Annotated in this window: 50 protein-coding genes (1 of these 50 running past the window's edge); 33 read left to right on the top strand and 17 right to left on the bottom strand. The window is 51.9% G+C overall.

Going from position 1 to position 57,671, the window contains the following annotated elements; all coding sequences use genetic code 11:
- From ACTHRH_RS22595 to glpK, 3 genes are all read left to right on the top strand, one after another.
- Positions 1–296: the 3' portion of a glycerol-3-phosphate responsive antiterminator gene (locus tag ACTHRH_RS22595; protein WP_186328271.1), read on the top strand. Its footprint begins 271 nt before the window's first position; 296 of the gene's 567 nt are visible here — the last part of the coding sequence; its start codon lies off the left edge, out of view; it ends in the stop codon at positions 294–296.
- Positions 297–473: 177 nt separating this feature from the next.
- Positions 474–2,150 carry a glycerol-3-phosphate dehydrogenase/oxidase gene (locus tag ACTHRH_RS22590; protein ID WP_379286668.1) on the top strand — a complete coding sequence of 559 codons (1,677 nt, stop codon included), beginning with the start codon at positions 474–476 and terminating at the stop codon, positions 2,148–2,150.
- A 121-nt stretch (positions 2,151–2,271) separates the two neighbouring features.
- The gene (glpK, locus tag ACTHRH_RS22585; protein WP_379286666.1) at positions 2,272–3,750 is read left to right on the top strand and encodes a glycerol kinase GlpK; all 1,479 of its coding nucleotides are present in this window, start codon (positions 2,272–2,274) and stop codon (positions 3,748–3,750) included.
- A 136-nt stretch (positions 3,751–3,886) separates the two neighbouring features.
- Here the strand turns inward: glpK and pruA are convergent, their stop codons facing one another.
- Both pruA and ACTHRH_RS22575 read right to left on the bottom strand, forming a co-directional pair.
- A complete protein-coding gene (pruA, locus tag ACTHRH_RS22580) occupies positions 3,887–5,434 on the bottom strand; it encodes an L-glutamate gamma-semialdehyde dehydrogenase (protein ID WP_440417734.1) in 1,548 nt (515 codons plus the stop codon).
- 43 nt (positions 5,435–5,477) lie between these two features.
- Complete coding sequence (locus tag ACTHRH_RS22575; protein WP_144934451.1) at positions 5,478–6,398, bottom strand: proline dehydrogenase family protein; 921 nt, start codon at positions 6,396–6,398, stop codon at positions 5,478–5,480.
- 225 nt (positions 6,399–6,623) lie between these two features.
- Here ACTHRH_RS22575 and ACTHRH_RS22570 point away from each other — a divergent pair, with 225 nt between their 5' ends.
- The 5 genes from ACTHRH_RS22570 (at position 6,624) to ACTHRH_RS22550 (ending at position 13,091) form a co-directional block, all read left to right on the top strand.
- A complete protein-coding gene (locus tag ACTHRH_RS22570; protein WP_440417731.1) occupies positions 6,624–7,910 on the top strand; it encodes a sigma 54-interacting transcriptional regulator in 1,287 nt (428 codons plus the stop codon).
- Between the two features lie 1,018 nt (positions 7,911–8,928).
- Entirely contained in the window at positions 8,929–10,494 is a 1,566-nt protein-coding gene (locus ACTHRH_RS22565) for a spore germination protein (protein WP_440417729.1), read from the top strand.
- Positions 10,495–11,700 carry a Ger(x)C family spore germination protein gene (locus ACTHRH_RS22560; protein ID WP_440417727.1) on the top strand — a complete coding sequence of 402 codons (1,206 nt, stop codon included), beginning with the start codon at positions 10,495–10,497 and terminating at the stop codon, positions 11,698–11,700. It begins immediately after the preceding gene.
- Positions 11,697–11,924 carry a hypothetical protein gene (locus ACTHRH_RS22555; RefSeq protein ID WP_144934459.1) on the top strand — a complete coding sequence of 76 codons (228 nt, stop codon included), beginning with the start codon at positions 11,697–11,699 and terminating at the stop codon, positions 11,922–11,924. Before ACTHRH_RS22560 ends, ACTHRH_RS22555 begins: the two co-directional genes overlap by 4 nt.
- Positions 11,925–11,996: 72 nt before the next feature.
- The gene (locus ACTHRH_RS22550; protein ID WP_379286653.1) at positions 11,997–13,091 is read left to right on the top strand and encodes a GerAB/ArcD/ProY family transporter; all 1,095 of its coding nucleotides are present in this window, start codon (positions 11,997–11,999) and stop codon (positions 13,089–13,091) included.
- Positions 13,092–13,103: 12 nt separating this feature from the next.
- On the opposite strand, the gene ACTHRH_RS22545 is transcribed toward ACTHRH_RS22550, so the two are convergent.
- Positions 13,104–13,667 carry a hypothetical protein gene (locus ACTHRH_RS22545; protein WP_144934463.1) on the bottom strand — a complete coding sequence of 188 codons (564 nt, stop codon included), beginning with the start codon at positions 13,665–13,667 and terminating at the stop codon, positions 13,104–13,106.
- Positions 13,668–14,319: 652 nt separating this feature from the next.
- Entirely contained in the window at positions 14,320–15,183 is an 864-nt protein-coding gene (locus tag ACTHRH_RS22540) for an AraC family transcriptional regulator (protein ID WP_379289619.1), read from the bottom strand.
- Between the two features lie 182 nt (positions 15,184–15,365).
- Here ACTHRH_RS22540 and mutY point away from each other — a divergent pair, with 182 nt between their 5' ends.
- A complete protein-coding gene (gene mutY / locus ACTHRH_RS22535; RefSeq protein ID WP_440417724.1) occupies positions 15,366–16,502 on the top strand; it encodes an A/G-specific adenine glycosylase in 1,137 nt (378 codons plus the stop codon).
- A 355-nt stretch (positions 16,503–16,857) separates the two neighbouring features.
- Here mutY and ACTHRH_RS22530 read toward each other — a convergent pair whose 3' ends face one another.
- From ACTHRH_RS22530 to ACTHRH_RS22520, 3 genes are all read right to left on the bottom strand, one after another.
- On the bottom strand, positions 16,858–18,612 hold the full coding sequence (locus ACTHRH_RS22530) for an ABC transporter ATP-binding protein (RefSeq protein ID WP_191964287.1): 1,755 nt from the start codon (positions 18,610–18,612) through the stop codon (positions 16,858–16,860).
- Entirely contained in the window at positions 18,584–20,374 is a 1,791-nt protein-coding gene (locus ACTHRH_RS22525; RefSeq protein ID WP_440417722.1) for an ABC transporter ATP-binding protein, read from the bottom strand. The genes ACTHRH_RS22530 and ACTHRH_RS22525 overlap by 29 nt, the downstream gene beginning before the upstream one ends.
- Positions 20,375–20,777: 403 nt before the next feature.
- The gene (locus ACTHRH_RS22520; RefSeq protein ID WP_144934473.1) at positions 20,778–21,392 is read right to left on the bottom strand and encodes a superoxide dismutase; all 615 of its coding nucleotides are present in this window, start codon (positions 21,390–21,392) and stop codon (positions 20,778–20,780) included.
- 530 nt (positions 21,393–21,922) lie between these two features.
- Between ACTHRH_RS22520 and ACTHRH_RS22515 the strand changes: the two genes are divergently transcribed.
- The 6 genes from ACTHRH_RS22515 (at position 21,923) to folE (ending at position 26,444) form a co-directional block, all read left to right on the top strand.
- Positions 21,923–22,345 (top strand): GNAT family N-acetyltransferase, encoded by a 423-nt coding sequence (locus ACTHRH_RS22515; protein WP_144934476.1) that lies wholly within the window; start codon positions 21,923–21,925, stop codon positions 22,343–22,345.
- A 630-nt stretch (positions 22,346–22,975) separates the two neighbouring features.
- On the top strand, positions 22,976–23,569 hold the full coding sequence (gene lepB / locus ACTHRH_RS22510) for a signal peptidase I (RefSeq protein ID WP_379289628.1): 594 nt from the start codon (positions 22,976–22,978) through the stop codon (positions 23,567–23,569).
- Positions 23,570–23,621: 52 nt separating this feature from the next.
- Positions 23,622–24,839 carry a tRNA epoxyqueuosine(34) reductase QueG gene (gene queG / locus ACTHRH_RS22505; protein ID WP_144934481.1) on the top strand — a complete coding sequence of 406 codons (1,218 nt, stop codon included), beginning with the start codon at positions 23,622–23,624 and terminating at the stop codon, positions 24,837–24,839.
- 30 nt (positions 24,840–24,869) lie between these two features.
- Positions 24,870–25,382, top strand: a complete 513-nt coding sequence (locus tag ACTHRH_RS22500; RefSeq protein ID WP_144934484.1) for a methylated-DNA--[protein]-cysteine S-methyltransferase — start codon at positions 24,870–24,872, stop codon at positions 25,380–25,382.
- 72 nt (positions 25,383–25,454) lie between these two features.
- The gene (locus tag ACTHRH_RS22495; protein ID WP_144934487.1) at positions 25,455–25,661 is read left to right on the top strand and encodes a YneF family protein; all 207 of its coding nucleotides are present in this window, start codon (positions 25,455–25,457) and stop codon (positions 25,659–25,661) included.
- A gap of 192 nt (positions 25,662–25,853) precedes the next feature.
- A complete protein-coding gene (gene folE, locus ACTHRH_RS22490) occupies positions 25,854–26,444 on the top strand; it encodes a GTP cyclohydrolase I FolE (protein WP_144934490.1) in 591 nt (196 codons plus the stop codon).
- Between the two features lie 587 nt (positions 26,445–27,031).
- On the opposite strand, the gene ACTHRH_RS22485 is transcribed toward folE, so the two are convergent.
- Positions 27,032–28,396, bottom strand: a complete 1,365-nt coding sequence (locus ACTHRH_RS22485; RefSeq protein ID WP_379289631.1) for a Fe-Mn family superoxide dismutase — start codon at positions 28,394–28,396, stop codon at positions 27,032–27,034.
- A 232-nt stretch (positions 28,397–28,628) separates the two neighbouring features.
- On the opposite strand from ACTHRH_RS22485, the gene ACTHRH_RS22480 reads away from it, so the two are divergent.
- Positions 28,629–29,375, top strand: a complete 747-nt coding sequence (locus ACTHRH_RS22480; RefSeq protein WP_379289633.1) for an IclR family transcriptional regulator — start codon at positions 28,629–28,631, stop codon at positions 29,373–29,375.
- Between the two features lie 119 nt (positions 29,376–29,494).
- On the opposite strand, the gene acnA is transcribed toward ACTHRH_RS22480, so the two are convergent.
- Positions 29,495–32,212 (bottom strand): aconitate hydratase AcnA, encoded by a 2,718-nt coding sequence (acnA, locus tag ACTHRH_RS22475; RefSeq protein ID WP_440417717.1) that lies wholly within the window; start codon positions 32,210–32,212, stop codon positions 29,495–29,497.
- A 391-nt stretch (positions 32,213–32,603) separates the two neighbouring features.
- Between acnA and ACTHRH_RS22470 the strand changes: the two genes are divergently transcribed.
- From ACTHRH_RS22470 to ACTHRH_RS22435, 8 genes are all read left to right on the top strand, one after another.
- Positions 32,604–33,659 carry an amidase domain-containing protein gene (locus ACTHRH_RS22470; protein WP_313960572.1) on the top strand — a complete coding sequence of 352 codons (1,056 nt, stop codon included), beginning with the start codon at positions 32,604–32,606 and terminating at the stop codon, positions 33,657–33,659.
- Positions 33,660–33,715: 56 nt separating this feature from the next.
- Positions 33,716–34,864, top strand: a complete 1,149-nt coding sequence (locus tag ACTHRH_RS22465; RefSeq protein ID WP_379289636.1) for a D-alanine--D-alanine ligase — start codon at positions 33,716–33,718, stop codon at positions 34,862–34,864.
- Positions 34,865–34,998: 134 nt separating this feature from the next.
- Positions 34,999–35,319 carry a hypothetical protein gene (locus ACTHRH_RS22460; protein ID WP_144934509.1) on the top strand — a complete coding sequence of 107 codons (321 nt, stop codon included), beginning with the start codon at positions 34,999–35,001 and terminating at the stop codon, positions 35,317–35,319.
- 65 nt (positions 35,320–35,384) lie between these two features.
- The gene (locus ACTHRH_RS22455) at positions 35,385–35,663 is read left to right on the top strand and encodes a hypothetical protein (RefSeq protein ID WP_379289638.1); all 279 of its coding nucleotides are present in this window, start codon (positions 35,385–35,387) and stop codon (positions 35,661–35,663) included.
- A 124-nt stretch (positions 35,664–35,787) separates the two neighbouring features.
- Complete coding sequence (locus tag ACTHRH_RS22450) at positions 35,788–37,059, top strand: methyl-accepting chemotaxis protein (RefSeq protein WP_379289640.1); 1,272 nt, start codon at positions 35,788–35,790, stop codon at positions 37,057–37,059.
- Positions 37,060–37,319: 260 nt separating this feature from the next.
- Positions 37,320–38,144: a sulfite exporter TauE/SafE family protein gene (locus tag ACTHRH_RS22445; RefSeq protein WP_440417714.1), complete on the top strand. Its 825-nt coding sequence runs from the start codon at positions 37,320–37,322 to the stop codon at positions 38,142–38,144.
- Between the two features lie 101 nt (positions 38,145–38,245).
- Positions 38,246–39,106, top strand: coding sequence for an inositol monophosphatase family protein (locus ACTHRH_RS22440; protein ID WP_144934515.1), 861 nt, complete (start codon positions 38,246–38,248; stop codon positions 39,104–39,106).
- Positions 39,107–39,515: 409 nt separating this feature from the next.
- A complete protein-coding gene (locus ACTHRH_RS22435) occupies positions 39,516–40,346 on the top strand; it encodes an alpha/beta hydrolase family protein (protein WP_144934517.1) in 831 nt (276 codons plus the stop codon).
- 91 nt (positions 40,347–40,437) lie between these two features.
- On the opposite strand, the gene ACTHRH_RS22430 is transcribed toward ACTHRH_RS22435, so the two are convergent.
- The gene (locus tag ACTHRH_RS22430) at positions 40,438–41,475 is read right to left on the bottom strand and encodes a DUF3895 domain-containing protein (protein ID WP_379286232.1); all 1,038 of its coding nucleotides are present in this window, start codon (positions 41,473–41,475) and stop codon (positions 40,438–40,440) included.
- Between the two features lie 255 nt (positions 41,476–41,730).
- On the opposite strand from ACTHRH_RS22430, the gene ACTHRH_RS22425 reads away from it, so the two are divergent.
- Positions 41,731–43,680 (top strand): electron transport protein, encoded by a 1,950-nt coding sequence (locus tag ACTHRH_RS22425; RefSeq protein ID WP_440417712.1) that lies wholly within the window; start codon positions 41,731–41,733, stop codon positions 43,678–43,680.
- Between the two features lie 94 nt (positions 43,681–43,774).
- A complete protein-coding gene (locus ACTHRH_RS22420) occupies positions 43,775–44,911 on the top strand; it encodes a zinc-dependent alcohol dehydrogenase (RefSeq protein WP_379286228.1) in 1,137 nt (378 codons plus the stop codon).
- Positions 44,912–44,976: 65 nt separating this feature from the next.
- On the opposite strand, the gene ACTHRH_RS22415 is transcribed toward ACTHRH_RS22420, so the two are convergent.
- Both ACTHRH_RS22415 and ACTHRH_RS22410 read right to left on the bottom strand, forming a co-directional pair.
- Positions 44,977–46,431, bottom strand: a complete 1,455-nt coding sequence (locus ACTHRH_RS22415; RefSeq protein ID WP_379286226.1) for an FMN-binding glutamate synthase family protein — start codon at positions 46,429–46,431, stop codon at positions 44,977–44,979.
- Positions 46,432–46,457: 26 nt separating this feature from the next.
- Entirely contained in the window at positions 46,458–46,715 is a 258-nt protein-coding gene (locus tag ACTHRH_RS22410) for a hypothetical protein (RefSeq protein WP_379286224.1), read from the bottom strand.
- 162 nt (positions 46,716–46,877) lie between these two features.
- On the opposite strand from ACTHRH_RS22410, the gene ACTHRH_RS22405 reads away from it, so the two are divergent.
- On the top strand, positions 46,878–47,330 hold the full coding sequence (locus ACTHRH_RS22405) for a DUF2243 domain-containing protein (RefSeq protein WP_379286222.1): 453 nt from the start codon (positions 46,878–46,880) through the stop codon (positions 47,328–47,330).
- 47 nt (positions 47,331–47,377) lie between these two features.
- Here the strand turns inward: ACTHRH_RS22405 and ACTHRH_RS22400 are convergent, their stop codons facing one another.
- Positions 47,378–48,883, bottom strand: coding sequence for a PH domain-containing protein (locus tag ACTHRH_RS22400; RefSeq protein ID WP_440417709.1), 1,506 nt, complete (start codon positions 48,881–48,883; stop codon positions 47,378–47,380).
- Positions 48,880–49,374, bottom strand: a complete 495-nt coding sequence (locus ACTHRH_RS22395; protein WP_379286218.1) for a PH domain-containing protein — start codon at positions 49,372–49,374, stop codon at positions 48,880–48,882. Before ACTHRH_RS22395 ends, ACTHRH_RS22400 begins: the two co-directional genes overlap by 4 nt.
- A 375-nt stretch (positions 49,375–49,749) precedes the next feature.
- On the opposite strand from ACTHRH_RS22395, the gene ACTHRH_RS22390 reads away from it, so the two are divergent.
- The 6 genes from ACTHRH_RS22390 to ACTHRH_RS22365 all read left to right on the top strand — a co-directional run bounded on the left by ACTHRH_RS22390 (position 49,750) and on the right by ACTHRH_RS22365 (position 54,893).
- On the top strand, positions 49,750–49,902 hold the full coding sequence (locus ACTHRH_RS22390) for a hypothetical protein (protein ID WP_186328482.1): 153 nt from the start codon (positions 49,750–49,752) through the stop codon (positions 49,900–49,902).
- 161 nt (positions 49,903–50,063) lie between these two features.
- Entirely contained in the window at positions 50,064–52,052 is a 1,989-nt protein-coding gene (gene abc-f, locus ACTHRH_RS22385) for a ribosomal protection-like ABC-F family protein (RefSeq protein ID WP_440417706.1), read from the top strand.
- Positions 52,053–52,644: 592 nt separating this feature from the next.
- A complete protein-coding gene (locus ACTHRH_RS22380) occupies positions 52,645–53,151 on the top strand; it encodes a GyrI-like domain-containing protein (RefSeq protein ID WP_144940926.1) in 507 nt (168 codons plus the stop codon).
- Positions 53,152–53,154: 3 nt separating this feature from the next.
- Entirely contained in the window at positions 53,155–53,670 is a 516-nt protein-coding gene (locus tag ACTHRH_RS22375) for a GyrI-like domain-containing protein (protein ID WP_144940923.1), read from the top strand.
- A 6-nt stretch (positions 53,671–53,676) separates the two neighbouring features.
- Positions 53,677–54,108 (top strand): VOC family protein, encoded by a 432-nt coding sequence (locus tag ACTHRH_RS22370; RefSeq protein WP_440417704.1) that lies wholly within the window; start codon positions 53,677–53,679, stop codon positions 54,106–54,108.
- Between the two features lie 5 nt (positions 54,109–54,113).
- Entirely contained in the window at positions 54,114–54,893 is a 780-nt protein-coding gene (locus tag ACTHRH_RS22365; protein ID WP_440417702.1) for a VOC family protein, read from the top strand.
- Positions 54,894–55,144: 251 nt separating this feature from the next.
- On the opposite strand, the gene ACTHRH_RS22360 is transcribed toward ACTHRH_RS22365, so the two are convergent.
- The 3 genes from ACTHRH_RS22360 to ACTHRH_RS22350 form a co-directional block, all read right to left on the bottom strand.
- On the bottom strand, positions 55,145–55,945 hold the full coding sequence (locus tag ACTHRH_RS22360; RefSeq protein ID WP_186328481.1) for an endonuclease/exonuclease/phosphatase family protein: 801 nt from the start codon (positions 55,943–55,945) through the stop codon (positions 55,145–55,147).
- Positions 55,946–56,377: 432 nt separating this feature from the next.
- Complete coding sequence (locus ACTHRH_RS22355; RefSeq protein ID WP_379286207.1) at positions 56,378–56,989, bottom strand: class I SAM-dependent methyltransferase; 612 nt, start codon at positions 56,987–56,989, stop codon at positions 56,378–56,380.
- Between the two features lie 163 nt (positions 56,990–57,152).
- Positions 57,153–57,401 carry a helix-turn-helix domain-containing protein gene (locus ACTHRH_RS22350; protein WP_440417699.1) on the bottom strand — a complete coding sequence of 83 codons (249 nt, stop codon included), beginning with the start codon at positions 57,399–57,401 and terminating at the stop codon, positions 57,153–57,155.
- Between the last annotated feature and the right edge of the window lie 270 nt (positions 57,402–57,671).

The following is a 57,671-nucleotide window of genomic DNA, read 5'->3' as shown; positions in this document are numbered from 1 at the left end:
ATCATTTGATCGGGATGGCCAAGGAAAACGGGATGAAAGCCATTCAACGGCTTTTTCTGATTGACAGCACGGCGATTCGCAATGGGATGAAAGCGATTCGCTCATCGGGCGCGGATGCGGTGGAGATCATGCCCGGCCTGATGCCCAAGGTGATTCGCGAGCTGACCGAGATGACGGAATTGCCGATTATTGCCGGCGGACTGATTAGGGAAGAGGAAGAGGTCCACGAAGCTCTGAAGGCAGGGGCGCTGGCCGTTTCGGTAGGCGAACCGGATCTGTGGCAAATGAAGTTATAGACAACGGAAAAGCGCTAAGCTATAATGAAATTAACGATGCATAAAGCTATGGGCGGAGACGATAAGAGAACCCTTTGCTGAACTTGCACCTTTATTTAGGTGTACAGTTTGAGCCAAAGGGTTTTTTGTATTTTCTCCGCTCCGCAAATAATAGAGAACAAAGGGGGAAATACAGCGATGAGTCAAACATTTTCGGCATTGAAACGTTCGGAAATTCTGGAAGCGATGCAGGCGGAGAAGCAGGACGTGCTGATTATCGGCGGAGGGATTACCGGTGTGGGCACAGCTTGGGACGCCAGCCGGCGGGGCTTGAAAACAGCGCTGGTCGAAATGAACGATTTCGCATGGGGAACGAGCAGCCGTTCCACGAAGCTGGTTCACGGCGGGCTGCGGTATTTGAAGCAGGGTGAGGTTAAGCTGGTCATGGAGGTCGGCAGGGAACGGGCGCTTCTGCACCGCAATGCGCCGCATATCGTTATTCCCGCTCCGATGCTGCTCCCCGTTTATAAAGGAGGCACTTATGGTTACCTGGCCTCCTCCGTCGGGTTGTACGTCTATGATTTGCTGGCGGGAGTGAAGAGAAAAGAACGCCGCAAAATGTTCAACCGGGAGAAAACGATGGAGATCGAGCCTCTGTTCAAGACAGAAGGGCTGAAAGGCTCGGGATACTATTACGAATACCGGACGGACGACGCCCGGCTGACGATGGAAATTGCCAAATGCGCCAACCGGAACGGGGCGAAGCTGGTCAATTATGCGAAAGCGGAACAATTCCTGTATGACAACGGCAAAGTGGTGGGCGTCAGGGTAACCGATCAATTAACCGGAGAGAGCTACGATCTGTATGCGAAGAAAATCGTGAACGCAGCCGGGCCTTGGGTGGATAAGGTCAGAGAAAAGGACCATGCCATCGTCGGCAAGAGAATGCTGCTGACCAAAGGAGTGCACCTGGTCGTCGATTATTCGAAGCTTCCCATTCGGCAGGCGGCCTATTTCGATGTTCCCGACGGCCGGATGATCTTCGTCATTCCCCGGGACGGTAAGACATATATTGGAACGACGGACACGTTCTACAAGGATGCCATTGAAGAGCCGCGGACAACGGATGCCGACCGCGATTACTTGATCGATGCAGTGAATGCCGCGTTCCGAAACGTGAAGCTGAAGGCTTCGGACGTCGAGTCGATGTGGTCCGGTCTCCGCCCGCTTATCCACGAAGATGGGAAGAAGCCGTCCGAGGTATCCCGGAAGGACGAAATTTTTGTAGCCGAATCGGGTCTTATTACGATTGCCGGCGGTAAACTGACCGGCTTCCGCAAGATGGCGGAGAAGGTGGTCGATCTGGTCGCCAAGCAGCTTGGCGCAGAGGAAGGGACCAGCTACCCTCCATGCAGTACGGATCAGGAGGTCATCAGCGGCGGGGAAACCGGCGGCGTAAGCTACGAGGAATACAAGGAGCGGATTATCCGGGAAGGAGAGGGGCTCGGATTGGCGCGGGAAACGGCCGCTTATCTGTATTCCCGTTATGGCTCCAACACTCCTGTCATTTATAACAAAATCCGCGAGTGGGAGAAGGAAGCTGCGCTAGATGTGGAGCAGAAGGCGCTCATTGCCGAGGTGCATTACTGCATCGAGCATGAGATGGCCGCATCGGCTGTTGATTTTATCGTCCGGCGCACCGGATTGATGTTCTTTAACGTGAAACGCGCCCGGGAAATCAGCGAATCGGTGCTTCATATTATGGCCGATCGCCTGGCTTGGGACGAAGCGGAGACCGAACGGCAGAGAGAGCGGTTGAACAAAGCGTTCGAAACGGTACGGGCGGTTCCTGCCAAATCCTATCCTGGACAGTAAGAAGGACAGAGGCCCGGACGGGGCTGGCTGCAAGGTTTGCCAGCCCTTGACCGGCTTGAAGTATGTTAGAATGGATATATAGGAATTCATGATCTTTTTTTTCGAAAGCGGGAGGGGTACAATGCCGAAACAATATATTCTAGCGCTGGATCAGGGGACGACAAGCTGCAGGGCTATTCTCTTCGACCGTTCGGGGCAAGGGGTGGCCATGGCTCAGAAGGAGTTTACCCAGCATTTTCCGCAGACGGGTTGGGTAGAGCATGATGCGGAAGAAATATGGCGGGTGCAGCTGGAGGTTATACGGGAGGCCGCTGCTCAGGTGAAGGCGGAAGATATTGCCGGTATCGGGATTACGAACCAACGGGAAACCACTGTTGTTTGGGATCGGGAAACCGGGAAGCCTTTACATCGGGCCATCGTCTGGCAGTGCCGGAGGACGGCCGATCTGTGCGATCAGTTGAAAGCGGATGGCTGGGAGGAGAAAATCCGCCAGAAGACGGGGCTTGTGACCGATCCGTATTTCTCGGGCACCAAGCTGCAATGGCTGCTGATGAATCATCCGCACATCCGGGAGAAGGCTGATTCCGGCCAAGCGTTGTTCGGAACGATCGATAGCTGGCTCATCTGGAATTTGACCGGGGGGAAGATTCACGTTACGGACATATCGAATGCATCCCGGACCATGCTGTTTAACATTCATGAACGGGATTGGGATGATGAAATCCTGCAGCGCCTGTCTATTCCGCGCAGCATGCTGCCTGAAGTGAAATCGTCCAGTGAGGTATATGGCTATACTTCTTTGCTGGGAGACGGGATCGACATTCCTATTGCGGGAGCGGCTGGCGATCAGCAAGCGGCGCTGTTCGGTCAGGCGTGTTATTCCGCAGGAATGGCCAAGAATACTTACGGAACCGGTTGCTTTATGCTCATGAATACCGGTCCGAAGCCTATCGCTTCCCGCAAAGGTCTGCTCACTACCGTGGCTTGGGAAATCGACGGGCAAATTGAATATGCGCTGGAAGGAAGCGTCTTCACGGCCGGGGCGGTCATTCAATGGCTGCGCGACGGTTTGGGGATCGTGGAACGGGCCTCCGACAGCGAGCAAGCGGCAATGTCCGTTCCGGATACGAACGGCGTTTACTTCGTACCGGCCTTCACCGGCCTGGGAACCCCTTACTGGAATCCTCACGCCAGGGGCATGATTACGGGATTAAGCCGGGGAACGGAGAGGGCGCATTTGATTCGTGCGGCGCTGGAAGCCATTGCTTATCAGTCGGCGGAAGTGCTGAGCGTCATGGAAGAGGAGTCCGGCATCAGCCTGCAGCAGCTTAAGGTGGATGGCGGTGCGGTGCAAAATAACTTCCTGATGCAATTCCAGGCGGACATTATCGGAACAGAGGTCTTGCGGCCCAAGGTGCAGGAAACCACCGCGTTGGGCGCCGCATTCCTGGCCGGCCTGGCCGTAGGCTTATGGAAGGATAAAGAGGAATTGAAATCAATTTGCGCCCAGGACGGACATTTCGTTCCCGAGATGGGGGAAGAAGAACGTCAGGCCAAATTTGCCGGCTGGAAGAAGGCGGTTGCCTATCAAGTCGGCTGACGGCACGGCAATCATAAATTATATGGACGCCGTCCCCTTGTAAGAGCGCGATTAGGGGACGGCGACAGGAGCCCGGGACAGAGGCGGCAAGGGGCCTTTGTCCCGGGATTTTTCTTTGTCAACACTTCCGGCGGTATTACCATTTCTCCGAAACAAGCTTCGCTTGGGTGAACAAGAGCAGGTAATCGCGCCCGCCCGCTTTGGAGTCGGTACCGGACATATTGAATCCGCCGAACGGATGGACGCCGACGAGCGCGCCGGTGCATTTGCGGTTGAAGTATAGGTTGCCGCAGTGCATATGGCGCCGGGCGTATTCCAGATGCTCGCGGTTCCGGCTGAACACCGATCCGGTCAGGCCATACTCGGTATTGTTGAATATATCGACCGACTGCTTGAAATCATCCGCCTTGCAGACGGCAAGCACCGGGCCGAAAATTTCCTCCTGCATGATGCGGGCATTCGGCAGTACGTCCGCGATTACGGTCGGCTGCAAATAGTAGCCGTCGCCTTCCGCGATGTCTCCCCCGGCGACCAGGTGCCCTTCCCCCGCACCGATATCCATGTATTCCCGAATTTTGTTATAGGCGCTCTCATCGATAACCGGTCCGATCGGATGGTTTTCTTCCGGCAGGCCGACGGTTAATTGCTTCGTCTTCTCGACGATATGCCGGAGCACCTCTTCATACAGATCCTGATGGATGATGGCGCGGGAGCCGGCGGAGCACTTCTGCCCCTGGAAGCCGAAGGCGGATGCGACGATCGCGTCCGCAGCCTCCGCAGGATCGGCGCCGCTGTCCACGACAATGCCGTCCTTGCCGCCCATCTCGGCGATCAGCCGCTTGATCCAGATCTGGCCTGCCGCCGGGCGCGCAATCCGCTCGTTAATCCGCAATCCGACATCGCGGGAGCCCGTGAACGAGACGAAGCGGGTGCGCGGATGATCTACGAGCAGGTCGCCGATCTCTCCTCCGGAGCCGGGGACGAAATTCAGCACGCCGGCCGGCAGCCCCGCTTCTTCCATCAGCTCGACGAATTGGGCTGCAATGACCGGCGATGCCGAAGCCGGCTTGAGCACGACCGCATTGCCTGCGACGAGAGCGGCGCAGGTCATACCGGCCATGATGGCGAGCGGGAAATTCCATGGCGGTATGACGACGCCGACGCCGAGCGGGATGTAGGTCAGCCGGTTGTCCTCGCCAGGAAGCGGGGTCAACGGCTGCGGCTGGGCGAGGCGGATCATCTCCCGGCCGTAGAACTCCAGGAAGTCGATCGCCTCGGCGACGTCGGCATCCGCCTCGGCCCAATTCTTCCCGACTTCATACACAAGCCAGGCGGAGAACTCGAACTTGCGCCGGCGGATGAGAGCGGCCGCCTTGAACAAATAGCCCGCCCGAACCTCCGGGGCGACATGCTGCCAATCCCGGAACGCGGCATCCGCAGCGGCAATCGCCTGGTTCGCCAGATGAGCGTCGGCCTGGGCGACATAGCCGACGATCTGTTTGACTCGCCCGGGGTTGACGGATACGATGCTTCTGTCGGTCATGATCTTCCGGCCGTTGATACGAAGCGGATAGGTGCGCCCCAACCGGGCACGGACGTTCTCCAGCGCGGCAAGCATCGCCTGCCGATTATGTTCCTGCTTGAAATCGGTAAACGGTTCGTTGCGGTATTCCGCCATCGTCATACCCAATCCCTCCAATATGATTATTATGAAATATGAATAATACCTACGATTTGAAGAGAGACTTCAGCACAAAACCTACGTTCGCCGGCCGTTCCGCCAAGCGGCGCATGAAATAGCCGTACCAATCGTTCCCGAATGGAACGTATACCCGCATCTTATATCCTTCATTTGCGAGATCGTGCTGCGCCTGGGTGCGAATGCCGTAGAGCATCTGAAATTCAAATTGGCTTCGCGGGATTTGACGCTCTTCGACGAAGTGCTTGACATGCTGAATGATGGCATCATCATGGGTGGCAATAGCGGCATAGTCACCATTGCCGAGATGCTGCTCGATGATCCGGATGAAATTGCGGTCAACGTCTGCCTTATTCGGGTAGGCGACGTCCGGCGATTCCTTGTAGGCGCCCTTCACGAGCCGCAGATTCGGCCGGAACCGGTGCAGCCTGTCGATGTCGTCCGCGCTCTTGTACAGGTAAGCCTGAATGACAAGACCGACCGTGTCGCCGTATTCCTCGCGCAGCTCGCAGAAAATATCGATGGAGGCCTCATTATGGGCGTAATCCTCCATATCGATGCGCACGAAGTTGCCGCAGGCGGCGGCGGTGTCCAGGATGGCCCGCATATTGCGCATGCACAGCTCCCGGGACAGATCCAGCCCGAGCTGGGTCATCTTGAGGGAGAGGTTCGAACGAACACCGCTCCTCTCAATTTCCTGCAGCGTTCGTATGCAGAATTGGGTCGATTCCAGCGCTTCTTCCTCTGTTAGAATGAATTCGCCCAAATGATCCAATGTGGCCTCAATCCCCGCTTCATTGAGTTCCCGAACCACTGCGATGGCATCCTCAATCTGCTCGCCGGCGACGAAGCGGCGGGCGCCGAATCGCAAGCCGTACTTCTTCGCGGCACGGTTGGCGAGGCGATTTTTAGACAGAAATAACAAACCATTCCTCAATAAGCTTTCCATCCGCGCATCTTCCCTTCTTACGGGTAAAAGTGTATAAAATTTAAACATATTTTATATTTATGATTAAATATAAACACAAAATATTGGAAATGTAAACACTTTCCTGAGTCTGGAACGGAAAAAGGGCGAAGTCCCAAGGTTGCCCGGCTAGTGATTGTTTTCTCATTGCAATCTGGTGGCCGTTTTGCCATAATCTAAGAAAAATCGAATGCTTGGAGATGGACGATGAGCCGGTCAGAAGTGATGGAAGCCGTGCTGAGCGGCTTGCTTGGCGCAATGAATGACGCCGTAACCGTCATAGACAATGAGGGGACGGTATTATATTGGAATCGGGTTGCCGAAGAGACGTATGGAATCAATGGTAAAGATATTATCGGACTCAAGATAGGGGATTTCTTCCAGAGGGAATCGATCATGCTCTTTCAGGTTATGGAGAGCGGCCGTGCCGTGTATCAGGTCTATCACGAGCCGCGGCCGGGCATGCATGTCATGATCAACGCGGCCCCGATCGCGGATGCGGCGGGGAAGACGATCGGAGCCTTGTCCATCGAACGCGACGTATCCTCTTATGTGAAATTAAGCGCGGAAATGTATCATCATCCGGAAGGCCAACCGCTGCTGCCCGCGGTCTTTCCCGCCAGGCTGCTTCAGCGGGTGAAGACGGTATTTTCCCTGGGGCAGCCGCTGCTCCTTAGCGGAGAGGGGGGAGTGGGCCGCACATCAATGGCCGAATGGCTGCACCGAAGCGCCGGCCGCTCCGGCCGCTTCGTGATGGTGAGCTGCGGCACCGTTCCGGAAGGAATGCTGGAGGCGGAATTGTTCGGCTATCAGGGAAAAGAAGAGCGGCCCGGGAAGCTGGATCTGGCGGCGGAGGGCACCCTCTACCTGAAAGACATGGACGCACTGCCTCCGGCGATGCAGGAGAAGCTGGCGGCAATGCTGCGCACGTCCCGCTTCGAGCGTCTGGGCGGCACGGCATCCGTTCCGCTGCAGTGCAGAATATGCGGGTCCGTCGGTCCTCAAGCCGCCGGGGAAGAGGCGGGCCGCTTGCTGCCTTCTTTGCGGTACGCCTTCCAGCTCTACACGGTTCCGCCGCTGCGCGAGCGGAAGCAGGACCTGCCGGAGCTGTGCCGGCTTTTCCTGGATCAGGCGGCCTCCAAGGCAGGCATGACCGGGCCGGAGCTTGCGCCGGACGCACTGGCGGCGGTGTTGGCGTACGATTGGCCGGGCAACCTGTCGCAGTTGCGGAATGCGATGGAGTACGCCGTAGCGGCGGCAAGCGGATCCGGCACTGTGACGTCCGCTCAACTGCCGGAAAATGCCCGCTTGAGGACTTTGAATGAGCTGACGGAGCCGGATCTCCCCCTCAGCGTCCATTCCGGCGAGTGGGAACGAGCCCGCATTGCCGAGACGCTCGAGCGGGCGAACGGAAACAAGGCCAAAGCCGCGCGCATGCTGCAAATCTCCCGGGGAGCCCTCTACTATAAGTTGAAGCAATACGGGTTGGAATAGGTGCAGATGGGTGCCGCCCACGGGAGTTTTCATAGAAGCCGACCAATCGCCATGCATCTTCACGAAGCGTGCCGGGAAAGGCTTATTTAAGAGAGCCCGACTTATGGATAAGCCTGGTTGCTGAGAATACTGTGCCATGAATCTCTCGGGGCGGCCTCAAGCAGGGTAATTCCGCGGCAAAAACCCGGATCGGATCGGGAGCCTTGCTTGTTGTGCTTACTCTTCGTGGTCTTTTTACCTGAGATCTGCCTTGAAAAATCCGTCTATTTTCATTTTCAGCTGGTGCCGTGCAAACGGAACGGCGCGTCTAACTGGATTTTATGCAGGTAAATTGAAGCGGATCGAGAAAAGCGATGAAAGTAAATGGAAAAACTCCATTTAAAATCGATGATTTTGGGGATCCTCGCCCTAATTGCGGGAAATAACTGGAGTTTTTCCAGTTAGATTTCGTTTTTCCTCCAAAAAGGTACAAACTAACTGTATAAAATCCACTTAGTTGTCATTTTCTGCGAGTAGACTGATAGAAGTAGTTCAACCGCATGACACCGCATGACACCCATGACACTGCATGAACCCATGACACTGCGGCATCAGATGATGAAAAGAGATGGCTAATTTCAAGATAAGGGTCATTTCCGCCCGAGATAGCGACTTAGCTGAACGAGATTAGCAAGCTGGCCAAAATGAGCTGTAATTACTAAAAAATGTAAGGACGAAGAAGATGATTCATTAAACAGAGCAAAAATTACAGAGAGGTGAAGAAATCCACTAGGGTTTCCCTCTGAAGAATCAATCTAGTATTAATTAAGAAAGGCTTGTAATAATTTCCTTCGATTCCATATAAAAAATGGGCCGGGGTCTGCTCTTGAAGGCAGGCGCCGGCTTGTTTATTGCCTGCCGGTAAGCCGCCGGCACCGCATAAAATACTGGAAGTTCCTATGAAAGGCCGTGAATAAAACATCGGTGTACGCTCCATAGTAGATAAACGAAGAAAAACGTTATTCTGAGAGGATGTGCAATGGGAAAAAGAGACTTGGTCCATAAACAGCCGATCATTCCAGAACGGGATTGGATAGGCATGCAGGGAGTAGAGGAACCCGAAGGGCTCGGTCCTGCTTTGGAGCCCCGACTGGCCTGGTTCCAAGGGATGCTGGAACGCTGCTTTGATGCGGTATTTCATCCCTTCACCGCGATGCCTGACGAACGTTCCTGCGTCTGTATCTATTTGCGCGGGATGGTGGATTTCGATTTATTCCAGCAGTTCGTGCTGCAGCCGCTCACGTCGCCTCCCGGGGAGCATCCGCTGCCTGTGCGAATCTTCGAGCATACCATTCTGCCCGCAGCCTCTTATTCCTCCATCCATCGGTTGAAGGAAGGTTTGAACGCAGTTCTGGACGGCAACATCCTTCTGCTGATAGATGGAGAAGAGAGAATGGTTTCTTTTCCATATGTTCTGATAGAAAAAAGAGCGATCGAGGAAGCCAAGAACGAGACCGTCATCCGGGGGCCGCGGGAAGGATTTGTGGAGCATCTGGAGACGAATTTGACTCTGCTGCGGCGGCGCATCAAGAGTCCTTACTTAAAAATGGAGCGATACCAGATCGGCAGTTATACGCAAACGGATGTTGTCGTCACGTATCTGGAAGGAGTCTGTACGGAGAAGCTGGTGGACGAAGTGAAGCTGAGGCTGTCCCGGATCGTCATTGACGGAGTCCTCGATACGAGCTATGTGGAGGAATATCTGGAGGATAGCCCTTCATCGCCATTCCTCCAGCTTCAGTATACCGAAAGGCCGGATACGGCCGCCGCCGCTCTGCTGGAAGGACGGGTTGTCATTTTCGTAGACGGAACGCCGAATCCGCTGATTGCTCCCGTGACGATGTTCGCCATGCTGCAGTCCGCCGAAGATTATTATCAGCGGTTCTATGCCGCCAGTTGGATCCGGTGGATTCGTTACGGCTTGATGATCGCCTCACTTCTCCTTCCCTCCCTTTACATCGCTATTACCACCTTCCATCCGGAGACACTGCCTGCGAATTTATTAATCAGTGTGGCGGCTGCCAGGGATGTGGTTCCTTTTCCGGCGGTGGTGGAGGCCTTCCTGATGGAGCTGACCTTCGAAGGCTTGAGGGAGGCCGGGCTGCGGATTCCGAAGCCAATTGGGCAGGCGGTTTCCATTCTCGGAGGGCTGGTCATCGGACAGGCAGCGGTTCAGGCAGGCATTGTGGCAGCGCCGATGGTTATCATTGTGTCGCTCACGGGAGTAGCCTCCTTCGTCATTCCCCATTTCGATCTGGGGCTGACGCTTCGCTTCCTGCGGTTTCCGATCATGATTCTGGCCAGCGTCCTCGGCTTGTTCGGAATCGTCATCGGTTTGATCCTGATTTATCTTCATCTGATCACTTTGCGTTCTTTCGGTACTCCTTATTTATCCCCGATAGCTCCGATGAAGGGTCAGGATGCCGCTGACGTATTCGTCAGGGCTCCTTGGTGGCGGATGAGGAGAAGGCCTGAATATTACGCCGGGTCTCCCAATAAAGAACGACTGCAATATGTCAATCGAATGGAAAGGAAGGAGGAATAGATGAACCGCCTCTTGAGCAGAACGATTCGCCTGTCCTCGGTCCTATCGGTTTGCATGCTGTTGACCACCGGCTGCTGGTCGCGTATTGAGATCAACGACAGAGCTTTCGTGACATCCATGTATGTTGATGATGCCGGGAATGGGCAGGTCCGGGTGTCGTTGGGCTTTCCGCTTCCCAACCGGCTGGTGCAGGGCCAGTCCGGCGGTGTGTCCAATGACGGCAACCCCTATACCCATGTGACCAAAGAAGGGAAGACGATCGCCGAGGCCATCCGGAAGATTCAGAACGATCTTTCCCGCGAGATCAATTGGGGGAGCAACCGCATTATTGTAGTCAGCAGCCAATATGCAAAGCAAGGAATGCAGCCGCTGATGGAGTACCTTGGCCGTCTTCCTCACATCCAATTAAAAACATACTTATTCGTTGCCAAGGAAGAAGCGGAGAAGATCCCGCGAATGTCGGCCGTTTTCGAACGTTTTCCGAGCGAGGTGCTGAGGGAGTTTGCAAGAAGAAGGATGACTTTAAACGCTACTCTTCGAGATCTGATGGGTGTCCAGCCTTATGGCGGCAGTTTAACTATGGGCTTGCTGTTGTCTCGTAAGGAAAACCTGGCCAGCGAAAAAAATAAAATAGGCGAATGGGTCGGAACGGAAGGGGCGGCTTTGATCAAGAACTATAAATGGGTCGGGCAGATGGGGGCGGAGCAAACCGAAGGGGCCCTATGGATAATGAACCGGATGAAGTCCACGATTGTCAAGGCGTCCTCCCCTTCCGACGAAAGATCCGTGACCTTCGACATTATCAAAAGCCGTACCCGGATAAGGCCGTTCTGGGATAAGGACGAACTCGTTTTTAAAATGAAAATAACCCTGCAGGCCCAAGTTCTGGCTTCGGATTCCAATCTGAGAATCACCGATCCCGCCAATATAGCCAAGCTGCGAACCGCGCTCAAGGAAGAGGTGGAAAGGATAATCCGCAAGGCTTTCGATGAATCCCTCCGTCATAAAGCCGATTTTTATAAGCTGGGGGAGAGAGTCGAGCTCCGGTATCCCAAGCGCTTCGCGTCTATCAAAGAAAGATGGCAGCACTATTACGCCGAGCATGCCCGGCTGGAATTGGAAATTGACCCCTATATCAAGAGGGCGGGGGGAGAGCAGGATCCTTTAAGAGCGGAACACGCAGAGCAGGAAGGAGGAGGCTCATGATTATCACCGTGTTATTATTGGGGTTCGGAGGGGCAGCCTGGCTGGAATGGAAGGAATTACGGCAGAAGGAGGAAGGCCGGAGAACCTATTGGATCGTTTTCGGCATTCTAGGATTTGCTCTAATATACAGTGCTGCCGTCAGTTTCGATAAAACCTTACCAAGCCTTAGCTCTTATATGATTCCATGGCTGAAGCCGATTCAGGATTGGATATTAATGAAATGAGGATGAGCCGGTCGGGTATAAGCAGAGCAGGAACTGGATCAGCATTGGCATCTTACAGGCAGGAGGTAGAGGATGGAGAGGATCACTCAAAGCCAAATCGTGATGCTGTTCGTTATTTTTTTCTATTCTTCCATTGCGGGATTTATGATCCGGCCGTTGGCCAAAGCTTCGGGATACGGTTCCCTATGGGTCATGCTGGCCGGGGGCGCGCTCGGGCTGGGATGGATTTATTTGTCCGTTGCATTCGCGAAGAGAAGGCCGGATGGCTATTTGGCCGATTATGGCCGGGAAATTGTGGGCCGTTGGCTGCATGTGCCGTTAATGCTGGTCATTGTTTTTTTCGCGCTTCAACTGTCAGCTTTCGTTCTGAGGGAATACCAGGATTTTATGGTGCAAAATTATTTACCCGGAACTCCCGATTGGGTCGTTTCCGGCATGCTGGGGATTAGTGCGGCGTTTGCCGTCCGTTCCGGCATTGAGGTGATTTTCCGGTTTGCGCAGGGGATCTTCATTCTTGTTGTAATCTCTATTGCCGTTACCACCGCCATGCTGGGGTACCAGGTGGACGGGCACCGGGCCATCGGTTTCTTCACCCGCTTTGACGTCAGGGAGATTTGGGAAGGGGCCTATATGGTTTGCGCATTATATGCGGAATGGGTGATGGTGGTCCTGTTTTTCCCGAAGCTCAAGGAGTCGGGGCGGACCTTCCGCAGCTTAACAGGGGCGGCGCTGCTGGGAACCCTCTTCGTTCTCATGCTGCAGGTTCCAACGCTGCTTCTGTTTGGCAGCGAGCTGACGACCAATCTCACGTACCCTTTGTTGGAGGCGGTGCGCTACATCCGCTTCGGAGATTTTCTCGAAAATATTGACCCGATGCTGGTAGCGATTTGGACGACTTGTATTTATATCAAGGTCTGTCTGTGCTTGTATGTTTCCGTGTTTGTACTCTCCCGGCTGCTCCGGCTCGACAGCGTGAGGCCTCTGGCGTTTGCCGCGAGTGCCCTGATGATCGGCTTATCGCAGCAGATGGCTCATGACGCTATTGAACTGAACGACTATTTGCAAAATGCGGCGATGACGTTCGGGCTGGCCGCCATGGGCGTGCCGCTGTTCTACTATGCCATCGACTCGCTGAAGAGCAGATGGCTGGCCGGAAAGCGCCATTAGGGGAACAGGCCCCTAATGAGCAGACTTCGCGTACTTCCTTCCGACGCTGTGCAGAATCCAACCGCAAACGATCAGGCTAAGTCCTCCCATCGATTCCAGTACGAACGGGGAGAAGCCCAGGTAGAATTTTCCGATGACTGCCGTCAGTGCGAAGAGCCACAGTCCTAAATAAACAAGCGACCGGCTGAATAATACGCCGAGCAGCACATAGAAGAAGGATAGAAAAAGAGCCCGGACCAAATGAACGAATACCCCGTTGACTGCTTCCAAGTAAAGCAGAAGCAATAGGGAAGCGAACAGGACAAATACGGGAAGCGCCATTTTGAAGGCGAGCTTCGTATCGCGGGTGCGATCGCCATCGGTCTTGTAAGAGAACAGCAGAATGACGCTGATGATCGCGGCTACGGCGGCGGAAGCCGGCTGAACCCAGAACGGCAGATTCCAGGAGTCCCGCAGCCAGAGGAGTGCGCTGAACAACCACTGCGCTCCCCATATATAGAATAATGGAATTAAAGGAACGGAAACTTTAATACAGGTACGCAGTATCCGGTTCCAATCGTTATCGTGCTGTAACATAAGCCATTCCCTCACTTTTCTGGTAGACTCCTGCAGACTAAGTCCAAGCGTTAGCTTACTACAGCAGCCGTTTACAAGTCAATTCCTCCAGGGGGGACTTTCCCTAGTAATCGCCCGCTTCCCTTGGAGGATCATGTGAAAAACCTGCGGGCGCGGTATGGTCTGGAAGGGCCTTTTGGTAACTTTAACGGACCTCAGGGTGCCCTGGAAGGGCCTTCCAGTAATTTTAACGGACTTCAAATGGTTGTCGAATAACGTGTCCAAGCGCGGTTTGACAATAACGGATCCTGGGGACCTTAAATAGCCCAGAATGGCCTTTTGGTAACTTTAACGGACCCAGATGACCTTATTTTCAAGAAATACTCGCGAAAGTAGAAGAATTCTGTGCAATAAGCGCGCCTATTTCCGTTAGTCTAAAAAAACGGCCTAAATTGACGAAATAGGGTCTCTCATGTCCGTTACCGTTTCATCGATGCTTAACCATCCGCTGGGACAACCTCTAGAACCGGGTTGTTCATCTCCGAAAAAACCTCGTTAGGAGCTTTTTTTACCACATAAGAATTTTACAGCGTTAAGGCGGTGTAAAAAAAGATTCTTATTGGCATAAAAAGCTACCTCTAGAACCGGGTTGTTCATCTCCGAAAAAACCTCGTTAAGAGCTTTTTTTACCGCCGCCATTGCGGTGCTTCTTGGCATAGTCGCGGGGGGAGATGCCTTCAATTTTCTTGAAAATTCGGCTAAAATAAAACTCGTCCGAATAACCGACGCTGTTCGCAATCGATTTCAGCCGGTAATCCGACAGGACCAGCAATTCCTTGGCGCGGTCCACCCGAATATGGGTCAAGTAGTCAATGGGGCTGTAACCCGTATATTTCTTAAACAGCCGGGAGTAATGGCTGACGCTGAGGCCGGCCATCTGGGCAAGCTGCTCCAGCGAGAACGGCTCCTGGTAATGCCGGCTCATGTAATCCTGCGTTTTGTCAATCGCAGCCGTCGTGTTGCCTGTGATTTTCTGGGAGCGAAAATCCAGTATAATGTTAAGCATAAGCTCCTGCAGCATGATTTTGCGGCGCATCGCGGTAATCGGGCCCCTTCTTTTCCAGAGCACGACAAGCTGCTCCAGCAGATAGATCATCTGCGGGGGATTGTTCAACGTATACATGCCCTGCAGGGGAAAAGGACGGTCCTGCTCCGTATTGAAGCTCCAGACGTCCTTGTCCTGGAAGCATTCGGCATAATGATAGCGGATAAAGTAATATTCCAACGGATCGAGCGGGTCTGTCCTGCGCTCAACGGTCATATCGGGGTTGAAGAAGAACAGCTTCCCCGGCTCGGCTGGATAGTGAGTGCCGTTAATAGTGAAGACCCCTTTGCCTTTAACGATAAGCCACATGGAAGGGTGACGGATTCGCCCGGGTTTATGGTGCCAATCCGCATCCGTTTTGTTATGTCCAATCAATTGCGGTGAGAATACGAGCTTGTTTAAAGCTGAGGCTAATTCGCCCGGTGTCAGCATGTCTAGCACATCCCATCGTCTTAATTTGCAGGCATATCGCAGGAGCGCCGCATTTGCAGATGGTGTGGAACGGATTACAACTGCTCCGACAGAAGCAAGTTCTCGCCGGTTATCTACGGACTTCGAACATTAGAAATAATCTACTACTATTATACCGGGTTTTGGCGGAAAGAGGAGAAGTAATGCACAATAATACAATGCAAGAGTTAGAGACCAGACGTTATTTTGCCGCCGGTCTGCTGGAATGGTACGACCGGAATAAGCGCGATTTGCCCTGGAGAAGAACGTCAGACCCTTATCATATTTGGGTATCCGAGGTTATGCTGCAGCAGACCCGGGTGGATACGGTCATTCCGTATTATTTCCGGTTTCTGGAGAGGTTCCCGGATGTAGAGGCTCTGGCCCACGCACCGGAGGAGGAAGTGCTGAAGGCTTGGGAAGGCCTCGGCTATTATTCGCGAGCGAGAAATTTGCAGTCCGCCGTAAGAGAGGTGCACGAGCGCTACGGAGGGACGGTTCCCGACCGGAAGGAGGACTTCTCCTCGCTGAAGGGAGTAGGGCCGTATACGGCGGGGGCGGTGCTCAGCATCGCCTATAATGTGCCGGAGCCGGCGGTGGATGGCAATGTCATGAGGGTGCTGTCCCGCTTCTTCCTCATCGAGGACGACATTGCCAAAGGGCCTACGCGCGTGAAGATGGAGAAGCTGGCCCGGGAGCTGATCCCGGAAGGGGAGGCCGGCAGCTTCAATCAGGCGCTGATGGAGCTGGGCGCGACCGTATGCACGCCGCGGTCCCCTCACTGCCTCACCTGCCCGGTTATGGAACGGTGCAGGGGCAGGCTGGAGGGGAAAGCGGAGGAGCTGCCGGTCAAGACGAAGGCGAAGCCGCCGCGCATCGAGGCGAGGGCCGTTGCCCTGATCGAAGGCAGCGGCCCTCACGCCGGCAAGCTGCTCATCCGCCGCCGGCCCCGCCAGGGCCTGCTCGCCAATATGTGGGAGCTTCCCCACATAGAGATCGAGCGGCCTGCAGGAAAGGCGGCGGCAGCGCAGCAGGGGGCGGAGATGGAGGCGCTCGGCGCCGGGCTGGCGGAGACGGACGGGGTCACGGTGCTCCCGGAACGGTGGCTGATGGATGCGGAGCATATCTTCAGCCATATCCGTTGGGAGCTGGCCGTGTACCGGTGCCGTCTCGATCCCCGGTTCGAGGCTGCCGGGCTGCCGCCCCATTATCGCTGGCTCGATGCCGGCGAGATGGAGCGCTACGCCTTCCCGAATGTGTTCCTGCGCATTCTGGCTGAAGTCGGAATAGAACAAGCTTAAGCTGTGTGCTTGATGCTCTAGCGTATCTACTGACATTACGTCGCGTCCCAAAAGCGTATTAAAGACAAAAATCATTGTCAGTCCTTTGCAGATCAAATAGATTTCCGGGACTGTTGAAACAGCGGATTGTGAGGCGAAATAGTGTTAAAAGTCAGGCTTTTTGAAAAAAAGTATCTATCTCGCCCGTATCCGCCCCATAGTAAAAAAGATACAAATACGCGATGATCTGATGTGAAAGAGAACGGTTTGTACGTAAAATCGAACAATTAGACATGGGTGCGCCGTGAAGTCCAGCTTTTGTATGAATAATCGTACAGAAGGGCACACAGTTTCGATCCTCTATTGAACTGCTTCGTCAGAAGTTTTTCTCCGTAAGAGGTGTTTGTTGCTCCACCCATAGCTCCCGATAAATACCCGGACGCGACCTTAGCTCCTCGGGGCTACCCCTGTCGACGAGACGGCCTTCATGCAGCACCAGGACTTCGTCGGATTGCTGAGTAACATCTAGGCGATGGGTAATAAAGAGAAGCGTTACCCCCTTCAGCTCATTAATCATCTGCTTCAGTAGTCTTCGTTCTGCCCCTTGATCTAGAGCAGAAGTAGCCTCATCGAAGATAAGAATGGCCGGTTTGCGCAGCAGTGCACGCGCAATACTAATTCTCTGTCGTTCTCCGCCGGATATTTGCAGCGCTTGTTCGCCCACCCGAGTAAACAAGCCATCGGGAAGACGGGAAATCCAATCATCCAGCTGGGCGAGGCGAACGGCTTCCCAAACCTCCTCCATTCCGATGTTTTCCCGGCCGAATACGATATTGTCCAGAATGGTTCCGCTCCTTAGCCTTACATCCTGAGATACGCAAAGCACCTGACTTCGAAGCCAAGCAGGATCGAGTTGCGGCAAAGGAATTCCGTTTAGGCAAACGCATCCGGATACCGGCTCGTATAGTCCGAGGAGCAGATCGACAAGAGTTGATTTGCCGGAACCTCGATAGCCTACTATAGACACGATGGAGCCGGAAGGAACTTGAAAGCTGACATCGTCCAGTATAGGTCGGCTGTCGTAGCGAAATGACAGACTCCTGGTCTCCAGCGTGATTGGCCCTTGGGGTATGCTGCCCGCGTTCGTCTTACGTACAGGAAACGCAATATCGGTTACCCGTTCCATCGAGGGGATTACCTTCATGGTGCCTATAACCATGTCAATCAGTGAGATTCCGAACGGTCTGAGCCAATTGTAAACGGCGACGAAGGCTACAAGAGAACCAATGGTCATTTTATTCTGAAGTACGAGCCAGCCGCCGGCCGTGTACATGAAAACGAGGAAGCTTGCGTTCAAGGAAGCATGGAGCAAGCGAACTTTATGATCCGCCAATACCTCGCGCCGGGTATGATTCCACTCCTGACGCAAGCAGTCCCGCAAATGTCCGATAGCTTTGGACTCTTTTCCTGCTGCCTTGATGAAGGCAGCCCCGGAGATGATTTCCCGTACTGATTCCGAGACTAAAGATTTATGACGAGCTGTTTCAGCGGCTTTCTGTTTGACGTGGCGGCCCAGAAGCTTCACGAGGGCAGCCTGTCCCGCCCATAATATGAGAACGATAGAAGCCAATGTAGGCTCCAGCACAAGCAAAACTGCCGAACCCGCCGTTATGGTCACTATGTGAAAAAGCATAAACCCGAGATGTCCGTTAACCAAATCCGTAATGGAATGTGTGTCGTCCAGAATACGTGTAAGCAAATCGCCTGTCCTGTTATTATGCAGCCAGCCGAGGGGGCGGTGCTGAATCCCGTTATACAAATCCGCCCTTCCCCGGCCGGCCAGCCGAATCATGAATCGTCCCCACACATCCTCCAGTATAATCATCATGCTCCCTATAATCGGTGCGGCTACCATGCATATTGTGACGGTGATGAGCAGATTCCAATTCTGCTCTGGAAACACGGTTTCCAGTATGTATTTGGACAGGAAGGGGGGTACCATGTATAGCAGGCTGCCAATTACATTTTTCATTAAAATCAGAAATAAGTTTGGCCAGTGGGGCAAAAGATTCTTCTTGGCATAAGCTGAAACGGCCGGCCATCTATCGGGTGAGGGCTGGGATTCGTTCATCCGAAACGCCTCCTCTCGGTGGAGCATCCGCAGCCTGCTCATGTTGTTCTTGTCGCCACATTCTGGCATACGGCCCCTGTTGACGCAGGAGCTGTTCATGGGTACCTACCTCTACCAGTTCTCCCTTGTCCAGCAAGAGAATCCGATCAGCTAAGGCGGCTCCTCTCAAGCGATGGGTGATATTAATCCGGGTTAGGCTGCCTGCACAGGCTTCCAAAGCTTGATACACGGTGGATTCACTAGTTTGATCCAGAGCGGAGGTCGCCTCATCGAGCAGCAGTATGTCGGGTTCCTTCACCATCGTGCGTACCAGATTGATAAGCTGTCGTTGTCCGCCGGAAAGGCGATTGCCGTTGAAATCGATCTCGGAATCGTAGCCGGAAGGCAGTTTGGACACGATATCCTCCGCTCCGAATGCTTTCATCCACTTATCCAACGTCCCCCGATCGGCATCACCGAGATAGGTTAAGTTGCGGAATAAGCTATCCCGGAACCATATGCCTTCCTGCATGATATATCCGATGCGGCTTCGGAGATGGGTCGCGTCCAGCTCGCGAATGGAGATACCGCCAATCCTAATTTCGCCTGCCGATGGTTCTCGCAGCCGTAGCAGCAGCTGGAGCAGCGTGCTTTTGCCGGCTCCGCTCGGTCCGACAATTGCGACATGCTCGCCGGGCAGGATCGTGAAGCTGAGATTGCGCAGCAAATCGCCTCGCGGCCCTGCAACATGGACATCATGAAATGAAATGGGCTGCTGCCGATAATCCGGTAGCTGGCGTAAACCGGGTTGCTTGCCTGACTCGACGGGCAGACGCAAATACTCTATTATTCCGTGAATCCGCACCTTAATATCGGCAAAACTGACATACAGTCCGAAAAACGAGCGTGCCGGAGCATTGATTGCCGGAATATAAGCGAGAATAGTTACTAACTGCCCCACGGAAGCTTCTCCCTTAAACATCTGCCATCCCGCAAACAAAAAAACCAATGCCGGAGCCAACGAATCAGGGATGCGGGGAAAGGTTCTGTAAAGGCTGTCCACAATATTCTCCTGAAACTTGAGGTCTGCCCATTTGCCCTGATCCGTTGCGAAATCCTCATATTCCCTTCGTTCGGTTCCATATAATTTGATTTGCTTGACCGTATCCAGTCTTTCCAGCAGGCTCTGGCGGAGCTTTGCGTCTTGGGCGACCAGTTTTTGTCTGGCGTTGCCCCTTTTGCGGCCGTAGATATGGACTGGAATAAACAGAATGAAGTATGATGCCAGAAGGACAATCGCAAGGGTCCAATTCCATTGGGCGATGACGGCTATCGCGGCACAGGCCAGCAAAAGCTCTTGTGCAAAGCCGGGAAGAGTAGCCAACCCAAACTGCTGGATCACCCTGGTATCCTGGGTACATCGCTGAAGGAGTTCACCCCTAGAGGTTTTCGTGGAGAAATCGGCAGAAGTGTGAAGTACGGAAGCCAATGTTTCTTCCGTTAACTCATAGGAAAGCCGGGTCATCGTCTTGGCGGATATATAGGCCCGAAGGGCGACGCATAGCTCCGCCAGCAGTAACGCTCCCAATAACAGAAGGGAGATTCTGACCATTCCCTCGGCGCCGCGCAGCATGACCCCGTCCATTAGTCGACCAATGAGGAGAGGAGCGGCTGTCCCGCATACTACAGCTATTGCGGTAAGTAGGGAGATAAACAGGATGGCCCCCTTGGAACGAGTCAATTGTTTAACGAAAAAAATAAACCAATCCGGAAACTTCAGCAATTGAACGATCACTCCGTTCCATATAAATGGAAATTATGACTAGGGTAGCAATTGCGCGTTTAAAGTGTCAAACGGAGAAAAACAAATGTTCGTCTTTTGCCAATGTTCGAAGTGTCATGGGTTGTCCACATTTTCAGAAAACAGATACTCGCGAAATCTCCATTTTTCTCTTGTTTGCATAAAATTTGTTTTACAAATAGCTGTCGTCCTAAAATCACGCGATCAATACTATTCCTTACCGACTCAAAAACCATCCAATAGAAATAGGTTCCAGAAATGATGAGACTGAAAGGACGACGTTTAAAGGGCACGGCTCTTGATCTTCCGGTAAAACCATAAATAAAAGCAGGCTCGGCATAATGCCGGGCCTGCTTGCAATTTTAATTCAATAAATCTTGGTTCCTTACTTCTTGGCAGCTTCGAAGCGCTTGCCTACTTCGTCCCAATTGACAACGTTCCAGAATGCAGCGATGTAATCCGGACGTTTGTTTTGATATTTCAAATAATAAGCGTGCTCCCATACGTCCAGTCCGAGGATAGGAGTTTTGCCTTCCATCAGCGGGCTGTCCTGGTTCGGAGTGCTGCTTACTTCAAGCTTGCCGTCCTTGTCGACGGACAGCCAAGCCCAACCGCTGCCGAAACGGGTTGCAGCAGCTTTAGCGAAATCTTCCTTGAACTTGTCGAAGCCGCCGAGTTCATTGTTGATGGCATCGGCCAGAGCGCCGGTAGGCTGTCCTCCGCCGTTAGGGCCGATCGTTACCCAGAACAAGGAGTGGTTAGCATGTCCTCCTCCGTTATTGCGGACCGCTGTGCGGATTGATTCCGGCACGCTGTTCAAATCGGAAATTAATTCTTCCACACTTTTGTTTTGTAATTCAGGAGCGCTTTCCAATGCCGCATTCAAATTCGTCACGTAGGTATTGTGGTGGCGGTCATGGTGAATCATCATGGTTTGCTCGTCGATATGGGGTTCCAGAGCATTGTTAGGGTAAGGTAGTGCTGGTAATTGATGTGCCATGATATAACCTCCTAATATTATGTAATTCGTTTCTTTATTTATTATCCAATATTTAAGATAATAAATCAACATTTATGTATCTAAAGTAGAAGCGGTTTTAATCAGCCCTGGAACTATCATACAGATATAATAGGTGAAAAATGCAAAATGAAAAAAATTCGGGCATTGCCTGAAGAAGCATTTTTGTGTACTATATTTTATTATTTGACTGAATAAACAGAGACTACATATCCTATTACATAAATACTTTACAATAGTTCATACTGCGAATCGGCTTTAATTAGGTTGAACAAAATTACCTTTTTTTATTCTTAAAAAAGATGAATGGTCGTACAAATAAAATAAACGATATTAAATCGATGAAAGCGCTTGAAATGAAGCGTTTTCAAGAGAAATCTGAAATTTTTATTAATTTTTTTTAACAATTTGAAGGATTTTGACGATTTTTGTAGTAAAATAATATAACAAGCTCTTAGTTTAAGTCCCGATGTTATAGAATTACTTAATCCAATGCTGCGGGGGAGACAGACATGATCGTACGTTCCTTTCATTTATCTGATTTTTATCCGGTAACCCAACTTTTGCAGGAAGTCTTGTCCGAGGAATGCTGTAAAGAGACCAAGAAGGCATTCAGCCGACAGTTGTCATTGGACAGTCAATTGGTGCTGGTCGCCGCCATTGAAGAAGAAATCATTGGACTGATTATTGGGACGATTGATGATAATAAAGGCTATTATTACCGGATCGCCGTTCATCCCGATCATCGGGGTAAAGGGGTTGGAAAGGCATTGATCAATTCGCTGAAGCAGAGATTCATCCATCGCAAGGTCAGCCAAATTGTCGTTACCGTCGATGCCCACAACGAACCTGTCCTTCCTTTGTACAGATCTTTAGGGTACAGTGCGAGCGATTTTCTCAAGCCTCTGAAGCCCCTACGTATCGTTAACGGTTAATGACATACACGAATCAGCAGACAAATGGACGATTAAGCATATCACTGATAGCCTTTAATGGCAGGATGATATGCTTTCTTTATTTTGCCGTACAGAATAGCTTCCGATTCCTATGAACGACATCGAATTCTATTTGGCGATAAAATGTGTATTAAATGATTCATGCTTCCGCGATTGCTTCAATAAATTTTTTCTGCTTAAAGCGGTTTGCAGGTATGGAAGACCTTGCTGCAGCGTCATAATGATTGAAGCGGGCGAGGGTGGTTATACCTGTTGGATCATGCTATATTCAAAACAGGGATTAATAAGAAGCGATGCTTATTTCCGGATACCGGTTAACTCTTGCAGCGAATGCCGGGGCTATAGAAGAGGGAAATTTATCGCTTCCTGAATAATAAGGTGTATGAAGTTATAATATTGCGGCAAACGGAGGTTTCGTCCATACAGCGCAGGGAGAAAGCGGTTTACAGGATTAACGCTTGCAAACCTGCCGTCCAAGGCTTACTCATCAAGAAATAAAGCAGAGGGTTGTTGTAGGCTTCGGCGGCACTTTTCCTTTGGAAACGGAATGGAAGCTTCATTATTGCCGTATTTATAGACCAAGTGGAAAGAAAGTCGGAGGACAGGTTTATGAACCCAGCCTTGGATGATGAGTGTAAAGACCCGGCCATTAAGGAGAGGAGAGAACAATCACACGGCAGCTTCGCGGCAGAATTGTGGGATTGGATCAAGTCTATCTCCGTTGCTCTATTGGTTGTGGTAATCGTTAATCAGTTCGTCTTCTCCCAGTCTATTGTGGACGGCCATTCCATGGAACCGACCCTGTCGAATGGGGAGAGGCTGTTTGTCAATAGAATTATCTACCGCTTTACAGCACCCCACTACGGGGATATTGTGATCTTCAAGGATCCGGCTCCCACAGGCGGCAGCAGGGACTATCTGGTTAAGCGCGTTATTGCGGAAGCGGGAGACTGGGTCGAAATCCGGTCTGGCAAGCTGTATGTGAACGATCAGTTGATGGAAGAGGATTATGTCAGCTCCCCTATTGAAGATGGCGATTTTGGACCCTATCAGGTGAAGGAGGGTCATCTGTTTGTTCTCGGGGATAACCGCCGGCGCAGTGCCAGCCGGGATAGCCGGACGTTCGGCGCTATCGCTCAATCTGCCGTGGTGGGGAAGGCGGTCTGGGTTATTTGGCCATTGAACAAGTTTGGAGGAGTCTGAGTCTCTTAAACTAGGAGGCTCGCAGCCCCGGAGCATAGAGAGGTGAGGCAAAATGAAGCTGCTGACAGGATCGGCGGGGAGAGAGGAATGGCTTGCGCTCAAGAAGGAAATCGTGGAGGCCGCTCCTAAGCTTGGCATCGACAAAATAGGCTTTACTACAGCAGACCCGTTCCTGGAGCTGAAGGATATTTTGCTGGAGCACCGGAGGAAGGGCTACGAATCGGGCTTCGAGGAGCCGGATATCGATAAAAGGGTATACCCTGATCGAAGTCTTGACGAACCTCGTTCCATCATCGCGATTGCGATTGCTTACCCGTCCAAGCTGAATAATCCTCCGAGGTCGGAGCCCGGGGCTTATCGGGGAATGATTTCGCGTTCGGCCTGGGGAACGGACTATCACCATGTTCTGAGGGACCGGTTAGCCAGATTGGAGGAGTTCATCCGCAGCCGGGTAGACGGAGCCCATATGGTCAGCATGGTGGATACGGGAGCCTTGGTGGACCGTGCTGTATCCGAGCGGGCGGGAATCGGCTGGAGCGGCAAAAATTGCGCGATCATCACTCCGGAATGGGGATCCTGGGTTTATTTGGGCGAGATGGTGACGAATCTTCCTCTGCCCCCGGATACGCCGATTACGGAAGAGTGCGGGGATTGTACGATCTGTATCGATGCCTGCCCGACGGGGGCGCTGGTTGGTCCCGGGCAGTTGAATTCTAATCGCTGCATTTCCTTCATTACTCAAACCAAAGGCTACGTGGAGGACGAATTCAAGGAGAAAATAGGAAATCGCCTATACGGCTGCGATACCTGTCAAATCGTCTGTCCCAAAAATAAAGGAATGAATTGGACGCATCAGCCGGAGCTGCAGCCCGACCCCGAGCTGGTGAAGCCGCTATTGAAGCCGCTGCTCACGATGAGCAACCGGGAATTCAAGGATAAATACGGGCAAAGCGCCGCCTCCTGGAGAGGCAGGAAGCCGATTCAGAGGAATGCGGTTATTGCGCTGGGGCATTTCCGGGACCGGACGGCCGTCCCGTTACTGTCCAAGCTGCTTCTGGAGGATCCCCGGCCGGAAATCCGGGCCACGGCGGCATGGTCGTTGGGGAGAATTGCCGGAGAAGAAGCGAAGGATGCCGTGCTTAAGGCGTTGGACAAGGAAACCGAAGATAAGGTCCGCGAGGAACTGGACAAGGCATTGGATAAATGGGCAGCGCCGGCTGACCCTGGGGCCGAGGAAAAACATGCAGTCAAGCCGCAATCAGCAAAATGAGCCGATGCGAAGGCAAGGGGGAGGTACAGTATGCCGCAGGCATTCTATGATGAGATGGAATCACCGGTCGGGCCGCTGGTATTGTGCGCCTCCGAACAGGGATTATGCAGATTGGAATTCGGGCGCTACAGCGAAGTGGAGAGCACCTTACAGAAATGGTGCCGGGAGAAGCTTTCGGCGGAGACGATTTTTCCGGACAAGCTAGTACTAAGGGAAACGGTAAAACAGCTTGAGGAATATTTTGCAGGAAAGCGGCTGGCTTTCAGGCTTCCGTTGGACTTGCGCGGAACCGCTTTTCAATTGCGGGTATGGAATGCCCTGCGGCAAATTCCTTACGGGGAAACCCGCTCCTACCTGCAGATCGGTCAGGCAATCGGATCTCCTAAGGCGGTAAGGGCGATAGGAGGGGCCAATCACAACAATCCGTTGTCGATTATTATTCCTTGTCACCGGGTCATTGGAGCCAACGGGGAATTGGTCGGATACGGCGGTGGGCTGCCGATTAAGCGATTTCTTCTGGAATTGGAAGGATGGAACGGTTAATGTTTGTCACAAGAGCCCGGACATGCTATCATTAATCAGGTTAGAAAGAAAATTAGAGGTCGAGGTGTCACCATGAACTATGTCATCCCCATTATAACCCTCATTGCCGGAATCGCCATAGGGTTTTTTGCCGGTGTCTTCTACTTGAGAAAGCAGATCGAGAAGATGCAGAGCAATCCGGACATGCTGCAGAAGATGGCAAAGCAGATGGGTTACAACATGAACAAACAACAGATGCAAAAAGTTCAACAGATGATGAAAAAGCAGAAGTTTAAATAAGGATAGCTTTATCCGAATATTTCGTGGGTTACGACCCGAGTTTGATGGATGTTTCATCGCCAAAATGGAATTATAAGCTGTACGGGATGCACCCCTTATAATTCTATTGAGGCAAACCAAGACAACGACCAAGAACGGTGAAAGTAGTCCAACGTACGAGATCCAGTGGTCGGGCAAATGGAGGTTATGCACATGGCTTTTCAGGAATACAGGAATGAGAAAGTGGCTGATCACCGTGAGGAGATAGAGGGCCACATCCGGGAAATTCTTCGTCTGATCGGAGAGGACCCTCGTCGCGAAGGCTTGCTGGAGACGCCTGCCCGAGTGACCCGAATGTATGAGGAGATTTTCGCCGGATACCATGCGGATCTGCGTGAAATTCTGGATGTCACGTTCGATGAGAAGCATGAGGAATTGGTCATCGTCAAGGATATTGTCTACTACAGCACCTGCGAGCACCATATGGCGCCCTTCTTCGGCAAAGTCCATATCGGATATATTCCAAGCGGCAAGGTAGCCGGCCTAAGCAAGCTGGCCAGACTGGTGGATGCGGTAGCGCGAAGACTGCAGCTGCAGGAACGTATTACCGCGGATATAGCGGACACTATGGTGGAAGTGCTGGAGCCTCACGGGGTTATGGTGGTAGTGGATGGACAGCACCTGTGCATGTGTTCCCGCGGCGTGAAGAAGCCGGAGAGCAAGACCGTCACTTCGGCTATCAGAGGAGTATTCCAGAAGGATGCCGCATTGAGGGCTGAGTTCATGTCCTTGCTGAAGGACTGAGCTGAAGGACTAAGCGGTTGATCAATGGAAGTCCGGGAGCTATTCTGGAACAATGGCACAGAGATGGGTTCAGCGAAGGATGCTGTTATTCTGTAGATAGCGTTAGATCCGATTTCTGCCCGGCTAGGGGAGCTGTCTAATAGAGTCGGTTCCACATGACTAAAAACAGTCTTAACCGGAAAATTGTATATGACTTCGAAAAAAGAGCGAGGTTAGTGGTCAAATTCCACTAACACTCGCTTTTTTGACGCTTAACGAACTTGAGAACCGCTATTGAAGTAAAAACCGGCACTTTTCAAAATTTAACGAAACTCAGGATAGTTATTATGGCAAAATGCTGCTCTATGACCTTCTATTTTGGTGAATAGCGACCGGTAGTTGCGTTAGAAAATGGGGCAGGCTTCTTTTGGGGAAATAGCGTTTTTATGTTTCGTTAGAAATGGGAACGGCCCCTTTCCTCACAATGACTCGCACAATGACTCGCACAATGACTGGCATGATGAGCTGCACGATGGCCTGCACGATAGAGAGCTCCAGTTGCCTGTTCACCAGATTTCATAGGAGCTATTGCAGTAGAGAGCTAAAACTCAGTAAGGCTGCCAACGCAGCTTGCGGGCTTGCTCAAATCTTTCGTTCACATGGTTCCAGTTGACCACGTTCCACCAGGCATCTATATATTTGGCCCTCTCGTTCTTATATTTCAAATAATAGGAATGCTCCCAGACATCGAGCACGAGAAGAGGGACGACATCCCACTGGGACAGGTTCTGATGCTTCTCCGCCTGGAGAATTTCGAGACGATGGCTGCGCGGACTCCAGACAAGGATGGCCCAGCCTCCTCCCTCTACCTTATTGGCGGCTTCCGAAAAATGCTTCTTGAACGAGGCAAAGCTGCCGAAGTCTTTGTTAATTTGCTGGGCAATCGGTCCGGTCGCCTTGCCTCCTCCTTTCGGAGACATGATGTTCCAGAAGATGGTATGCAAATAATGGCCGGCCCCGTTAAATGCCGCTTCTCTTTCCCAATGCTTGATAAGGGCAAAGTCTCCTGTTTGCCGTGCTCTGGCCATATTTTTCTCCGCCAGATTCAATCCGTCTACATAGCTTTTGTGATGCTTGTCGTGATGAATTCTCATCGTCTCGGCGTCAATGTGGGGCTCCAGTGCATCGTAGCTATAAGGAAGTGGAGGTAGCACATGCCCACCGATCGGGACGGGCTTCAGATCCGGAATCATCTGCGACCAGCTTCCTTCGCCGGCGGCGGTTAGCGGCTCGCCGCTCTCCCGGTGCAGGTGGACCTTCGCAACTTCTTCTCCGCCGGAGGCCTGGGAACGCGGTGCCGAATCGGTCCCGGTCCGTTCCGGCGGATTCGTGCCGGCCGCTTCCGATTTCCGGTAGGCGCCGGCTTCCTGGCCCTTGAAATTGGGTGAAGAGCCGGGGCTCGCTGCCGGGGAGCCTGCTTGCGGATGATAACCGAAGCCGGTCCAGACCGCCCCGGCTCCATAGCTGCCGTGCCATGGGGGCTCTTGCCCGCGATCATACATAAAGGCATCCAGCACGCCGAGGAAATATTCCGACTCGCGGATAATATGGCGCACGACGACCTGGGCCGTCGGATTCCCGGCAATGGCCTGGCTGTGGTGCAGCATATGCATAAGCTGCCGGACGAAGAGACGGGATTGACGGACCGACTCCTGCACCAGAGCTTGAACTTGCGAGTGGGCATAAGGGGAGATGCTTCCAGGGGAGCGTATCAGCGCCTCTATCCATTGAGTGGCCGTCATTTCCGTTCTTTCGAATACAGGCTCCCATTCCTCAAGCAGCTTCACATATTGCGGCTCCAAATTGCCGACCAGAGCACGGATAACTTCCGTATGCTCCTTCTCCTGCATTTTCCAGAACCGGATTTCTTCCAATAATCTCAATGGCATAAGCGGTCCGTAGACTCTAAGCATGGATCATTCCCCCTTGCATAAAATATGGCCGATTCCGACATAAACACTATTGTCAATGTATTCGATCGTCTAATTATGTATGCCTGAAAATTCAGTGGACAGGGCCGTTGGATCCGGGGAGGACAAACAAATTTTGGTGCCTGCAGATAAACGATTCTTTACGCTCGGCGATGCATCGGGTATACTAGGTGTAATCGAGTTTCATAAGGTGAAACTTTGAGAGGGTGTGCACATGGTAGATGATAATAAACTGACGGTGCGTGCCGTTGAGCGCGCTCTAGATATTTTGTTATGCTTTACGGACGCTTCGGATTTAAGCTTGACCGAAATATCAGGCAGGGTAGGGCTTCATAAGAGCACCGTTCACCGGCTGATCGCTTCGCTGGAGAGCAAGGGCTTCCTGGTCAGGCATGCAGAAACGGATAAATTCCGGCTTGGCTTGCGGATTTGGGAGCTGGCTGCCGGCATGTCGCAGACGGATGACCCTGCGGTGCTGCTGCTGCCAGAGATGGAGAGGCTGCGCGATATCGTGGGAGAGACGGTCAGTTTGTATGTCCGTGACGGCTTGGAGCGGATTCGCATTCAAGCGGTTCAGAGCAACCAGGCCATCCGTCGGGTTGCCCGGGTTGGCGTAAGGCTGCCGCTGTATGTCGGCGCCTCCAGTAAAATTCTGGTGGCCTTCGCCGATCCGGAGACTCTGGAGGAGCTGAAGAAGTCGGAGGATTGGCCCAACGGCCCGGAACGCGAACGGTTTCTGGAACAAATCCGGGAGGCGAGAAGGCTGGGATATGCCACCAGCATTGAGGAGAGGGAGGAAGGGGCGGCGGCCATTGCCGCTCCGATCTTCAACCGCTCCCATAAGCTCGTCGCGGCTCTGGCGGTGTCCGGCCCGGCTAACCGGCTGACGATGGAGCAGATGAAGCAGGATGCTCCCATCATCGTCGAAGCGGCCAACCGGATGGGCAAGATGATTCGGTAATCGCTGGAGAACAAATACTGGAGAACAAATAACCGAATAACACAGCAATCCCCCCTGTGCGCATCGCACAGGGGGGATTGTCTTAACCGGGCGGGCTGTCAGCGGACAGCCTGCCGCTTTTATTTGCTTTCTCTCATCATTTGACGAAGAACGGTTTGCAGAATACCGCCGTTCCGGTAGTAGTCTACGTCAACCATGCTGTCGAGGCGGACGATCGCTTCGAATTCGAAGCTGGAGCCGTCTTCGCGGGTTGCCTTCACCTTGATCTTCTGTCCAGGCTGTACGTTGTCGTCCAGTCCGAGGATATCGAAGGTTTCGGTTCCGGTCAGACCGAGCGATTTCCAGCTCATGCCTTCAGGGAATTGAAGCGGCAGGACGCCCATGCCGACCAGGTTGCTGCGGTGAATCCGTTCGAAGCTTTCCGCGATAACGGCTTTAACTCCGAGCAGGAAGGTTCCTTTGGCCGCCCAGTCACGGGAGCTTCCGGTTCCATATTCCTTACCGGCCAGTACGATCAGCGGAGTGTTCTGATCCTGATACTTCATGGAAGCGTCATAGATGGACATCACTTCGCCGGTCGGCATATAAGTGGTTACGCCGCCTTCCGTGCCGGGTGCCACTTGGTTGCGGATGCGGATGTTGGCGAACGTTCCGCGCATCATCACTTCATGATTACCGCGGCGGGAACCATAGGAGTTGAAGTCCTTTCTCTCCACTCCATGCTCCTGCAGATATTGTCCCGCAGGGCTGGTCGGCGAAATGTTCCCGGCCGGAGAGATATGGTCCGTAGTTACCGAGTCGCCGAGCTGGGCCAATACTTTGGCTCCCTGGATGCTTTCGATCGAACCCGCCTCAGGGCTCAGGTTTACGAAGAACGGAGGCTCTTGGATATAGGTAGATTTCTCATCCCATTGATACAGTTCGCCTTCGGCAACATCCAGCTCGTTCCAGCGCTGGTTGGCGCGGTATACATCTTTATATTTCTCTTGGAACATAGCCGGGCTCAGAGACAACTGGATCGCTTCCTGAATTTCCTGGTTGGAAGGCCAAATGTCCTTCAAGTAAACCGGCTCGTTGTTATTGTCATAGCCGATCGGATCTGTAGTCAGGTCGATATCGACGGTACCGGCCAGAGCGTAGGCGACAACGAGCGGAGGAGATGCCAGATAGTTCGCTTTCACCTGGGCATGAATCCGTCCTTCGAAGTTCCGGTTACCGCTCAGTACGGCCGCAACGGTCAGGTCGTTGTCGGCAATCGCTTTGGAAACTTCATCCGGAAGCGGTCCGCTGTTACCGATACAAGTGGCGCAGCCATATCCCGCAACGTGGAAGCCCAGCTTCTCCAGCGGCTCGATCAATCCGGCCTTGGTCAGATATTCCGTAACGACCAGCGAGCCCGGAGTCAAGCTGCTCTTCACGTAGCCCGGCTTCGTTAATCCGCGCTCTACCGCTTTCTTCGCTACGAGACCCGCTCCAACCATAACGCTCGGATTGGAGGTGTTCGTACAGCTGGTGATCGCCGCAATAACGACTGCACCGTTCTTCATGGTAGAGGTTTCGCCGTTCGGATGGGAGACTTTAACCTCTTCCTTCAGCTTCTCTTCGCTCAGCCCGTATCCGCCCTTCTCCACAGGGGTGCGGACGATGGTGTTGAACGATTCCTTCATCTCTGTCAGCTCTACGCGGTCTTGAGGACGCTTCGGTCCGGCCAAGCTGGGAACGACCGTGGAGAGATCCAGTTCAATGACGTCCGTATATTGCGGGTCCGGAGAATCACTTGTACGGAACAGTCCTTGCGCCTTGTAGTAGGCTTCAACGAGAGAAATTTGCTCTTCACTGCGGCCGGTCAGTCTCAAGTATTTCAACGTTTCTTCATCGACAGGGAAGAATCCGATGGTCGCCCCGTATTCAGGCGCCATGTTGGCGATCGTAGCACGGTCAGACAGGCTCAAGCTGTCCAATCCCGGTCCGAAGTACTCTACGAATTTGCCGACTACGCCTTTCTTCCGCAGAATTTGGGTAACCGTCAGAGCCAGGTCGGTTGCGGTTGCTCCCTCTGCCAGACTTCCGGTCAGCTTGAATCCGATAACTTCAGGTGTAACGAAGTATAGAGGCTGTCCGAGCATACCCGCCTCGGCCTCGATTCCTCCAACTCCCCAACCAACGACACCAAGACCGTTGATCATCGTCGTGTGAGAGTCCGTTCCGACGAGGGAATCCGGGTAAACTTCAAGCTCTCCGTCTACAGATTTCGTAGCCGCTACAGAAGCCAGATATTCCAGGTTCACTTGGTGAACGATTCCGGTATCCGGAGGAACGGCACGGAAGTTATCGAAGGCTGTCTGCGCCCAGCGGAGGAACCGGTAGCGTTCTTCGTTTCTTTCAAACTCAATCTTCTCATTATAAGCAAGAGCTTCGGAATTTCCGAAGGAGTCGACCATTACGGAGTGGTCGATAACCAAGTCCACAGGAACCAGCGGGTTAATCTTCTTCGGATCTCCGCCGGACCGTTGAACCGTGGCACGCATAGCTGCCAGGTCTACGACAACGGGTACCCCTGTAAAGTCCTGAAGCACGATCCGCGCGGGGATGAACGGGATTTCCTTGTTAGGATCGGAGTTGTCTGCCCAACCGGCAATTTGTTTAACATGTTCGTTGGTAATGGCTCTTCCGTCAAATTGGCGAACCGCCGCTTCCAGCAATACCTTGATGGAATAAGGAAGCTTCGTGATGGAGCCGAACCCTTGTTCCTCCAGCTTGCTTAGGCTGTAGTACACGTACTCTTGGTTGTTGACCGATAGAGACGTCTTGACAGAAAAATGGTCTTTTCTTGGCATGGAGTATCCCTCCTATGAAGTAATAAAAGAAAAATCAGTAATCGTTTCATCTGGTGAAATCCGATTTCACGATTGAGCTTCATCTATAGTATACCTTTTCCCGGAGACACAGTAAACCCTTTTTTCAAATATCAGCAAGTATAAGGATGACCCGCAAATAACCGTAAATTCAACGACTACACCTTGTAATATTCCGCGAGCCGACGCTTGAACTGAGCAATTTCTTTTAACATTCTTTCCAAACTGAAGGAATTAAACATTTTCCAAATTTTTATCTCATATAGTGAACCAATTGAAGGATTGTATAGGAAACGTCCGGAGCTTGTCAACCGGACCGGGACATCCCGTATAATGGAATGTTTAAACGCAGGTTGAAGCAGGGGGAATGAGGATGAGCTGGAAATCCGTCATTTATGAATATGTGGACAGACGCAACCGGATGGAGCTCGACTATTCGGTGAAGCCGGTGCTGCCTTATTTGTGGGATGAGGAATACTTGGATAAGCTGTCCAAACATATGCGCAGGCTGGCTGCCGTTCATAGGGAAAGAGGGCTTGCTCCTGTGCAGAGCGAAACCAGAGTGAAGCTGATCTATTCACAAGAAATAGAAGGGATAGTCACGGCCGATGTGGAATTGCGGCGAAGCTTTGAATATGATGTGTTAAACCGGAGGCAGAAGGAAGAACGAATTGAACGCGAACGTTTATCCCTTCGTCAGAGAGGAAGTCATTGGATCATCAGCCGGGTCGAGAGACCGCCTTCCTCTGAGCATGAGCCGGGCTCGGGAAGAGTCGAATATGCCGTCAACCCTTACATGGGGGATTGGGAAGCGGTCAGCCAGCCGGAGGATAGTGCGTACGCCCTTATAGCGGGGATGAAAACCTGCTCCATGCCGTATTTGAACAGGGAAATTTTCCCTGCGCAAAGAATGTCTCATCGAGTGGCACCTTATGATCGGGCGCAAGCGGTACGCTATGCGGATATGTGGTGGGACTCCTATAACCCCGAGTATCTGGCCTTCGACGTTAACTGCACGAATTACGTATCCCAGTGCCTCTTTGCAGGCGGTGCTCCAATGAACTATACTGGAAAAAGAGAATCCGGTTGGTGGTACCGGGGAAAAAGCGGCAAGCAGGAAAACTGGAGCTTCAGCTGGGCGGTATCCAACAGTTTGCAGCAGCATCTGCACAGCAGCAAGGCAGGATTGCGGGGGATAAGAGTCGCTTCCCCGAAGCAGCTTCAATTAGGAGACGTCATATGCTACGATTGGGACGGTAACGGACGATTCCAGCATACGACGATCGTTACCGCATTCTCGGCAGACGGCTCGCCTTTAGTCAATGCCCAAACGGTGAACAGCAAGCATCGTTACTGGGATTACCGGGACTCCTATGCTTGGACCGACCGGACCGATTACCGCCTGTATCATATCCCGGATTGGTTGTAATCGAAATATACATCTTTGGACCAGACATCTTTGACTATACTTAACCGGAGGTACACATGGACAAAAAAATACGGGTAGGGCTAGTTTACGGCGGCAGGTCCGGGGAGCATGACGTTTCTCTGCAGACCGCGCTGGCCGTTATCCAGGCCTTCGATCATTCGAAATACGAAGTTTATCCATTCTATATCACCAAGCAAGGGGAATGGCGCACCGGCAAAGCGTTGAACGGTCCGGTCGGCAATCTTCAGGCTCTCATTTCTCCCGAACAGCCGGATGCTTCAAGCCCGGACAAGAACGATCCATCGGGTATTGCCCTTATGCCATTGTTCGCCTCCGGAGGAGCGGCGGAGACTGCGGTCACCGAAGCTGCGGAGCACCCCGGGACGCTGGATGTCATATTCCCTCTGCTGCATGGAACCTACGGGGAAGACGGTACCCTGCAGGGGATGCTGGAAATGGCCAACATCCCTTATGTCGGAGCGGGAGTATTGGCTTCGGCGGTCGGCATGGATAAGGTCACGATGAAGAAGCTGTTTGCGCAAGAGGGGCTTCCTCAATGTATATACCGCCATTTTACCAAGGCTCAGTGGGCTAAGGATCAGGCTTTCTTCCTTATGGAAATTGAAGTGGCCGTAGGCTATCCTTGCTTCGTCAAGCCGGCCAATCTCGGTTCCAGCGTCGGAGTATCGAAGGCGTCGGACCGGGAGGAGCTGCTGGAAGCGGTCCAACTGGCTTTCAAATATGACCGCAAAGTTATTGTCGAAGAGTATGTGTCCGCCCGCGAAATCGAGGTGGGTGTACTCGGCAATGAGGAGCCGGAAGTATCCGTAGCAGGTGAAATTGTATCATCGAATGATTTCTATGATTACAAGGCAAAGTATATAGACGGCAAATCGGCCATGATTATTCCCGCGGAGCTTCCCGAGGAGAAGGCTCAGCAGATCCGGGAGCTGGCTCTTCGCGCTTTTCAGGCGATTGACGGATCGGGGCTTGCCAGGGTGGATTTCTTCCTGGACAAAGCGAGCGGGCAAGTCTACATTAATGAAATAAATACGATGCCCGGATTTACTCCGTTCAGCATGTATCCCCTGTTGTGGAAGGCGTCCGGCAAGACCTATCCTCAGCTGCTGGATGATCTGATCCGCCTCGCTTTCCAAAGACATGAGGACAAGAACAGCATTCAATACACTTTTGACGAAAATTAGATTAGCAGCTTCGCCCTGAAATTGTCTGAAAATAAAGTGATTTGCACTCATTTATTATTTTTTTATAACGACTATCATGCATCCATGAGGCCATGGATAATTTCTGGAGACTAAGAGCAGAAAGGGGAATACTTATGGGATTTCAAACGGAATTCAACTCAGTCTGCAAGTTTAAATCAGAGCAGGAAATGTACGAGCTTCTGGAATATGGCATGACGAAAATGGTCAAGAACGGGTTCCGGGTATACCCGACCGGCCAGAAGGTGATAGCCTATACTCCGGAAAATCAGGCGATTGCCATCGTGCAAATCTTCGCATCCGTCGCCGAAATCAACTTCCAGGGCGAGGAAGTTACTTCCGTAGAGATGAAGCTGGTTCGCAAGCTGACGGAAGAAGAGGCCAGAGTACAGACGGCGCTTGCTCACGAAATGTATTTTGGTGAGCAGGAATCTTGACCGGACGAGTTATATAGAAGGAGCCGTGTTTTTTTAATTTGACGGTTGCCTGGAAAACAGTCTGCATGGACAAGCTTGTCCACGCAGGCTGTTTTGCTTTTGTTATTTTGGAAAGGAAGTGGCGGGTTGCCGACATTCAGGCGGATGAGCGGCCGTTCTGCGGAGAAACGATTTTAGCGACGACCGGTAAGCATTACACAACTGTTAACGCCCGTAGTTGCGAAGGCTTCAGGACAGGCTGGAACAGACCCGGAGGGTTCCACGGAGATTCGTATTCCGGGGCCGGCAGACCGCTGGGAAAACGTGAAATTAGCCGGGTGGACGCCTTTGACAGCCGGTCTTAGCTATGTCTCTTTGTGAAAAATGACGGAAACTTAGGTATAACTATTCATTTTAGGTCGTCCGATGCCGATAAAATAGGAAAATAGTTGTATTTTTATTTTATCAGTCGGGAGTGTGGTCGCAGAGATGAGATTCGGAATCGTGAAGAAGATGGTGCTGGGTATTACACTCGTATCCCTAACCACGTATGGAACCAGTGCCCTGTTTATTTTTGTCCTGAAGGATATCATTGCCGGCGGGATGTCCGATTGGCTATATATTTCGATTATCTTGGGTCTTGGAGTATTCTGGACGGGCTTCCTGGGCTGGATTGCGGCCAATTGGCTGATCAAGCCGCTTCTGAAGCTTACGGAAGCGGTCAATGAGGCGGCTACCGGGAATTTGCAGGTCACTATGCCGGTTCATCATTCCAGAGATGAGCTGAGCGCGCTTAGCCAATCCTTTAATAAAATGGTTATGAATTTGAAGCAGATGATTGCCGAGGTTTCCAATAACGTTCAATTTACAAATCAAAATGCGGCTGCCCTTAGCGGAGCTATTACGCAGGCGGCCCATCAAGTTGAAACCATCGCCAGCACGATCGATGATATAGCGCAAGGGGTAGAGAAGCAGGAGAAGTCTACGCTCAGCACCTTCAATTCGGTAGAGCGGATAACCCAGGCGGCGGAGGATGTCAGCGAGAAAGCCCGCTCCGCATCGAATTTGGCCAAGGATATGGTCGGTGCCATTGAGGAGAGCGGGGAGGTCGTGCATACGCTGGTTAACGGGCTGTTCGACCTCGCCAAGGCTAATCAGCAAACCATCGAGCTGGTACGTGAGTTGGATCGGAATGCGATAGAGATCGGGAATATATCGCAAGTTGTAGGAGATATTTCAGACCAGACCCATTTGCTCGCATTGAATGCTTCTATTGAATCGGCCAGGGCGGGTGAGCACGGGGCAGGGTTCGCCGTAGTTGCCGGAGAAATCCGCAAGCTGGCGGAGCAGAGCTCGGCGGCCGTCAGCAGCATTAACGACCTGATCCAGCAAATTCAGAAGCATGTAGCCAACGTGGTCACGAATATTACGAATCAGGTCCAAATGGTGGAATATGAAAGTTCCAAAGGGGAACGGGTTAAGGAGGCGCTGAACCGGATCACTACGGCAACCCATGAAACTTCCGTATCGGTAGACCGCATTGCCGAAGTGGTGACGGATCAAGTGCGCCAGATAGAGAATACACTTGAAGAAACACGGGAAATTGCTAAGATCGTCAAGGTGATCTCCGAAGGCGCTAAGCAGGTTGCGCTATCCACTCAAGAGCAAACGGCGGTGATGCAGGAAATTGCTTCATCTTCGGAAGTCCTTAAGGAGCATGCCGACTCCCTGAACGATAAGGTCAAAGTATTCCATCTATAAGTGAATGCCGATTAGACGTTTAATAGGTAAGCCTTCTTTGTTGCGTAAAAATCCGCTGTTCTTGCTGCCTTGCAGAAGTGCAGCGTTTTTTTTCCATTGGACATTATTGGATAGTATCTTTCGCGGAAATTAGAGCGCTCACATAGATCGTTATCTCCTCCCGAATTAGTCGTTCCCCTTACTTTGCCGCATAAGGACAGTTGTGGTAAGATGGTTGCTGAACTTAAGGTAAACCCGAACAGAAAGAAGGCGGAAACTTGTTGGCGTTTCTTCTAATGCTTGTGATCGGGATGGTTTCTGCCACCTTCGGAAGTATTGTAGGATTAGGCGGCGGAATTATCATCGTTCCCTCTCTTATAAGTATAGCCCCGATGCTGCTGGGACAAGAAATTTCGGCGCAAGTCGCTGTAGGCACTTCTCTTGCCGTGCTTATTCTGACGGCCTTGACCTCGACATTGACTTATGCCAAACGAAGAAGAATAGATTTTCGCAGCGGCTGGCTTTATTTCGCATCCAGCGGTCCCGCGGCCATGCTGGGCGCAGCCTTGACGGGAAGCCTTGACCAGAATGTTTTTCAACTGGCCTTTGGCGGATTTATGCTGTTCATGGCGCTTCTGCTGATTGCAAGAGATCATTTGAAGCCTTTTGATTTCCGATGGAAGGTTCGCAGGGAATTTACCGACGCTGCGGGCCAAACCTATGTATACGGATATTCCGTTGTTCCGGCCCTGATCACCGGCTTCGTCGTTGGATTGACTTCCGGCCTGTTCGGTATCGGAGGCGGTTCTTTATTCGTTCCTATTATGGTACTGCTTTTTGGTTATCCGCCTCATATAGCCGCAGCCACTTCGATGTTTGTCATTCTGCTGAGTGCCGTACTGGGCAGTGTAACTCATGTGATATTCGGGGAGGTAGATTGGGTCAGTTTTGCCGCTCTTGCTCCCGGAGCTTTAATCGGCGGCTGGCTGGGTGCCATAGTGGCTTCCCGATTAAGCGGCAACCGGTTGCTTTGGCTGCTGAGAATGACCTTGATTGTATTGGCCGCCCGGATGATTTGGATGGGGGCTAGCGGAATTTGGCTCTAATCCGGATAGCTGGATGAAATGTCGTAGAAATGATACTGTATTATGGAATATACTAAAATATATACACAGAATCAGGATTAATATAGAAAGAGTTGATAAAGTTGAATACTCAGGACAGGGAAGTGTACACGGTAGGCAGTAAGAGCTTTACCGCGGTCGCTGTCAATACGGCCGCCAAGGCGGGAGAATGGATCAAGAGCAAGCTCGGCTCTCATACCAAGCTCGCTATGAAGACTTCCTCGCACGATTTGGTTACCGAAGTGGACAAGGGCAGCGAAGCGCTTATTCGCAATTTAATTATGACTCACTTTCCGCATCATTCGTTCCTGGGAGAGGAAGGGGTCGAGCCTGGAGCGGAGGCATCCGCCGAAGCATTGGAAGCTCACCGGGATACCGAATATTTATGGATTGTCGATCCGATAGACGGTACAACGAATTTTATCCACGGCTTCCCGTTCTTCTCGGTATCTATAGCGCTGGCTTACAAGGGAGAGCCTATTGTAGGGGTGGTCTATGATCCGTCCCGGGACGAGCTGTTCGTTGCGGAGAAGGGCAAAGGCGCTTATCTGAGAGGCCAAAGGATAGAAGTTTCCGGGGAAACACGGCTGTCCGACAGCTTGATCGGGACAGGCTTCCCGGCAGATCGCAGCGCCCTGCCCGTTAATTTGACAGGCTTGCAGGCTATCACTCCGCAGGTAAGAAATGTGCGGACGGCCGGATCGGCAGCCCTTCATCTGGCGTATGTGGCCGCCGGAAGACTGTCGGGCTTCTGGGAAATCGGTTTGAACGCCTGGGACATGGCTGCGGGAGCCCTGCTGGTGCAGGAGGCCGGAGGGAAAATAACGGATACGTATGGCACGCCTTATAGTTTATCCGTTCGCAACGTTCTCGCGAGTAACGGTAAAATTCATGACGAATTCAGAGAAACCCTGAAGCAGGCAGATGCTTTGGGATACAGCTAGGAGGAGGGGCGTCTAGCCCCCTCTTGCTTTCTCAGCCGAGAGAGACGGAATAGCGAAACTGGAATCAGCCCGAACCAGCTAACCGTCCATCCCCCCCATAGACAGTGCGTTTACGCTGACATAATACATCCGGAGATTCTCCGAAAAGTAGATAAGTCGGGTAGAGTCCTTTATTTGCATGAATAATCGTACAGATGGACAGACAAGCCCTGTAGAAGGGTCGCCTCTGTATGAAATATCGTACAAACTTCTCCGAGTTATTTTTCGGCTCCCCGATGTTTGCTATTGATTTTCTTGCACAGGGGTGCTATCTTTTTTATATATATTAAACCAAGCAAGCGCATCGGAATAATTTATGATAAAGGATCGGATTCAGGGGGACTTTAGCAAAATTAGGGGAGGACGAAGGATGGAACGTCATTTTACGATGAATTGGAACCATGAACAACTGGCTGCTACGATCCATTATCCGGAGATGGACAATGCCGAGAAGGGGGCGGATCACTGCCGCTGGCCGCTGGTCATTATTTGCCATGGCTTCATCGGCAACCGGATCGGGACGGACCGGCTGTTCGTCAAGACAGCACGCCGGCTTAGCCGTCAGGGCTTCATGGTCATCCGCTTTGATTATGTCGGGTGCGGGGAGAGCAGCGGTGAATATGGGGCACAGGGCCTGAATCATCTGGTCGAGCAAACCCGCAGAGCAATCGATTACGGATTGGAGATCGATTGCATTGATCCCGAGAGGGTGATTCTGCTCGGTCACAGCTTGGGCGGGGCGGTCGCCGTTCTGACCGCTGCCAAGGACAAACGGGTGAAGTCCCTCGTGCTCTGGGCCGCCGTGGCAAATCCGTTAAGCGATATTGTACGTATCGTGGGAGATTCGGTCTATGAACAGGCGGTTAAATCCGGGCAGGCTGATTACAGCGGATACCGCCTGACGGCGGGCTTCTTCGAATCCATGACCGGCCAGCATCCGTTTCAGGAAGCCGGCAAGTTCAATGGCGATGTTCTGGTCGTTCACGGCTCGGCCGATGAGGACGTGCCGGTAGACTATTGCTTCCTGTATCAGAAAATGTTCTGGCTGCGGTCGCTCGGCCAATGCGACAAGGAAGTTATACTGCAGGCGAACCATACCTTCTCTTCCTCGGAGCATACTGCCCAGCTGCTTAAGATAACGACGGATTGGCTGCATTCTATTAATAAACGGCGTGAAGAATGGAACGACTGGATGATTTAGAAGGGTAGGGACTGCCGGAGGATGTACCGGATTAACGAGGACAGAGAATGCCGGCCGCCCGGCCTTGAAGCCGGGTGCGGCGGCACAATATTCATAAAGAGTCGCCTTCCGGGTCCGTTAATTCGTATAAACGGTCCTCGTGATCCCGGGAGACAAGCCGGCAAATCCCCTCCTCGGCCATTATGCGGTCGATGTACATAGAGACCAAAGGATAGATATGCGGCTTTTCCGTAATATATCGGCTGTCATCCGCATGATGATGCTGAATTAATAGTTCGGACAGGACGCGTGCGGAGCGGATTCCCTGCAATAGGTAGTGGCGAACCGCCGCTTGAAGAGAGGAGCTCAGTCCGGGCACCGGATAAGTGTGGTCCGCCGGCCGATCAGGGACGGTCTGAGGCTGCTCCATATCGAACAAATCGAAGGAAAGCTGTGGATCGTCATCATCCGTATTCAAGCTTAGGGTGGGTTGGCTTGCAGCATGGAGCGCGTCCATTGCCGGCAAAGCATGTCCGGCCGGTTCGAAGGTCGAGGGCGGCCGGCTGTCGCGAAATTTCCTGAGGCTTTCCTGCAGCCTGGCCACCTGCCTGTCCAGAAGCGGCAGCCCAAGCTCGAGATGGCCGGCGATATCCTTCGGAACTTCGAAGCCGTCTGGAAGAGGCAGAGTAAAATAATCGGAGAGCTGCCAGCCGTCACGATATTTCACCAGTATTTCGAACTGTTCCTGATCAAGGACATCGAAGCCTTTTATAATTTGACTGACTATTTTGGCATCGATTAATGTATGCTCCTCCAAGTGCTTGATGCCCAGCTTGAGCACCCTGCCGTCCTTCTTATTTTCCACATGATGCTGGTACCTAAGGGAAGCGCCGCATTCGCATTTTAAATCCGTGCTGCGCACCCCGGCATCTATATATCCTACGTAAATCCAGTCCTCCAGAAGATGCTCTATTTCCTCGTAAGTGGCTGTTTCCGGTATGCGGGCTCCTTTTCTGGCCGCCATATGCCGGGCGAACACCGTTCTTCGGCTGCGTTTTAACGTATCCGCCAAAAATACTCTCTGCTCCTCGGACAATTGATTCAGAATCGAATCCCGTTCCTCCATCGTTAACGAATAAACTGCATTCATAGATTCCTCCCCCTCTAAACCAGTATAGCCTTCAGAAGGGGATGCTTGTCCAGTGTTTCTCCATGCGTCTGAAGAATGAAGCGTGAAAATGACCACCATAGCTGGGGGGACATCCCCGACCGCAAAGCCATTTCTTCTCCGCTGCAGCCGTTAATTCTCCCGTTTGCCATCAACCGGATGATTATGAGCCCCCCGGGAAAACCTATACTACGGATGGCATTAACCCAGTAAGAGAGTGACAATGAGGAGTCTTATATGAAAAGGAAACGATGGTTGGTTGTAGGACTGCCTGTTCTACTATTAAGTGCGGCATATGTCGTTCTGTTCTGGTGGGAACCCGAATATGCCTACGTTCCTCCGGCAAGCCAAGTCATGAATCCCCCATCGGATGCCCGGATGAAGGGGGAGGGAGGACAGGAATATGATTTATGGGGCCAGACCATAACGAAACGGGAAGGCGGTACGATGCTGGCAGATACTGCCATGCTCTCCTCCGGGAACGGGGCCATTGCGATTGATGAGGCCTTGCTGAAGCTCGGGAGGAAAGCCATGTACAAGGAAACCTTCGGCAATGAAGTTTTTCTGACGGACATTGTTGGCATTGTGGACGGACCGCTGACGATCAGAAATATGGCCAAGGCCATTATGCAGCTTAAGGGACAGGGAACATCAAATTTAAGGGTGGAATTGGCGGAGGATGTGGCCATCGGAGACAAGGTTTATAAGAAGGGCGAGATGATCGATACGGGAATCGATGTGCCCAAGGGAGCTTACGCCCCATTGGGCATGCCGGTGAAATTTTCGCAAGGCCGGTTGAAGGTAGGGATCAGCTGCATGGCTTGCCACGCTACCGTCGACCGGGAGACGAAGCACGTCATCGAAGGAGCACCGAACTCCGATCTCAATGCAGGTCTTGTTCTGGCCTTGGCTACTAACACCAGCGCCTATTTCACACATACCGACGTCGAGAACGTCGCCAAATTTATCAAGGATTTGAACCGGACCGTTCCGACATCGGACGATCATACGGCGGTTCTGCCCGACCCTGCGGCGCTGGAGAAGGCGGTGGACGAAAATTTGGCCAAATGGCCGCCGGGCAATTTCGATTCAACAATCGATATGGCCAGCAACCCTTCCCAGATTCCGGATTCCTTCACCAAGGGCGGCCATCCCTACGGGTGGAGCGGGTTTGCTGCGGCAGGCCCTTTCCACGGGCTGAGTGCGTTCAGCAATAATGTTCATGCTCAGAACTCGGATTCCCTGGCACAGGTGGAAGCGAGCCCGGAATTGTTCGGTCTGGACAAGGAGGTTTATCTGGGAATTCTTCTGCAGAATTCGGCCAATCCCCGATATCGCTACGATCCCCGAAGCGGCTTGAAGCCTTCGGAGTTTTTGGCCAAGGTGGACCCGACTCCGGGGGTGCCTGGGGTCAACGAAATGATCAAACCCCCTTCCTTCCCCAATTTGACCCTGATGGCCCCGGATGGATTATTCATCAGCTCGCGCGGCTTTAAGGTAGGGGAACAGGTTAACGGGATGGCGGCATTCCAGAATACATTAGTTCCCCCTGAGCGCCGGGAGAAGACGAAAGCCGATGTATTGGAATTGGGAAGGACCGTTTTCCAACGGGCGCAGTGCATTTCCTGTCATTCCGGAGAAGCCTTCACCAACAACCGCGTGATTTCGTCTGCGGTCATCGGTACGGAGCCTTCCCGGGCCAAGGCGCTTAAGAAAACGGAGAGATTGTTCGGACCGACCACGATGTTTGCCCCGGATACCCCGGTTCCGGTTCCGCGCGGGGCGAAGGTGCTTGAAGTTCCCACGGGCCATCTCGATCCGGAGCAAATGAAGCTGGCCTTTGCCTGGGGGGATTCCCCGGGAGGATATAAGGTCAAGGGGCTGATCGGGCTTCGCTGGACGGCCCCGTATCTGCATGACGGAGGGGTAGCAGTTGGCCCGGACCTTGCGCAGGTGGGGATTCCCGGCACCTTCATGCAGGGGGTGGAACCGGATCCGGCCAATAGCTTACGCGCGCTGATCGATAAGAAGCTGAGGCAGCAAGTCATCGCGGCCAACGAGCAGTCGCAGACGCTGAAGGAGGTGCATGTGGCTGGTATCGGGCATGAGCATTGGGTGGATTCAACCACCGGATTTACTAAAGAGCAGCAGGACGCCTTGATTGAATACCTACTCTCGTTAAAATAACCGGTCCGGTGAAAAACCGGGCCCGCAAATTTGGGGCTGAATGATTGCAGGCTGTTTTGTACACCCAAGATTACAGGAAAAGAGGGATTTCCCGTTGAAAGCAGTCACCTATCAAGGAATTAAGGACGTTCAGGTCAAGGAAGTGCAGGAGCCCCGGATCGAGAAGAGTGATGATGTAATCGTACGAATAACCAGTTCGGCGATTTGCGGCTCCGATCTGCATCTGATTCACGGAATGATACCGAATCTGCCCGCCGATTATATTATCGGGCATGAACCGATGGGAGTTGTCGAGGAAGTCGGGCCAGACGTAACGAAGGTGAAGAAGGGGGATCGCGTCATCATTCCCTTCACCGTTGCTTGCGGGCAATGCTTCTATTGCACCAACAACCTGGAAAGCCAGTGCGATAATTCCAATCCGCATGGGGAGGCGGGAGGCTTCTTCGGCTACTCGGAAACATACGGCGGCTATGCCGGCGGACAAGCGGAGCTGCTGCGGGTTCCGTTCGCCAACTTTACGGCCTTCAAGGTTCCGGAAGATTGTGAGCTGGAGGACGAGAAGCTGCTGTTTCTATCGGATATTCTCCCTACGGCATATTGGGGAGTGGACGATTCCGGAGTCAAGCAGGGGGATACGGTTATTGTGCTGGGGTGCGGCCCGGTCGGGCTGCTGGCGCAGAAGATCGCCTGGCTCAAAGGGGCGGAGAGAGTCATAGCGGTCGATTATATCGGCTACCGGCTGGAGCATGCGAAGCGTACGAACCGGGTGGAAATCGTCAATTTCGAAGAGGAAGACAACATTGGCAGCCATCTGAAGGAAATGACCGGCGGCGGGGCGGATGTCGTCATTGATTGTGTCGGGATGGACGGCAAGATGACGTTCCTCGAAATCGTTGAATCGGCCTTGAAGCTTCAGGGCGGGGCTATGGGGGCCATCCAGATTGCCAGCCAGGCGGTCCGTAAAGGCGGGACCATCCAACTGGTCGGAGTTTACGGCATGCGTTATAATGCTTTTCCGCTAGGCGATCTGTTCAGTCGAAATGTTACGTTGAAAATGGGGCAGGCGCCGGTCATTCACTATATGCCGGAGCTGTACCGGTTAATTACAGAAGGTCGGCTGGACCCGACGGATATTATTACCCATCGGCTGCCCCTGCTGGAAGCCAAGCAAGGATATGAAATATTCGATACCAAATCGGATAACTGCATCAAGGTAATCTTAAAGCCGTAGTCATATAAAAGGGACCGTCCCTGTCAGGGGCGGTCCCTTAATCGATACCGATGATTTCCCGCAAGCTAATGCAGAGGATTTGCCTCGCCGGCCGGCGGCTGATCCCCTGTATCGGCTATACGCTCGGTCATGCCTGGCATTACCGGAAGGAAAGGCTCCAGCCCGGAGAAAAATTGTGCCTGTTCCTCATGAGAGACCAGCCCAAGCTCCACGCCGGTTGCCTTGGCTATAAACGGATCGAGTGTGCACAGGTCGGCTGCCGTCACATCCGCCAAGCTTGTCTTGCCAAGAGAGTAGCATGCAAGCTCCATCTCCCGTACGGCCGCATTGAGGAAGTTGACCAAAGTTTCGGTGCTCCGTTCCGGGTCCAACTGATCCGTCATTTTCGCATTGTAGACAACCAGGCTTGTAGGGGGCTCGAAAGGCACCGACTTCGTCATCTGGTCGCTGATCAGGGCCATGATAACGGCCGTTCCCATATAGACGGCATCGGCTCCCAAAGCGATTGCTTTCAGACAATCCCCGGGAGTGACCAGCCCTCCGGTTGCAATAAGGCTGACATCCCCGGTCCTGCCCTTGCGTGCAAGAAACTTGGAGGCCCTCGTAATGGCATACAGGGTGGGCAGTCCCACATCGTCCTCCAGAATAGGGGCGGCAGCATGGGTTCCGCCTTCGGCACCGTCCAGCGTTACGAAATCGACCCCGGCTTCCAGAGCGATTTGCAGCTCTTCCTCCAGAAAGTGGGTGGCCGCTATTTTCAGACCTACCGGGACCCCGGTCTCTTCCCTCAGCTTCTTGACAAGGGAAATAAACTGCTCCTTCGTGTCTATGCCCGGCAGACGGGAATGAATGACCGCATCTTTCCCTTCCGGGATGCCGTATACCTCGCGAAATTCGACGCCTATATTTTTGGCGGCCGTCCGCTGCGGGCTGGACCCTTGGGCCCCCTGGCCCAACTGGATCTCAATGGCATCCATTCGGCTATACTTATCCGGCGTATTCAACCAGCCTCCGCGATTGTATTGGCCGATGAGAAGGGAAGCGGCTTCTCTCTCTTCCTCGAGCAGCCCGGCTTCCCCCGTATTGGTCGCCGTACCGATTTTGGTAGCGGCGCGGGCAAGCGCGATTTTGGCGGTTTTGCTCAGCGCTCCTCCATAAGACATGGCTGCAATCATGATGGGGATGGAGATCGTGAGCGGTTTCCGCGCTTTCTTGCCGATGGTAACGGAGGTATTGATCTGAACGTCTTCCGGAGTCGGGAATCGATGCAGATGAACGGGATTAAACAGCAGCTTCTCCCAAGGCGAGAAGCGGATATGGCTTCCGAGAGGTCTTGCGGGAGGCAGCCCCGATTTGGAACGCATCATAATCTCCATCAAGGAAACAGCACCGACCTTCTTGGTGGAAGGAACCATCTCGAACAGGTTCTCGGTATACTGATCCCTCGCGATTCTCTCAATCGCTTTATCCACGCTTTCATTGACGGCGCTTCTAATGATATTACTTACCCATTTGAACATGTTCAGCTCTCCTGTTATTGTCCGTTCTATTGCTGCATGCCGTTCTTCAGCTCTTCCACCCGTTGGGCCAGGGACAGGCATATTTGCTTGACCTCGCCCAATTGACGGGCGGCATTCTGTTCCTCAATGGCGATCTGGTTCAGCCGGTCGTCCCCGAAATTCGTCAAATCCTTGAAGTGCCGGGTCTCGATCGTTGATAAAGTACCCGCAATCGTTTGCAGGCGTTGCAGCTCGTGATGGACATATTCGAGCGAATCGTTAAACGAGTTGTCATGAGTATCCATATAGGTTCAGTCCTTTCTAGATTAAAAATAGTGGCTTGATTTTACTATTCTGATTAACCTTTCCATTATTTATTCAGAAAGAGTTTTAGTTTTGGAGTAGATTGCCCCAAGCCGGGCAGGCTATTAACGACAGATTTATGCAGGAAGGATGAGTGGCCGGACGTGCGTAACTATACTTTCACCGGGGCGTTCTTATTGGGAATCGGAATGGTCGGGATGCTGGACGGGATCATTTTTCACCAAATTTTGCAGTGGCACAGCACTTTTATGCATACAGACCGCTTTCATCAAATCGTCAGTGACGGCATATTTCATTTGATCGTGACGATCATCCTGTTTATCGGGGCCGTCCTGTTGTGGAAAAGCGATCCGCAGGACAACGGTCATAGGCCGGAAATATTCTGGGGCGGGCTTCTTGTTGGAGGGGGACTGTTTAATCTCGCTGAAGGACTAGTCAATCATCATATTCTGGGGGTCCATCATGTCAAGGCCGGTCCCTACCAGTTATATTACGACTTATCGTTCGATGCGGCCGCTTTGCTGATTCTGTTAAGCGGGGTGGTACAGATAAGAAGACAGCGAACGGTGAAGGGGGAACCCGGGGAGGCCAAATAGAGGTTGATCGTCAATACGATTTATCCGTCCGGCGATAAACCTCTTAATCATTCCACCTTGATGTCATTTTGGCGTCCCCCATACCAATGGTAGAACGATCGGGCGGCCTCCAACGGCACATCAGTCACACTGGCGTGATGAACCGGTTTGGCCCGATTAATGGTTTCGATAGACGCGAGGCCCATCCATTTTTGAAATAGGCTCCGGGTTATATGGACTTCTATGACCTTCTCCCGTTTGGACACGAATAAATTGGTAGCCAGACTTCCGGTTTTAAACTGGATGAAGTGATCCTTCAGCAGATACCGCGTGTTGAAGAAATCCAGCAATCTGGACATAACGACAAGAATAAGCAGAGCTATGGATAGCATCCACCAGGCCTGCTCCATTTTCCAAACGGTCGGTTTGAAATAAAACAGGGCAGCCGTTGCCAAGATCCAGATCCAGCTTGGCCGCAGCATGCGCATCCACAACGATTTGGCCGGAAGGCGGAGCATGTTCTGCGAAACCTCGTAGCCCGGTAAAATTTCCGATACCATTTCATAGGCCCGACGGACCGGCAGATAGGGATAGAGGGAATTGACCCCTAGCTCTTCATTACCGGCACTGCCTGCACTGATCAGTTTCACTTCGGCCAGCCCGAGCCATCTTTTCATCAAGGATTGCGAGATTATGACGGCCTGTACCCTTTCTTTTGAAATGGAAAAGGCGGTTTCATCCAGCACACCCTTGGATATATAAATGCGATCTTGATCGGAAGAAATTTGATATTTCCCATATTTAAGAAAGGTCCTGACAATTCCGAAAGCGGTAGAAGCAACGGCGAGGACAATGATGATGATCGTTATCATCCACCAGGAGCTCAGGATACTCTTAAATAATCCCTCGGCTTGTTTTTCCACATGAAAAATATCATCGATTTTGGAATACAAAGACCCGAGAATCGGAATGAGGACCAGGAAGCTTAAGGAAGTAAAGGATGCCTTAATAATGTCCTTCCTCGTCGGCTCGAAATGGATGCTCCGATTCGATATCTGCCGGGGTAATGCCGTTTGGCAAGCAGCCTGCTCCAAATCGCCGCCATTCAAATGCTCCGCTCTTCCGTCCCGGTCGGCGCCTGCTATTTTCGCTTCCATCCGATCGGCTTCCGCTGGGGAAATCACTTCGAATTTAACCGCTGCATCATCACCGGCCATTCCGGTTTCGAAGTGGATGGAGGTTACCTTAAATAGTCGATGGAACAGCGAAGTATGACGGTGGACGTTTTGAATTTTGGCGAAAGGAACGGTTTGCTCCGTTTTGTTGAAAACCCCCTTGTACAGATGAAAGGAAACGTCATCCAGCACATATTTATGGGTGAACCATTTCAGTACGATGGAAATAAGCGAAATTCCGAAAACCAGCAAAAAAATAAGCCTGCCATAGATAATAAAGTACGAATCCGAGCCGGCTTTAATCACGAATAAAAAGAGGGCGATAAAACCGGAATTTCTGATCAGCTTCCAAAGGTCGAAAAGGATAAGAAGCGGATGGTATCGCTTGGCTCCAGTCATTGTTCCACTTCCTTAAGCTTTGCATATTGAGCGATCTGATTCCTTAAGTCGATAGCGTCCTGTTTCGGAAGAGCCGGTATGGAATGGGTGGAACCCATCGTTTCAATGGAAACGGAGCAGAGTCCGTATTTTCTGAGCAACGGCCCCTGATTGGTGGCCACCGCTTGAATCTTGGTCATCGGGACAAGCTGATGCTTCTCGAATAATACCCCTGATTTTAACTGCAAAAATTCCTCGCTGACATCGTAACGCCAGTTTTTATAAAGCAGGAACGGGCTGATGAAAGACCAAATCGCTACCGGCACATAGATTGCGGTAATACCGATCAGAATCCAGCCAATCCACTCTTTCCAGGAAAATCGAGCGTCCAGATAAAATAAGACCCCGAGGATAATGAGTACGATCAGGTTAGATAAGATTTCGCGAATGATCCATACCTTGACTGCATCTCTGGATAAACGTTGCTCGGGCACATTCAATTGAGAATACATACATTCACCGCCTGTATTTGCAAACTCCGTATTTTAATATATCATCTTTTCACGCCGCTTCGTAAAGCATAAATGGCTTTTCCATATATTGCTGCGGTTACCTGAACCGTTATAGGATTTCTACTAATCTATTATAGGTTATCTTTCTTAACTCACCGGAAACGCTCCCTTAAATTATTCTTAACTCGCGTGAAATCGCAATGGAATCGCCTATAGAAAGAACTCAAGTAGCGGTGAGCTTTAAACATGATGCCCTTCTGCTCATTCCCGATTAAAAATGTACGCGCCAAAACTTTACGGATGGCGTCCTTTGGGATATAATGTTAATCAATTATGGACTCGTTCAGACGAGTCGGACAGGAGGTGAGGTAGGAGATGAATCGCTTTGTTGCCCGTATTCGTATTAGCCAACTGCCGCTGGCATTGTTTGGCATTATCTTTGCTGCAGCATACAACGGGATACGTATGTCCATTTATGCTTATACGAATACAACAATTATGGCGAAAGACTCTCCTGCCTTGACCTGAACGGATGGCTATGTACATTTGAGGCTGCGGGGAAGTGTTCCCTGCGGTCTTTTTTTGTTTAAGCGGCGGTATCTCGCGTCCTGCAAGCCGTCGGAAGGCTTGGGAAACTGCGGGGCCGTTGGTTCCGGTCCGGGGAGTCGGCCGCCCGGAGGAGGATCATAATGATTGTAAGCTTGCAGCAAGTTCAAAAATATTACGGCGCGAATCTGGTGCTGTCGAATGTTACTTTTGAAGTGGGGGAAGGAGAGAGGGTTGGTCTCATAGGCCGCAACGGAACGGGAAAAACAACGATTTTCCGGGTCATGGACGGCACCTTGACGCCCGAGAAAGGCCAGGTGTTCATCCGCAAAGGGGCCCGGATCGGCCTGCTGAATCAGGTGCCGGCTTATGAAGACGGCCGGACGGTTTACGAGGTGCTGGCGGAGGGATATAAGGAAGTAAGGCAGTGGGAAGCGGAAATGAAGGAGCTGGAGGTCCGGATGTCGGACCCCGAGGTGGCTTCGGACGGGAAGCGGCTGAGCGCCCTGCTGGACAAATACGGGAAGCTTCAGGAGCTGTTCGAGCAGAACGGGGGCTATGAGATGGAGGCTTCCATTCAACGGGTGGCTGCCGGCCTGGGCATTCCGGCCGAGCAGTATGACAGACCCTTCTCCTCGCTGTCCGGCGGGGAGAAGACGAAGGTCGGCCTGGCGGCATTGTTGCTGCAGAGGCCGGACCTTCTGCTTCTGGATGAGCCGACCAACCATCTGGATATGGATGCCATCGAATGGCTGGAGACGTTCCTGAGCTCGTATTCCGGGACGGTGATGGTAGTATCCCACGACCGGTATTTCCTGGACAAAGTCGCAGTCAAGATCATCGAGATCGAGGATGGCGAAGCCTTTGTCTACCATACCAACTATTCGGGGTACCAGAAGGAGAAGGAAGCCCGCCTGCTGAAGCAGTTCGCGGACTATCAAGAGCAGCAGAAGAAGATCAAAAAAATGCAGGAAACGATAAAGCAGCTAATCGAATGGGGAAACCGTGCGAATCCTCCCAATCCGTCATTTCATCGGAGGGCCGCATCCATGCAGAAGGCTCTTGACCGCATGGAGAAGCTGAAACGGCCGATCCTGGAACGCAAGGCTATGGATTTGCAGCTGCAGCAGGAGGACCGTTCCGGACGTCAGGTGATTGAGCTGGACAGGGTAAGCAAAGCCTACGGCGAACAGCGGCTGCTGAACGGAATAGGGGCACGGCTTCTCTATGGCGAGAGGGCCGCCTTGATCGGTCGCAACGGATCGGGCAAGAGCACATTATTGAAGCTGCTGCTCGACCCGGCCGGGAAGGACGAAGGCGAGATCCGCCTGGGTTCGCGCGTACAGATCGGCTATTTGGCACAGGAGGAAGCTCCGCCGGAAGAGAATAAAACCGTGCTGCAGTATTTTCGTGAAGAGCTGGCCATGGAGGAAGGAAGAGCGAGGGGAGAGCTGGCGCGCTTCCTGTTCTATGGGGCCGACGTGTTCAAGCGTGTAGCCAATCTGTCCGGAGGGGAATGGAGCCGGCTGCGCCTGGCGCTGCTGATGTTCCGCAAGCCAAATCTGCTGCTGCTGGACGAACCGACCAATCATCTCGATATTGATTCAAGAGAAGCGCTGGAGGAAGCGTTGGAGGAATTCCCCGGCACCTTGCTGGCGATATCGCACGACCGGTATTTCATCAACCGGCTGGCACGCAAAATATGGGCTCTGGAGCAGGGAACCCTTACCGTTCATGAGGGAAACTACGATGAATACCGGGAGAAGCGGGAGGCGCAGTCCGCAGCAAAGGATGATGTCGCGGTCAAGCAGCAGGTCAAGGAAGCGCGGAGGACCAAACAGGACCCAACGGAAGGAGCGCTGCACAGGCAGCGGGAAACAAGCGGGAGTACGGAAGCAAGCGGCCGGAAGAAGGAGGGCACCCCTGCCGGCGAGAAGCATCTGCCCGGCTCACCGGAGCAGTGGGAGCAGGAGATTTCCGCAGCGGAATCCCGGATTCAGGCACTGGATGAGCAATTGGCCTCCTTGTCTTGGGAATCGGCCGAAGAATGGAATCCGCTTCTTGAGGAACGGACCAAGCTTCAACAGCACCTGGATGAACTCTACCGGATTTGGATGGAGGCCGGGGAGTAGATACAGTCGGAAGGAACGGATAAGAAAAGTTTCCGGAAGAAAGAGAATCTTGGAACAACATCGAACTATAAACAGTGAAAAATGCATATCCGTCATTAGGCACCGTGGACATCAGGATGTTCCGGTGCTTTTTTAAATTAAAAGTATAGGTTTCACCTTCTTTTTGGGAAATAGAGACGATTTTAATGTATTTTTGCTCGTCTTTGGGATGTCTTTACCGACCCGGATGCGGAGTGTGGCTTTCCTTTGCACATCATTTGCTCCAACAGGGAACGAGTGTGAGCGTTTTTCTAACAGAGTGCAACCAGCGGTTTTCAGAGGAAAGAAACCTGAAGTTGCAAATATACCAAAAATTACAAAGTTAACTGTTGAATAAGAACGTAAGTTCTGATACAATTGATTTAGAACGATAGCTATCGGATTTCAATAAATAAAGACTTGGGAAGGAAAGCCCAGAGCAGTATCGAATCATTAAGTAGTGATAAATGTATATATCAGTCATCAGGCGCCGAGAAATCCAATCAGAATCCCGGTGCTTTATTTTTGCCTGCAATCGCATTCAAATTAACATTGAAGGAGGTAATGATTAATTATGATCATTGAAACTAAGCTGGTGCATAAGCCCGCTTTTCGGGCGGTGGGCATTCAGGAGATGGTACATTTTAGCGCAGAGGAGAAACCGTCGGAGAACGCCATTGCCAAGTTGTGGGATAGATTAAATGCTCGTACCTGCGAAATTGCCGATCCGGTCGGGTACCGTGGCTATGGGCTGATCCATCAAACCCCCGAGACCAAGCCGGGTGACCCGTTTAACTACATAGCCGCAGTTGGTGTTCATTCCTTCGGCCAATTGCCGGAGGGAATGATTTCTGTAGAGGTTCCGGCTTCGCTTTATGCAGTGGTTACTTACCGGGGAGTGCTGGACGGATTGGGAGAAGGCTTCGAATATTTCTGGAGTAACTGGCTGCCCCAGTCCGAGTACGTCTACGAAGGTATGTATGAGTTTGAATTTTATGATCAGCGGTATCGGAACCGCACCGATCCCGAATCCGAGATCGATCTGTATTTTCCAATTTCACCCAAAGGGAAGCAGGGATAAGCCATGTCATCGCTTAAATACTCTTACGAGCCTTCCGTTGTCAGTTTGCCCGGATTCACTGTGGTCGGTGTGTCCTATGATGCCTCTCTAACCCAGATCTTCGAGCAGCAGTTGGGCAAGAAAGCATATGAATCGGTGCTGAGTCGCAAGGATGAGATTTCGTCCCGTATCTCTGACGACGTCTACTTGGTACAGGTGTACCCGCGGAAAGAGGGTTTTAATGCTCAAGTAGATCCTTTTACGCAGTTTATCGGCTATTTGGTTGAAGGATGCGATAGGGTACCCGAAGGGATGACGTCCCGTTCGTTCCCCGATCGGGAATATGTCAAAGTGACTCACCATGGGCTGGAATCCGAGCTAGGCCATACTTATGATTTTGTTTATGGCAAGTGGATTAGGGAGAACGGCCGCTGTCCGGATTCGTTCGATTTCGAAATATGGGATGAGCGTTATAAACCGGATCAGCCGGACAATCAAATAGATTTGTATGTGGCCTTGGAGCCGGCAGGAAAGGAATAGGAGAGAATGAAGAACATTATCGCTGACAAAGCCCTGCTTAAAAGAATAGATTGCGCCTATCTTCCTGTTACTAATGCCGAGGCTGCGGCGGAATGGTACAGTCGTGTGCTCGGCTTGAAGCTGCGCTCCCCGGTTAAACCCGGCAGAGGAGCCATCATGATTATGGGCGAGGGACAATGGTTGTTCCTGCTTCCCTGTCCGAACGGCGTTCCGTTGACCTTCCCTACCACAGGCTGGACTAAGGATGAAGAGCCTTTCGAGATGTTTCCGCTTTGTTTTGAAACCGATGACATTCGCTCGCTTCATGCTTCCTTGCTGTCATCGGGCGCTTGGGTGGAGGAACAGATCCGGGATGAAGGAGGCTGCGGCCTGCAGCTGAACTTCAAAGATCCGGACGGCAATAAGTTTCAGGCGTGGCAAGCGCCGAGACAGGAGTAGAGCCTATGAATAGCACAGCTCAAGTTCAGAATCGGATAGCCAGTGTATTTGTCCATGTAACGGATTTGCGGCGCGCAGCGGCATGGTATAGCGAGCTGCTGGGTGTGGCTCTGCGGGAAGAGAGGTTGAATGGCGGGCCGGTATACTGGTTCGATCTTCCCGGAACCGGCCTTATTCTGGATACCAACGAAAACAACCGGAAAGACCCGCAGTGGCGCGAGGATATGCAGCCTCTCCTTATGTTCCCTTGCGACGACATCGATGCAGCCTATGCCTATGTGAAGACTAAGGCGGAGCCTCTATTTGAACCTGAGAGGCATACGGGTATGGCCTACTTCAATTTCCGTTCACCGGACGGACGGGCGTATATGGTGTGCTGGTCGCAGGGAGGCGGCGAGGATGTGGCCCCTGTCCATAGCTCCAGTCCTATTGTTCCACGCATAGGCGGCGTGTTCGTCAATGTTCGTGATATGAAGGCTGCGGCAGCGTGGATCAGCGATCTGCTTGGAGTACCTCTTCGTGAAGAGGACACAGGGGATTCGATTTACATTGTGCCTACATCGCGTGGAGCGGATTTGCTGTTGGATGATAATCGGGTGCGGCGTGGGGAAACGTTCGAAATTCCGTTCATGTTCGACAGCCATGACATTGATGCTGCTTACGCCTATGCCACCGAACGGAACCTAAGCGTGTTCCACGGCATAGAACGTCACGGCGGCGTGGCTTACTTCACGCTTTCCGATCCGGATGGCAACCTGGTCATGGTTTGTCAGGAGGAAGCGTAATCTGATAACCAAACTTGGAAACCGAATGAGCAGAGCAGAATAAACGGAGCGCATCCAAGGCGATTGACCGCCTTGGATGCGCTCCCGCTATTTTCAATGAATGACCTAGCCTAACCCCTTCCTATGATCAACCCGATCACGCTCTGCCCGGAAGAAGAGTAGGGAGGTTGAAACGGACAGTTAGGGTCTAAATCTTTAGGATGATCTATAATCTATGGCATGAAAGTCGATGCGGAAGCTCTTGACCTAGATTATGAATTGGAGAATTGCAGAGTAGAGAGAACCGGATAATGGTCTGATGGGAACCCGTTCTCGATTTGGTTCCGGATGATCGAGGTCGATAGGAATCGTCCTTCGCTGCTGCTCAGAATGTAATCGATCGGTCTGCCTTCCGATCCACCGAAATAACCGTGAAAGGTCAGAGTGTGCTTCGTCTCCATCTCGGTCAGATGATCGTAGCAGCTGGTCATTGGAATTTGCGAGGTCGCACTTTCCAGCAGTCCGCTTTCCGGTACGTCGTTGAAATCCCCTGTTATAATAAAAGGAAGAGGCCGCTGCTCGTTAAGCTCTTTGATTTTGCTCGCGGTAAGCTTCAATCCTTCCTGTCTGGCTATTTTGCCCGCATGATCCAGATGCGTATTGAAGAATCTCAGCACCGGCTCGGTATCGTTCCCCAAAGATAGCTCCACCCAGGAACAAATTCTCTCGCAACGCGCATCCCATCCCATACTTCCAATAATCTCCGGAGTCTCCGACAGCATAAAGGACTCTTTGTTCGTTATGGAGAACTTGTCCTTCTTAATAAAGACCGCGCTGAACTCCCCAACCTTGTCGGATGCGACCCGATTAACTCCATAGACCTCATAGGTTGGCGATAGGCGCTCGGTCAACCAAGCGAGCATCGGAAGAGTGGCTTCCTGGGTTCCCAGTAAATCGGGGGTATGCTCTTCTATGATTTGGGCTACCCAGTGCTTCCTTTGATCCCATACATAAGGATCGGAAGGGACGGCCACCCGAAGATTGAAAGTCATGACTTTGATCTCTGCATTCATTAATAATCCTCCCTGAAACAATAATGAAAATAATCCCATTAATTCCGCATGGGAAGGCTGAATCTCCCCGTATAGATCGACTTAAGAGTCTTCATTAAGTATTCCAGAGATTGTTCCAGGAAGCAATAAAAATGATGGAATATAGTCCTCATCACCTTTCAAGAGGTCCTAATTGTTCATCCGGATCACAAAAAAATCCCCTTTGTTCAGAAAGGGGAAGCCAGCTTTTCCATATAGGGCCGGTGAAGTTGGTCTGGGAGTCGGAAAATAAGGGACAGGTCGCAGCCATAAGCTTGAATACGAATGATACAGAGTGAATCTTGATCAGTGGAAGAATATAGAAGAATAAGAAAAATAACGAAACGACTTGAAAAGGCTGAACGGGAAATGAATTGGTCATGAATCAGGTAGGCTTTATATGTACAGTGTGTGCTAGAACAAGTCCGATAGCTGTTCTTTCCGGCATACATAAACAAAGGCGGGAGGAATATTATAAGGCACAAAATTTATGCTTTCGATATTGAAATGTTCTTTCAACTGTTTCTTCATCTGAAAGGAATATTGAAACGCGACGAACCAGCCGCCGGGTCGTAACGACAGTAAAATTTGCTCCAGCAGCTTGTCTCGGACCGACTGTTCGAAATTGAAGAAAGGAAGGCCGCTTAGAATGCAGTCAAGATGTGGAATGCCTTCGCTCTGAAGAGCGTTGGTAATCTGGGTTGCATCGGGGTAGCAAGTATAATCCGGATACATCTGGCTTAATCGCCCCCGCAGAAGGGCATCCCTTTCAAACAGAATGAATTTGCCGGGATGGTTCCTGGCATTATGAATGAATTTGGTAATGGCCCCGGTACCTGCACCGAGCTCGGCGGTATACCGGATTTCCGGCCATGGTACGGCTTCGACCATCTTGCGGGCCAGAAACCTGGAGCTGGGGGTTACACTTCCAATCTGTTTGGGGGCACGAAAGAATTTATATAGAAATAACATTTTCTCATTCTTGTCTTTCTTATCTTTCCTGTCTAGAGGCGTGTTAATGGTCATCCAAAATCCCACCTTAGTATAGAATTAAGAACCTGGCCCTGAAACCCCTTTCTCCTAAGTGAAACGTAATGGTGAACAAATGTCAACTGGAGGGATTTGTATTATTTTGTCGATTGGCGTTAAGATGCTGAAATTGCAGGGGTTCCACAGGAACCGGAAAATATTAAATTTTATCCGCCAACGGTTCATCGCCTCCTCGATATTGATTACGGAATTGACCGGGCGGCGTTCCCGTCATTTTTTTGAAAATGCGGGTAAAATTATGGACTGTAGTGTAGCGCAGCCGTTCGGCAATTTCTTTAATCGGAAGGTCAGTATGAATTAACCATTCCTTGGCCTGTTCAATCCGTATTTCGATTAAAAAGGTGCTGAAATTGACAAAGTCTGCTATGGTTTCCTGAGTTTTTTGCATTATAATGGAAATAATTTTCCGACCTTCACCTTCTAGATGAACGTTTAACTGGATTTCATACAGTTAGTTTGCTCTTCTGGAGCGAAAGATGGAAACTAACTGGAAAAACTACAGCTAGTTTGTGCAAAAAAGGCGATTTCGGCAAAAAGACTTGAATCTAAATGTAGTTTTTCCATTTAGTTTAATCATTTTCGATGGCGTAAAGTATTCTGTGTACCAAGATTTGGAGCCTTCACAGGCGACAAAAAAGTAGGGTATTCTCGGGATTGC

Origin of the sequence: Paenibacillus sp. SAFN-117, from assembly GCF_051966115.1 — a bacterium.
Classification (GTDB): domain Bacteria; phylum Bacillota; class Bacilli; order Paenibacillales; family NBRC-103111; genus Paenibacillus_L; species Paenibacillus_L residui.
The sequence above is the reverse complement of the archived record's forward strand: the minus strand, read 5'-3'. Positions and strand labels throughout refer to the sequence as shown.

Excerpts from the sequence above, each read along its gene's own strand:
- folE (WP_144934490.1), top strand. The coding sequence starts at position 25,854 with ATGGCTTTTCAGGAATACAGGAATGAGAAAGTGGCTGATCACCGTGAG.
- ACTHRH_RS22565 (WP_440417729.1), top strand. The coding sequence starts at position 8,929 with ATGGGAAAAAGAGACTTGGTCCATAAACAGCCGATCATTCCAGAACGG.
- mutY (WP_440417724.1), top strand. The coding sequence starts at position 15,366 with ATGCACAATAATACAATGCAAGAGTTAGAGACCAGACGTTATTTTGCC.
- ACTHRH_RS22380 (WP_144940926.1), top strand. The coding sequence starts at position 52,645 with ATGATCATTGAAACTAAGCTGGTGCATAAGCCCGCTTTTCGGGCGGTG.
- ACTHRH_RS22465 (WP_379289636.1), top strand. The coding sequence starts at position 33,716 with ATGGACAAAAAAATACGGGTAGGGCTAGTTTACGGCGGCAGGTCCGGG.
- ACTHRH_RS22410 (WP_379286224.1), bottom strand. The coding sequence starts at position 46,715 with ATGGATACTCATGACAACTCGTTTAACGATTCGCTCGAATATGTCCAT.
- acnA (WP_440417717.1), bottom strand. The coding sequence starts at position 32,212 with ATGCCAAGAAAAGACCATTTTTCTGTCAAGACGTCTCTATCGGTCAAC.
- ACTHRH_RS22455 (WP_379289638.1), top strand. The coding sequence starts at position 35,385 with ATGGACAAGCTTGTCCACGCAGGCTGTTTTGCTTTTGTTATTTTGGAA.
- ACTHRH_RS22415 (WP_379286226.1), bottom strand. The coding sequence starts at position 46,431 with ATGTTCAAATGGGTAAGTAATATCATTAGAAGCGCCGTCAATGAAAGC.
- pruA (WP_440417734.1), bottom strand. The coding sequence starts at position 5,434 with ATGACGATGGCGGAATACCGCAACGAACCGTTTACCGATTTCAAGCAG.
- ACTHRH_RS22485 (WP_379289631.1), bottom strand. The coding sequence starts at position 28,396 with ATGCTTAGAGTCTACGGACCGCTTATGCCATTGAGATTATTGGAAGAA.
- ACTHRH_RS22500 (WP_144934484.1), top strand. The coding sequence starts at position 24,870 with ATGCCGCAGGCATTCTATGATGAGATGGAATCACCGGTCGGGCCGCTG.
- ACTHRH_RS22520 (WP_144934473.1), bottom strand. The coding sequence starts at position 21,392 with ATGGCACATCAATTACCAGCACTACCTTACCCTAACAATGCTCTGGAA.
- abc-f (WP_440417706.1), top strand. The coding sequence starts at position 50,064 with ATGATTGTAAGCTTGCAGCAAGTTCAAAAATATTACGGCGCGAATCTG.
- ACTHRH_RS22395 (WP_379286218.1), bottom strand. The coding sequence starts at position 49,374 with ATGTATTCTCAATTGAATGTGCCCGAGCAACGTTTATCCAGAGATGCA.
- ACTHRH_RS22555 (WP_144934459.1), top strand. The coding sequence starts at position 11,697 with ATGATTATCACCGTGTTATTATTGGGGTTCGGAGGGGCAGCCTGGCTG.
- ACTHRH_RS22460 (WP_144934509.1), top strand. The coding sequence starts at position 34,999 with ATGGGATTTCAAACGGAATTCAACTCAGTCTGCAAGTTTAAATCAGAG.
- ACTHRH_RS22365 (WP_440417702.1), top strand. The coding sequence starts at position 54,114 with ATGAATAGCACAGCTCAAGTTCAGAATCGGATAGCCAGTGTATTTGTC.
- ACTHRH_RS22550 (WP_379286653.1), top strand. The coding sequence starts at position 11,997 with ATGGAGAGGATCACTCAAAGCCAAATCGTGATGCTGTTCGTTATTTTT.
- ACTHRH_RS22530 (WP_191964287.1), bottom strand. The coding sequence starts at position 18,612 with ATGAACGAATCCCAGCCCTCACCCGATAGATGGCCGGCCGTTTCAGCT.
- ACTHRH_RS22355 (WP_379286207.1), bottom strand. The coding sequence starts at position 56,989 with ATGACCATTAACACGCCTCTAGACAGGAAAGATAAGAAAGACAAGAAT.
- ACTHRH_RS22590 (WP_379286668.1), top strand. The coding sequence starts at position 474 with ATGAGTCAAACATTTTCGGCATTGAAACGTTCGGAAATTCTGGAAGCG.
- ACTHRH_RS22400 (WP_440417709.1), bottom strand. The coding sequence starts at position 48,883 with ATGACTGGAGCCAAGCGATACCATCCGCTTCTTATCCTTTTCGACCTT.
- ACTHRH_RS22545 (WP_144934463.1), bottom strand. The coding sequence starts at position 13,667 with ATGTTACAGCACGATAACGATTGGAACCGGATACTGCGTACCTGTATT.
- ACTHRH_RS22575 (WP_144934451.1), bottom strand. The coding sequence starts at position 6,398 with ATGGAAAGCTTATTGAGGAATGGTTTGTTATTTCTGTCTAAAAATCGC.
- ACTHRH_RS22450 (WP_379289640.1), top strand. The coding sequence starts at position 35,788 with ATGAGATTCGGAATCGTGAAGAAGATGGTGCTGGGTATTACACTCGTA.
- queG (WP_144934481.1), top strand. The coding sequence starts at position 23,622 with ATGAAGCTGCTGACAGGATCGGCGGGGAGAGAGGAATGGCTTGCGCTC.
- ACTHRH_RS22495 (WP_144934487.1), top strand. The coding sequence starts at position 25,455 with ATGAACTATGTCATCCCCATTATAACCCTCATTGCCGGAATCGCCATA.
- ACTHRH_RS22360 (WP_186328481.1), bottom strand. The coding sequence starts at position 55,945 with ATGAATGCAGAGATCAAAGTCATGACTTTCAATCTTCGGGTGGCCGTC.
- ACTHRH_RS22370 (WP_440417704.1), top strand. The coding sequence starts at position 53,677 with ATGAAGAACATTATCGCTGACAAAGCCCTGCTTAAAAGAATAGATTGC.
- ACTHRH_RS22515 (WP_144934476.1), top strand. The coding sequence starts at position 21,923 with ATGATCGTACGTTCCTTTCATTTATCTGATTTTTATCCGGTAACCCAA.
- ACTHRH_RS22430 (WP_379286232.1), bottom strand. The coding sequence starts at position 41,475 with ATGAATGCAGTTTATTCGTTAACGATGGAGGAACGGGATTCGATTCTG.
- ACTHRH_RS22390 (WP_186328482.1), top strand. The coding sequence starts at position 49,750 with ATGAATCGCTTTGTTGCCCGTATTCGTATTAGCCAACTGCCGCTGGCA.
- ACTHRH_RS22435 (WP_144934517.1), top strand. The coding sequence starts at position 39,516 with ATGGAACGTCATTTTACGATGAATTGGAACCATGAACAACTGGCTGCT.
- ACTHRH_RS22470 (WP_313960572.1), top strand. The coding sequence starts at position 32,604 with ATGAGCTGGAAATCCGTCATTTATGAATATGTGGACAGACGCAACCGG.
- lepB (WP_379289628.1), top strand. The coding sequence starts at position 22,976 with ATGAACCCAGCCTTGGATGATGAGTGTAAAGACCCGGCCATTAAGGAG.
- ACTHRH_RS22570 (WP_440417731.1), top strand. The coding sequence starts at position 6,624 with ATGAGCCGGTCAGAAGTGATGGAAGCCGTGCTGAGCGGCTTGCTTGGC.
- ACTHRH_RS22560 (WP_440417727.1), top strand. The coding sequence starts at position 10,495 with ATGAACCGCCTCTTGAGCAGAACGATTCGCCTGTCCTCGGTCCTATCG.
- glpK (WP_379286666.1), top strand. The coding sequence starts at position 2,272 with ATGCCGAAACAATATATTCTAGCGCTGGATCAGGGGACGACAAGCTGC.
- ACTHRH_RS22375 (WP_144940923.1), top strand. The coding sequence starts at position 53,155 with ATGTCATCGCTTAAATACTCTTACGAGCCTTCCGTTGTCAGTTTGCCC.
- ACTHRH_RS22350 (WP_440417699.1), bottom strand. The coding sequence starts at position 57,401 with ATGCAAAAAACTCAGGAAACCATAGCAGACTTTGTCAATTTCAGCACC.
- ACTHRH_RS22425 (WP_440417712.1), top strand. The coding sequence starts at position 41,731 with ATGAAAAGGAAACGATGGTTGGTTGTAGGACTGCCTGTTCTACTATTA.
- ACTHRH_RS22540 (WP_379289619.1), bottom strand. The coding sequence starts at position 15,183 with ATGCTGACACCGGGCGAATTAGCCTCAGCTTTAAACAAGCTCGTATTC.
- ACTHRH_RS22480 (WP_379289633.1), top strand. The coding sequence starts at position 28,629 with ATGGTAGATGATAATAAACTGACGGTGCGTGCCGTTGAGCGCGCTCTA.